General features: G+C 58.8%; 59 protein-coding genes (2 of these 59 only partly in view). 31 read left to right on the plus strand and 28 right to left on the minus strand.

Annotation, left to right across the window (positions count from 1 at the left end; genetic code table 11):
- Nucleotides 1-984: the 5' portion of a GlxA family transcriptional regulator gene (locus AC2FEB_RS06080; RefSeq protein WP_496671091.1), read on the minus strand. It extends 3 nt beyond the left edge of the window; only the first 984 of its 987 coding nucleotides appear in the window; its start codon is at nt 982-984; its stop codon lies off the left edge, out of view.
- 133 nt (nt 985-1117) lie between these two features.
- Here AC2FEB_RS06080 and bcoG point away from each other — a divergent pair, with 133 nt between their 5' ends.
- From bcoG to AC2FEB_RS06100, 4 genes are all read left to right on the plus strand, one after another.
- Complete coding sequence (bcoG, locus tag AC2FEB_RS06085) at nt 1118-2032, plus strand: 3-dehydrocarnitine:acetyl-CoA trimethylamine transferase BcoG (protein WP_496883910.1); 915 nt, start codon at nt 1118-1120, stop codon at nt 2030-2032.
- A gap of 61 nt (nt 2033-2093) precedes the next feature.
- A complete protein-coding gene (locus AC2FEB_RS06090) occupies nt 2094-2411 on the plus strand; it encodes a hypothetical protein (protein ID WP_496671085.1) in 318 nt (105 codons plus the stop codon).
- Between the two features lie 8 nt (nt 2412-2419).
- Nucleotides 2420-3886 (plus strand): carnitine 3-dehydrogenase, encoded by a 1467-nt coding sequence (locus tag AC2FEB_RS06095; RefSeq protein WP_496883911.1) that lies wholly within the window; start codon nt 2420-2422, stop codon nt 3884-3886.
- Nucleotides 3883-4641: an SDR family oxidoreductase gene (locus AC2FEB_RS06100; RefSeq protein ID WP_496671079.1), complete on the plus strand. Its 759-nt coding sequence runs from the start codon at nt 3883-3885 to the stop codon at nt 4639-4641. Before AC2FEB_RS06095 ends, AC2FEB_RS06100 begins: the two co-directional genes overlap by 4 nt.
- Before the next feature lies 1 nt (nt 4642).
- On the opposite strand, the gene AC2FEB_RS06105 is transcribed toward AC2FEB_RS06100, so the two are convergent.
- The gene (locus AC2FEB_RS06105; RefSeq protein ID WP_117868740.1) at nt 4643-4825 is read right to left on the minus strand and encodes a hypothetical protein; all 183 of its coding nucleotides are present in this window, start codon (nt 4823-4825) and stop codon (nt 4643-4645) included.
- 79 nt (nt 4826-4904) lie between these two features.
- The gene (locus tag AC2FEB_RS06110; RefSeq protein ID WP_496671076.1) at nt 4905-5774 is read right to left on the minus strand and encodes a helix-turn-helix domain-containing protein; all 870 of its coding nucleotides are present in this window, start codon (nt 5772-5774) and stop codon (nt 4905-4907) included.
- 108 nt (nt 5775-5882) lie between these two features.
- On the opposite strand from AC2FEB_RS06110, the gene AC2FEB_RS06115 reads away from it, so the two are divergent.
- The 3 genes from AC2FEB_RS06115 to AC2FEB_RS06125 are packed head-to-tail and all read left to right on the plus strand — an operon-like array spanning nt 5883 to nt 7905.
- Nucleotides 5883-6086, plus strand: coding sequence for a DUF2061 domain-containing protein (locus tag AC2FEB_RS06115; protein WP_496671623.1), 204 nt, complete (start codon nt 5883-5885; stop codon nt 6084-6086).
- Entirely contained in the window at nt 6079-6981 is a 903-nt protein-coding gene (locus tag AC2FEB_RS06120) for a fatty acid desaturase (RefSeq protein WP_496671073.1), read from the plus strand. The genes AC2FEB_RS06115 and AC2FEB_RS06120 overlap by 8 nt, the downstream gene beginning before the upstream one ends.
- A gap of 21 nt (nt 6982-7002) precedes the next feature.
- A complete protein-coding gene (locus AC2FEB_RS06125) occupies nt 7003-7905 on the plus strand; it encodes an EamA family transporter (protein ID WP_496671070.1) in 903 nt (300 codons plus the stop codon).
- On the opposite strand, the gene AC2FEB_RS06130 is transcribed toward AC2FEB_RS06125, so the two are convergent.
- The 4 genes from AC2FEB_RS06130 to AC2FEB_RS06145 form a co-directional block, all read right to left on the minus strand.
- A complete protein-coding gene (locus AC2FEB_RS06130; protein ID WP_117868744.1) occupies nt 7902-9248 on the minus strand; it encodes a DEAD/DEAH box helicase in 1347 nt (448 codons plus the stop codon). The genes AC2FEB_RS06125 and AC2FEB_RS06130 overlap by 4 nt on opposite strands.
- Before the next feature lie 185 nt (nt 9249-9433).
- Nucleotides 9434-10363 (minus strand): glycosyltransferase family 2 protein, encoded by a 930-nt coding sequence (locus AC2FEB_RS06135; RefSeq protein WP_496671067.1) that lies wholly within the window; start codon nt 10361-10363, stop codon nt 9434-9436.
- On the minus strand, nt 10360-11103 hold the full coding sequence (locus AC2FEB_RS06140; RefSeq protein ID WP_496671065.1) for a hypothetical protein: 744 nt from the start codon (nt 11101-11103) through the stop codon (nt 10360-10362). Before AC2FEB_RS06140 ends, AC2FEB_RS06135 begins: the two co-directional genes overlap by 4 nt.
- A gap of 49 nt (nt 11104-11152) precedes the next feature.
- Nucleotides 11153-12757 carry a peptide chain release factor 3 gene (locus AC2FEB_RS06145; RefSeq protein ID WP_496671062.1) on the minus strand — a complete coding sequence of 535 codons (1605 nt, stop codon included), beginning with the start codon at nt 12755-12757 and terminating at the stop codon, nt 11153-11155.
- A gap of 109 nt (nt 12758-12866) precedes the next feature.
- Here AC2FEB_RS06145 and AC2FEB_RS06150 point away from each other — a divergent pair, with 109 nt between their 5' ends.
- From AC2FEB_RS06150 to AC2FEB_RS06185, 8 genes are all read left to right on the plus strand, one after another.
- Nucleotides 12867-13229, plus strand: a complete 363-nt coding sequence (locus tag AC2FEB_RS06150; protein ID WP_117868747.1) for a nuclear transport factor 2 family protein — start codon at nt 12867-12869, stop codon at nt 13227-13229.
- A 74-nt stretch (nt 13230-13303) separates the two neighbouring features.
- Nucleotides 13304-14083 (plus strand): SDR family oxidoreductase, encoded by a 780-nt coding sequence (locus AC2FEB_RS06155; protein ID WP_117868748.1) that lies wholly within the window; start codon nt 13304-13306, stop codon nt 14081-14083.
- 2 nt (nt 14084-14085) lie between these two features.
- Entirely contained in the window at nt 14086-15198 is a 1113-nt protein-coding gene (locus tag AC2FEB_RS06160; RefSeq protein ID WP_496671059.1) for a YhaZ family DNA alkylation repair protein, read from the plus strand.
- Between the two features lie 107 nt (nt 15199-15305).
- Nucleotides 15306-16355, plus strand: a complete 1050-nt coding sequence (locus AC2FEB_RS06165; RefSeq protein WP_496671058.1) for a methyltransferase domain-containing protein — start codon at nt 15306-15308, stop codon at nt 16353-16355.
- Between the two features lie 80 nt (nt 16356-16435).
- On the plus strand, nt 16436-17530 hold the full coding sequence (locus tag AC2FEB_RS06170) for an ABC transporter ATP-binding protein (protein ID WP_496671056.1): 1095 nt from the start codon (nt 16436-16438) through the stop codon (nt 17528-17530).
- Between the two features lie 114 nt (nt 17531-17644).
- Nucleotides 17645-18427: a 5'/3'-nucleotidase SurE gene (gene surE / locus AC2FEB_RS06175; RefSeq protein ID WP_496671054.1), complete on the plus strand. Its 783-nt coding sequence runs from the start codon at nt 17645-17647 to the stop codon at nt 18425-18427.
- Nucleotides 18424-19074, plus strand: coding sequence for a protein-L-isoaspartate(D-aspartate) O-methyltransferase (locus tag AC2FEB_RS06180; RefSeq protein ID WP_496883912.1), 651 nt, complete (start codon nt 18424-18426; stop codon nt 19072-19074). Before surE ends, AC2FEB_RS06180 begins: the two co-directional genes overlap by 4 nt.
- A gap of 62 nt (nt 19075-19136) precedes the next feature.
- Nucleotides 19137-20303 carry a peptidoglycan DD-metalloendopeptidase family protein gene (locus AC2FEB_RS06185; RefSeq protein ID WP_496671051.1) on the plus strand — a complete coding sequence of 389 codons (1167 nt, stop codon included), beginning with the start codon at nt 19137-19139 and terminating at the stop codon, nt 20301-20303.
- Between the two features lie 62 nt (nt 20304-20365).
- Here the strand turns inward: AC2FEB_RS06185 and AC2FEB_RS06190 are convergent, their stop codons facing one another.
- Complete coding sequence (locus tag AC2FEB_RS06190; RefSeq protein WP_496671049.1) at nt 20366-21037, minus strand: helix-turn-helix transcriptional regulator; 672 nt, start codon at nt 21035-21037, stop codon at nt 20366-20368.
- Nucleotides 21038-21058: 21 nt separating this feature from the next.
- Entirely contained in the window at nt 21059-21364 is a 306-nt protein-coding gene (locus AC2FEB_RS06195) for a hypothetical protein (RefSeq protein ID WP_496671046.1), read from the minus strand.
- A gap of 220 nt (nt 21365-21584) precedes the next feature.
- On the opposite strand from AC2FEB_RS06195, the gene AC2FEB_RS06200 reads away from it, so the two are divergent.
- The 4 genes from AC2FEB_RS06200 (at nt 21585) to AC2FEB_RS06215 (ending at nt 24101) form a co-directional block, all read left to right on the plus strand.
- Entirely contained in the window at nt 21585-21800 is a 216-nt protein-coding gene (locus tag AC2FEB_RS06200; RefSeq protein ID WP_117868756.1) for a twin-arginine translocase TatA/TatE family subunit, read from the plus strand.
- Nucleotides 21801-21806: 6 nt separating this feature from the next.
- Nucleotides 21807-22265 (plus strand): Sec-independent protein translocase protein TatB, encoded by a 459-nt coding sequence (tatB, locus tag AC2FEB_RS06205; RefSeq protein WP_117868757.1) that lies wholly within the window; start codon nt 21807-21809, stop codon nt 22263-22265.
- Nucleotides 22262-23143: a twin-arginine translocase subunit TatC gene (tatC, locus tag AC2FEB_RS06210; protein ID WP_496671043.1), complete on the plus strand. Its 882-nt coding sequence runs from the start codon at nt 22262-22264 to the stop codon at nt 23141-23143. The genes tatB and tatC overlap by 4 nt, the downstream gene beginning before the upstream one ends.
- Nucleotides 23144-23258: 115 nt before the next feature.
- The gene (locus tag AC2FEB_RS06215; protein WP_496671040.1) at nt 23259-24101 is read left to right on the plus strand and encodes an ATP-binding protein; all 843 of its coding nucleotides are present in this window, start codon (nt 23259-23261) and stop codon (nt 24099-24101) included.
- 60 nt (nt 24102-24161) lie between these two features.
- Here the strand turns inward: AC2FEB_RS06215 and AC2FEB_RS06220 are convergent, their stop codons facing one another.
- The 6 genes from AC2FEB_RS06220 to AC2FEB_RS06245 form a co-directional block, all read right to left on the minus strand.
- Complete coding sequence (locus AC2FEB_RS06220; protein WP_496671037.1) at nt 24162-24806, minus strand: SDR family NAD(P)-dependent oxidoreductase; 645 nt, start codon at nt 24804-24806, stop codon at nt 24162-24164.
- A 42-nt stretch (nt 24807-24848) separates the two neighbouring features.
- Nucleotides 24849-25097 carry a hypothetical protein gene (locus tag AC2FEB_RS06225; protein WP_117868761.1) on the minus strand — a complete coding sequence of 83 codons (249 nt, stop codon included), beginning with the start codon at nt 25095-25097 and terminating at the stop codon, nt 24849-24851.
- A 299-nt stretch (nt 25098-25396) separates the two neighbouring features.
- Nucleotides 25397-26920, minus strand: coding sequence for an amidophosphoribosyltransferase (gene purF / locus AC2FEB_RS06230; RefSeq protein ID WP_496671034.1), 1524 nt, complete (start codon nt 26918-26920; stop codon nt 25397-25399).
- Nucleotides 26921-27564: 644 nt separating this feature from the next.
- On the minus strand, nt 27565-28158 hold the full coding sequence (locus tag AC2FEB_RS06235) for a CvpA family protein (RefSeq protein WP_117868764.1): 594 nt from the start codon (nt 28156-28158) through the stop codon (nt 27565-27567).
- Nucleotides 28159-28198: 40 nt separating this feature from the next.
- Entirely contained in the window at nt 28199-29563 is a 1365-nt protein-coding gene (gene radA, locus AC2FEB_RS06240) for a DNA repair protein RadA (RefSeq protein WP_299893770.1), read from the minus strand.
- A gap of 121 nt (nt 29564-29684) precedes the next feature.
- Nucleotides 29685-30287 (minus strand): DNA repair protein, encoded by a 603-nt coding sequence (locus tag AC2FEB_RS06245; protein ID WP_299893768.1) that lies wholly within the window; start codon nt 30285-30287, stop codon nt 29685-29687.
- Here AC2FEB_RS06245 and AC2FEB_RS06250 point away from each other — a divergent pair.
- Nucleotides 30280-30435: a hypothetical protein gene (locus AC2FEB_RS06250; RefSeq protein ID WP_254683795.1), complete on the plus strand. Its 156-nt coding sequence runs from the start codon at nt 30280-30282 to the stop codon at nt 30433-30435. The genes AC2FEB_RS06245 and AC2FEB_RS06250 overlap by 8 nt on opposite strands.
- Nucleotides 30436-30616: 181 nt before the next feature.
- Here AC2FEB_RS06250 and AC2FEB_RS06255 read toward each other — a convergent pair whose 3' ends face one another.
- The 5 genes from AC2FEB_RS06255 to alr form a co-directional block, all read right to left on the minus strand.
- Complete coding sequence (locus AC2FEB_RS06255) at nt 30617-31069, minus strand: paraquat-inducible protein A (RefSeq protein WP_496671030.1); 453 nt, start codon at nt 31067-31069, stop codon at nt 30617-30619.
- Nucleotides 31070-31146: 77 nt separating this feature from the next.
- Entirely contained in the window at nt 31147-31629 is a 483-nt protein-coding gene (locus tag AC2FEB_RS06260; RefSeq protein WP_496671027.1) for a cytochrome b, read from the minus strand.
- Between the two features lie 100 nt (nt 31630-31729).
- Complete coding sequence (locus tag AC2FEB_RS06265) at nt 31730-32476, minus strand: ABC transporter ATP-binding protein (RefSeq protein ID WP_496671024.1); 747 nt, start codon at nt 32474-32476, stop codon at nt 31730-31732.
- Nucleotides 32473-33255 carry an MlaE family ABC transporter permease gene (locus AC2FEB_RS06270; RefSeq protein WP_117868770.1) on the minus strand — a complete coding sequence of 261 codons (783 nt, stop codon included), beginning with the start codon at nt 33253-33255 and terminating at the stop codon, nt 32473-32475. The genes AC2FEB_RS06265 and AC2FEB_RS06270 overlap by 4 nt, the downstream gene beginning before the upstream one ends.
- Entirely contained in the window at nt 33252-34286 is a 1035-nt protein-coding gene (gene alr, locus AC2FEB_RS06275; RefSeq protein ID WP_496671022.1) for an alanine racemase, read from the minus strand. Before alr ends, AC2FEB_RS06270 begins: the two co-directional genes overlap by 4 nt.
- A 241-nt stretch (nt 34287-34527) precedes the next feature.
- Here alr and AC2FEB_RS06280 point away from each other — a divergent pair, with 241 nt between their 5' ends.
- Nucleotides 34528-35067 carry a GNAT family N-acetyltransferase gene (locus tag AC2FEB_RS06280; protein WP_496671019.1) on the plus strand — a complete coding sequence of 180 codons (540 nt, stop codon included), beginning with the start codon at nt 34528-34530 and terminating at the stop codon, nt 35065-35067.
- Between the two features lie 46 nt (nt 35068-35113).
- Here the strand turns inward: AC2FEB_RS06280 and AC2FEB_RS06285 are convergent, their stop codons facing one another.
- From AC2FEB_RS06285 to AC2FEB_RS06315, 7 genes are all read right to left on the minus strand, one after another.
- Nucleotides 35114-36160 carry a Hint domain-containing protein gene (locus AC2FEB_RS06285; RefSeq protein ID WP_496671016.1) on the minus strand — a complete coding sequence of 349 codons (1047 nt, stop codon included), beginning with the start codon at nt 36158-36160 and terminating at the stop codon, nt 35114-35116.
- Between the two features lie 123 nt (nt 36161-36283).
- Complete coding sequence (locus AC2FEB_RS06290; protein WP_496671013.1) at nt 36284-37774, minus strand: replicative DNA helicase; 1491 nt, start codon at nt 37772-37774, stop codon at nt 36284-36286.
- Between the two features lie 260 nt (nt 37775-38034).
- Nucleotides 38035-38712 carry an orotate phosphoribosyltransferase gene (locus AC2FEB_RS06295; protein ID WP_117868774.1) on the minus strand — a complete coding sequence of 226 codons (678 nt, stop codon included), beginning with the start codon at nt 38710-38712 and terminating at the stop codon, nt 38035-38037.
- A gap of 142 nt (nt 38713-38854) precedes the next feature.
- Entirely contained in the window at nt 38855-40036 is a 1182-nt protein-coding gene (locus AC2FEB_RS06300) for an ammonium transporter (protein ID WP_117868775.1), read from the minus strand.
- A 197-nt stretch (nt 40037-40233) separates the two neighbouring features.
- The gene (locus AC2FEB_RS06305) at nt 40234-40710 is read right to left on the minus strand and encodes a CinA family protein (RefSeq protein WP_299893748.1); all 477 of its coding nucleotides are present in this window, start codon (nt 40708-40710) and stop codon (nt 40234-40236) included.
- Complete coding sequence (locus AC2FEB_RS06310) at nt 40707-41204, minus strand: phosphatidylglycerophosphatase A family protein (RefSeq protein ID WP_117868777.1); 498 nt, start codon at nt 41202-41204, stop codon at nt 40707-40709. Before AC2FEB_RS06310 ends, AC2FEB_RS06305 begins: the two co-directional genes overlap by 4 nt.
- Nucleotides 41201-42331: a bifunctional 2-C-methyl-D-erythritol 4-phosphate cytidylyltransferase/2-C-methyl-D-erythritol 2,4-cyclodiphosphate synthase gene (locus AC2FEB_RS06315; protein WP_117868778.1), complete on the minus strand. Its 1131-nt coding sequence runs from the start codon at nt 42329-42331 to the stop codon at nt 41201-41203. The genes AC2FEB_RS06310 and AC2FEB_RS06315 overlap by 4 nt, the downstream gene beginning before the upstream one ends.
- Nucleotides 42332-42513: 182 nt before the next feature.
- On the opposite strand from AC2FEB_RS06315, the gene dusB reads away from it, so the two are divergent.
- The 5 genes from dusB (at nt 42514) to ntrX (ending at nt 49743) form a co-directional block, all read left to right on the plus strand.
- Nucleotides 42514-43497, plus strand: coding sequence for a tRNA dihydrouridine synthase DusB (gene dusB, locus AC2FEB_RS06320; RefSeq protein ID WP_496850330.1), 984 nt, complete (start codon nt 42514-42516; stop codon nt 43495-43497).
- Nucleotides 43494-44582, plus strand: coding sequence for a two-component system sensor histidine kinase NtrB (locus AC2FEB_RS06325; protein ID WP_117868779.1), 1089 nt, complete (start codon nt 43494-43496; stop codon nt 44580-44582). The genes dusB and AC2FEB_RS06325 overlap by 4 nt, the downstream gene beginning before the upstream one ends.
- A complete protein-coding gene (locus tag AC2FEB_RS06330; RefSeq protein ID WP_299893740.1) occupies nt 44582-45949 on the plus strand; it encodes a response regulator in 1368 nt (455 codons plus the stop codon). Before AC2FEB_RS06325 ends, AC2FEB_RS06330 begins: the two co-directional genes overlap by 1 nt.
- Nucleotides 45950-46072: 123 nt before the next feature.
- The gene (locus AC2FEB_RS06335) at nt 46073-48337 is read left to right on the plus strand and encodes a sensor histidine kinase NtrY-like (RefSeq protein ID WP_496676506.1); all 2265 of its coding nucleotides are present in this window, start codon (nt 46073-46075) and stop codon (nt 48335-48337) included.
- Entirely contained in the window at nt 48334-49743 is a 1410-nt protein-coding gene (gene ntrX / locus AC2FEB_RS06340) for a nitrogen assimilation response regulator NtrX (RefSeq protein WP_117868782.1), read from the plus strand. Before AC2FEB_RS06335 ends, ntrX begins: the two co-directional genes overlap by 4 nt.
- Before the next feature lie 77 nt (nt 49744-49820).
- Here the strand turns inward: ntrX and AC2FEB_RS06345 are convergent, their stop codons facing one another.
- Nucleotides 49821-50300 carry a hypothetical protein gene (locus tag AC2FEB_RS06345; RefSeq protein ID WP_171632096.1) on the minus strand — a complete coding sequence of 160 codons (480 nt, stop codon included), beginning with the start codon at nt 50298-50300 and terminating at the stop codon, nt 49821-49823.
- 96 nt (nt 50301-50396) lie between these two features.
- On the opposite strand from AC2FEB_RS06345, the gene trkA reads away from it, so the two are divergent.
- The 5 genes from trkA to AC2FEB_RS06370 form a co-directional block, all read left to right on the plus strand.
- Nucleotides 50397-51773, plus strand: coding sequence for a Trk system potassium transporter TrkA (gene trkA / locus AC2FEB_RS06350; protein ID WP_496883913.1), 1377 nt, complete (start codon nt 50397-50399; stop codon nt 51771-51773).
- Entirely contained in the window at nt 51773-53311 is a 1539-nt protein-coding gene (locus AC2FEB_RS06355) for a TrkH family potassium uptake protein (RefSeq protein ID WP_117868784.1), read from the plus strand. Before trkA ends, AC2FEB_RS06355 begins: the two co-directional genes overlap by 1 nt.
- Before the next feature lie 132 nt (nt 53312-53443).
- Nucleotides 53444-53683: an RNA chaperone Hfq gene (gene hfq / locus AC2FEB_RS06360; protein WP_005982826.1), complete on the plus strand. Its 240-nt coding sequence runs from the start codon at nt 53444-53446 to the stop codon at nt 53681-53683.
- Nucleotides 53683-54960 (plus strand): GTPase HflX, encoded by a 1278-nt coding sequence (hflX, locus tag AC2FEB_RS06365; RefSeq protein WP_496883914.1) that lies wholly within the window; start codon nt 53683-53685, stop codon nt 54958-54960. The genes hfq and hflX overlap by 1 nt, the downstream gene beginning before the upstream one ends.
- Nucleotides 54961-54974: 14 nt before the next feature.
- Nucleotides 54975-55265: the 5' portion of a putative quinol monooxygenase gene (locus AC2FEB_RS06370; protein WP_496676483.1), read on the plus strand. 15 nt of this gene lie beyond the right edge of the window; only the first 291 of its 306 coding nucleotides appear in the window; its start codon is at nt 54975-54977; its stop codon lies off the right edge, out of view.

A 55265-nucleotide genomic window follows, 5' to 3' on the forward strand; every position in this document is an offset into this window, starting at 1 on the left:
GTGATGCGTGGGGTGCGCGCGCTCTTGCCTCAGGTCGCGGGCAGATTGACCGTGCGCGGTGCGGAAAGCGCGGGCGAAACTGGATTGTGAAGCAAAACCGGTAGCCAGCGCGACATCCATCAGTGGAAGGTCGGTGTCGGTGACCAGACGGCGGGCCTCGGCCAGACGCAGTTGCAGATAATGGTCCTGGGGCGTGGTGTTCAGGCGCAGGCGGAACTGTTGTTGCAGAGTGCGTGGGCTGGTGCCCAGCTGGTCTGCGATATGGGCCAGTGGCAGGGGGTCATCCAGCGACGCCTGCATCAGCGAGTTTGCCTTGGCCGTCAGCGCCGTGTGGCGGTGTGGTACGCCGGTGCGGCTTTGCGGTGTGCCGGGGTCCGGCGCGCCATCATAGAGGAACAGGCCCGAAACACGGGATGCGAAACCCGCGCCATGGCGGGCGGCGATGATGTGCAGCATCATCTCGACAGCGGGAATCGCGCCGCCCGAGGTCAGGCGACCGTCCGAGACAGTAAAGCGGTCGGGGCGCACATCGACGTCGGGGAAACGAGTGGCGAAGTTTTCCAGGTCTTCCCAGTGGGTCGTCGCAGAGTGACCGTCCAGCAGCCCGGCCTCAGCCAGCAGCCAGGGGCCGCCGTCAATCCCGGCCATGGTCGCGCCGGTACCGGCAATGCGGCGCAGGCCGGCCAGCAGGCTTGGGGTGGCGTGACGGGCCAGTTGGAAACCTGCGACCACGATCATAAGGTCGCAGCCTTGCAGACGGGCGAGCGGGATGCCGGGTACTTGCAGGGCGCTGGTCAGCATCGCGGGTTCCGATGTCGAAGTCACATAGTCCCAGTCAAAGGCGGGCCTGTCTGCCAGACGGTTGGCAGCGCGCATTGGATCGACCGCCGAGGCGAAGCTGAGCGTGTTGCATTCATCCAGCACCAGCACAGCCGTTTTCAGGGCCCGATGTTCGGGTTGTAATATGTTTTTTGCGGATTGCATCAAGTTTGATTCGCATTCTGCCAAGTGGTTTTCCCAAAGCTGCGCCAGAGTCGGGTCAGAACGCAAATCGGAATCCGGGGAGAAGCCTGGGGAAAACTCAAGGCAAAACCGGGTATAACTTGGGGAAAACGCCATGCCTCTGGAAATGAACCGCGAAGTCTTCATCACCTGCGCCGTGACCGGCTCGGGCGGGACGCAGGATCGCAGCCCTCATGTGCCACGTTCGCCGAAGCAAATTGCCGACAGTGCGATTGCCGCCGCAAAGGCGGGCGCGGCTGTTGTGCACTGCCATGTGCGCGACCCTGAAACAGGTGCGCCGTCGCGCGATCTGGCGCTGTATCGTGAAGTGACCGATCGCATTCGGGATGCCGAGGTGGATGCAGTGCTGAACCTGACAGCTGGCATGGGTGGAGATATGGTGTTCGGCGGTATCGAAAACCCGCTGCCATTGGCAGCGGCCGGAACCGATCTGGTTGGTGCGACCGAACGTGTGGCCCATATCGCCGAGTGCCTGCCCGAGATCTGCACTCTGGACTGCGGCACTATGAACTTTGCCGAGGCCGATTATGTCATGACCAACACGCCCGGCGCGTTGCGCGCGATGGGACAGATGATGACAGGCCTCGGCGTTAAGCCCGAGATCGAGGCGTTTGACACCGGCCATCTGTGGTTTGCCAAGCAACTGGTAAAGGAAGGGATTCTGGACCCTAACGCCCTGGTGCAGCTGTGCATGGGGGTCCCGTGGGGCGCACCGGATGATCTGAACACCTTTATGGCGATGGTGAACAATGTGCCGGATGACTGGACCTTCAGTGCGTTTTCGCTGGGGCGGAATGAGATGCCGTTTGTTGCGGCTTCGGTTCTGGCGGGCGGCAACGTACGCGTTGGTCTGGAAGATAACCTGTGGTTGGAGAAGGGCGTTCTGGCCGAGAACTGGCAACTGGTTGAACGTGCCGGAACCATTATCGAAAACATGGGCGCGCGGGTGATCGGGCCGCAAGAAGTCCGCGAGAAGCTGGGGCTGGTGAAGCGGGCCCCAAAGGGTTGACTGCCTGCGTCCGTTGCCCATGACCGGAAAGCGCAGGCGTGCCAGCAAAAGGAAGAGAGCAATGCGATCGGCGGTTGTAATCTGCGCGACGGTTCTGGCCGTGTGTCTGCCCCGGGTTGGGGTGGCACAGACTGCGGAAGACCCCTTGGCCCGCAAGGAATGCGAAGCCAAGGGGGGAAGCTATGAGATGGGCGGTCGGATACGGCAGTTTATCTGCTTTGAACCGTTGTCCGACGCTGGAAGCTCTTGCGAAAAAGCCTCTGACTGCGCAGGATTCTGCCTGTCAGTAACCAAACAATGCAGCGCAGTGACACCGCAATTCGGATGCATTTCGCATCTGGATGAGGCTGGGCGCGCGCGCGTAATCTGTATCGATTAGAGGACAGCATGACAAAGACGGCAGCAATTATCGGGGGCGGTGTCATTGGCGGCGGATGGGCCGCGCGGTTCCTGCTCAATGGCTGGAACGTTCGGGTGTTCGACCCGGACCCCGAAGCGGAACGCAAAATAGGCGAAGTGCTGGACAATGCGCGCCGATCCTTGCCGGGGTTGAGCGACGTTCCGTTGCCACCCGAAGGCACGCTGAGCTTTCATGACGACATGGCCGACGCCGTACAGGGCGCGACGTGGATCCAAGAAAGCGTGCCAGAGCGGCTGGACTTGAAGCTGAAGGTTTACAAGGGCTTGCAGGAGGCTTGTGACCCGGCTGCGATTATCGGATCCTCGACCAGCGGGTTCAAACCATCCGAGCTTCAGCACGGTGCCTTGCGCCCGGAACAGATCGTCGTGACGCACCCATTCAACCCAGTCTATCTGCTGCCGCTGATCGAGCTGGTGCCGACCGACAGAAACCCACCGGAGATGGTTGAACAGGCCAGGAAACTGCTGACCTCGGTTGGTTTCTTCCCGCTGCATGTCAAGAAAGAGATCGACGCGCATATCGCCGACCGCTTTCTGGAAGCCGTCTGGCGCGAGGCGTTGTGGCTGGTCAAGGACGGCATCGCCACCACCGAAGAGATCGACGAAGCGATCCGAATGGGCTTTGGCATCCGCTGGGCGCAGATGGGATTGTTCGAAACGTACCGTGTGGCCGGAGGTGAAGCGGGGATGCGGCATTTCATGGCTCAGTTCGGGCCAGCCTTGAAATGGCCCTGGACCAAGCTGATGGACGTGCCGGAATTCACCGATGAACTGGTCGACCTGATCGCCGATCAGTCAGACGCGCAATCTGGGATGCATTCGATCCGAGAACTGGAACGCATTCGCGACAACAACCTTGTGGGCATGATGCGGGCCCTCAAGGCGCAGAACTATGGTGCGGGGGCGGTGCTGAACCAGCATGATGCGCTGTTGAAGCCGGGTGCCTTGCCTACACTGGATCAGGCGGATCTGAGCCAGCCGATCCTGACCCTGTCCCGTGCCGTTCCGCTGGACTGGACGGATTACAACGGCCACATGAACGAGGCCAAGTATCTGGAAGCTTTTGCCGCCGCCACGGACCGTTTCATGGAGATCATCGGCTGCGATATGGATTATATCGCGTCGGGTGGCAGTTATTTCACCGCTGAAAACCACATCCGTTACATCGACGAGGTCCATGCAGGGGCAAAGATCGACGTGCGCACGCAGATGCTGCTGGGGCAGGGCAAGAAGCTGCATGTCTTTCACAGCATGTGTGAAGGCGACAAGCTGTTGGCCACGGGCGAGAGTTTCCTGCTGCATGTCAGTCTTGAAACCCGCCGCCCCAGTCCGCCGTCGCCCAAGATCGAAGCAGCGATGGCGCGGATTGCCAAGGCACAGGCCGGTTTGCATTACCCTGAAGGGGCGGGGGCCGCCATTCGGAAGCCCTCATGACCCGGCGCGTATTGGTAACAGCCGGGGCATCGGGTGTCGGTCGGGCCATGGCCGCGGCGTTTGACGCCGCCGGTTATGATGTCTGGGTGACGGATATTGACCCGTCAGCTCTGGATGCCTTGCCCGACCATTGGGTGGCGCACAGGGCTGATGTAACAAATGAGACCGACATGAACGCTATGTTTCAAGCTGTCGGGGCGGCCGGTGGGTTGGACGTTCTGTGCGCAAATGCCGGGATCGCCGGGCCGACAAACGCGATCGAGGATATCGATCTGGATGGATGGCGCGCCTGTGTCGCGGTCAATCTGGACGGGGCCTTTCTGGCCGCCAAGTACGCCGCGCCGATGATGAAGTCGGCGCGGGCGGGCAGCATCATTCTGACCTCCTCCACCGCCGGTCAGTACGGCTATCCGTATCGTGCGCCTTATGCGTCGGCCAAATGGGCGATCATTGGGTTGATGAAAACGCTGGCGATGGAACTGGGGCCGCTGGGTATTCGCGCAAACGCCATTTGTCCGGGTGCGGTGGAAGGCCCGCGCATGGAAGGCGTATTGGCCCGGGAGGCAGCCGCAAAGGGCATGACCCGCGATGAGGTTTACCAGGGCTATGCCTCTGGCACTTCAATGGGGCGCTTTGTGGAAGCTCAGGATATCGCCAATATGGCCGTTTTTCTTGCTTCAGACGCGGCGCGGCTGGTGTCGGGGCAGGTGATCGCGGTGGATGGGCACACCGTCAATCCCGACCCGAAACTGTAACTCAGCCCTGATTTGGGCCACGGATCTGGCGGATGGTCTGGCGGACCGCCTGCCAATCCTGTGCCTCTTTCTGGTTTCCGGCAGCTTCGCATTCGCGCATCTTTTGCGCGGCCTCTGCCTCGGCCCGGTCTCCGTGCGCAGCGTACAGGGCACGTGCGTATTGAGCGGTTTGAATTGCGTCCATTCCTGTGGTCCTCCGTTTGTGGTCGGAATGCCCGATGGTTCGCGCCAAGGGACGATAGCACAGGTTGCGCCTGGCTGCATCAACTGTTGCGGGAAGCCGCCGTTCTGAGCCGTCGCAAATGGTTCGGGAAATCGCGGGCGGCGACATCGGCCTCGCGCACCAACGTGTCGAAATGGCGTGAAAATGTCTCGATCCGACCCCGGTCGCGAAACGCCAAATAGTGACTTCCGGCATAAAAAACGCAAAGAAGCGGTCCGAAAATCGTAACCGGGGCGGAATACAACCTTTTGGCATCAAACAGATAGATCCGCATCCGGGGATATAGTTGTTCACACAGGGCCAGCAGGTGATCGATCTGTTCCAGCCGAATATCCGGGCAGAGACCATGGTAATACCCTGTGGCGCTGGCAAAGCTCTCGATCTCGTACAACGGCATGGCAATTTCGTAATCCGACTGAGCGCTGCGCATCCAGGTCAGCCTATCCTCGGACGCTCCGATGGCCTGATCTGCCGTGCGACCCAGATGTGGGGCATATTCCCATTCCAGTACCGCGCGCGTCTTGAGCATGTCGGGCAGGGTGGCCGGGACATAGCGGATCTTGTATCCGGCGGCTTCCTTGTGCCACTCGAAAATCCGCTCATCGACAAGGGCGCGGGGGGCTTCCGTAAAGGACAGGGAACTGGCCAAAATCTCTGCCGCGCTTTCCGGTCTGTCGGACAGGCTCAGCAACCAGTCAGCCGAGACACCCAGTGCCGCGGCACAGCCACCCACAACATGCGCGTTGGGAAGACGCGCGCCATGACCGGTCAACAACTGAGAAACGGTCGAACGGTCCACGCCGATGTGGCGCGCAAGCGCGCTTTGGCTGACGTGACGGTCCTCCATCGCGCGGGCAAGGCGTAGGCGGAATTGAGCGGCGCGGTCGCGTTTGTCGATGTTTTCCTGCATGCGATGAAAAATATCACAGATGATTAGTTTTGTTAATCATATTCAGAATTTTCAGCGTGAGAAATGAAATGTAACCCCTTTGTAAAAGCAAGAAGAATGGGGATCGAAATGGAAACGCGGCGAAGATCTGTCGTGAAGGCAATCGTGTGGAATGTCATGGGGTTGGCCACCATGACGCTGGTGGGCCTGGTCGCCACCGGCTCCGTCGCGGTTGGTGGGGCCTTGGCGTTGATCAACACCGCTATCGGCCTGACACTGTACGTGATCTACGAAAGACTATGGGCGGGAATCTCGTGGGGGCGCAATGGCTGAGCCTTCCGCACCGAAATCACCCGAATGGGGCACGTTTATCCTGATCGTAGGGTGCTATGCCGCCTGGCTTGCCGGGCTGTTCTGGGTGGCAAACACGTCACTGTGGTTGGCGGCTCCGGCTCTGGGCTTTGTTGCAGCCCTGCATTCGTCTTTGACGCACGAAGTCCTGCATGGCCACCCATTTCGCGCCAAGTGGCTGAATGAGGCGCTGATGGCACTGCCGCTGACCCTGGCCATTCCGTATAACCGCTTTCGCGATCTGCATTTGGCGCATCATCAGGATGCCACTTTGACTGACCCATATGACGATCCGGAATCCAACTACCTGGATCCCGAAATCTGGTCGACGCTGCCGCGTGGCGTGCAGACGGTGCTGGCGCTGAACAACACGCTTCTGGGGCGGATGGTGCTGGGTCCGGCCATAGGGCAGGTTCTGTTTATGCGGGACGAGTGGCGGGGGCTGTGGCGCGGCGACAAGGCTGTCCTGTTGGCCTGGGCTTTGCACATACCCGGCGCGGCGGCGGTTCTGTGGATCGTTGGACAGTCAGCCATGCCGATCTGGGTATATCTGATTTCGGCCTATATCGGGCTGGCGTTGCTGAAAATCCGCACGTTTCTGGAACACCGCGCGCACGAGAAATCCCGCGCACGGACTGTGATTATCGAAGACAGCGGGCCGTTGGCATTTCTGTTTTTGAACAACAACTTGCATGCTGTGCATCACATGAACCCAGCCGCGCCTTGGTATCGGCTGCCGTCGTTGTATCGTGATGGCAAAGACAGGTACCTGGCCTGCAATGAGGCTTATGTATACCGCTCCTATGCACAGATTTTCCGCCAGTATCTACTACGTGCCAAAGACCCGGTTCCGCATCCGCTCTGGCCAAAGCGCTGATTTGCCGACACAACGGGTGACATGAGTCTCTGGATCCCTGTCACCATCGCCGCCGCCAGTTTTCAGACCGTGCGATTCATGCTGCAAAAATCTCTGAGCAGAGTGAAACTGTCTGCCGCAGGCGCGACCTTTGCGCGGTTTGCTTACTCCATGCCGCTGGCCGTTGCCGGGCTATGGGTGGCGTTGCAGATAACGGGGGCCAGCCTGCCAGCGCTGGACGGTGTTTTCTGGCTTTATGCGGTGATCGGCGGCACGGCGCAAATCCTTGCAACGATCTGCGTAGTCGCGTTGTTCAAACAACGGAATTTCGCAGTTGGGATCACTTTCAAGAAAACCGAAGTAATACAGACCGCGATTGTCGGCTTTCTGGTTTTGGGTGACAGCGTTTCCGGCGGCGCGCTGATTGCGATCCTGTTGGGGTTGATGGCGGTGCTTTTGCTGTCAAAAACACCCGGTGGGGGCGGTGTCTGGTGGCGACATCTTACGAACCGCGCGTCCCAATTGGGGCTTGGATCAGGGGTTTTATTTGCCTTTTCTGCCGTCAGCTATCGCGGGGCGTCGCTGCAACTGGGTGATATCGACGCTTGGTTCCGGGCGCTGATCACCCTGGCCGCTGTCGTGACGTTCCAGTTTGTCAGCATGGGGCTGTGGCTGTTGTGGCGCGACCGGGCCGAGCTGCGTGCGGTTTGGCAGACGCGATCTACCGGCGTGTTTGTCGGCCTGACCAGTCTGGGTGGGTCGTTTTGCTGGTTCTGGGCCTTCACCTTGCAAAACGCAGCTTATGTCAAAGCGCTGGGTCAGGTGGAACTAATCTTCAGCCTGATGGCCTCGATCCTGTTTTTCCGCGAGACGATCACCCGGCGAGAAATCGCCGGGATGCTGCTGTTGGGTGTTTCGATACTGGCGTTGATGCTGGCGATTTAGCCCGCTCGACGCTCGTCAAAACTGAGGGCTATGAAGCTGGGCAGGTGATCACCCATGCCCACAACGGCCCGACCGGTGTCTTCCTTGCGTCCCCGGCCACGGCCCTTTGGCTCTCGCTCTTTCCTGACGTCTTTTTTGCCATCTGGCTCCCGGGTTTTCTTCTCGGGCGTCGGCTTTTCGGGCTTGGGGTCTTCCTTGATCGGATTGTCGAGGCGTGGAATGTCTTTCTGGATCAGCTTTTCGATCGCGGCGAGGGCCTTTTCATCTCGGCCTGAACAAATCGTAATTGCCTTGCCTTCGCGACCGGCGCGACCGGTGCGGCCGATACGGTGCACGTAATCCTCGGGGTGGCCGGGGACGTCGAAATTGAACACGTGGCTGACGGCCGGAACGTCCAGACCGCGCGCAGCGACGTCCGATGCCACCAGCAGGCGCAATGATCCGTCGCGGAACCCGTCCAGTGTCTTCATCCGCTGTGACTGATCCAGATCGCCATGGATGGCGGCCGCATCATAGCCATATTTCTTCAGCGATTTCGCACAGATATCGACATCTGTCTTGCGATTGCAGAAGATGATTGCGTTGGTGCACTTTTCACCCTCAGCGTCGATCAAAGCACGCAGCACGTTGCGCTTCTGGCTTGCTTCACGATCCCGGCGGCCGCCTTTGAACATGACAACGCCCTGTTCGATCGTCTCGGATGCGGTTGCTTGCCGGGCAACTTCAACCCGTGCAGGGGCCGACAGGAATGTATCTGTGATTCGTTCGATCTCGGATGCCATGGTCGCCGAGAAGAATAGCGTTTGCCGTGTGAAAGGCGTCAGCGAGAAGATGCGCTCGATGTCAGGAATAAAGCCCATATCCAGCATCCGGTCGGCTTCGTCCACCACCATGATCTGCACGCCGTTCAGCAGCAGCTTGCCACGTTCGAAATGATCCAGAAGACGACCCGGAGTGGCGATCAGAACATCGACGCCGCGGTCGATCAGCGCCTCTTGCTCTTTGAAACTGACGCCGCCGATCAACAGCGCTTTGGTCAGTTTCAGGTGCTTGCTGTAGGTGTCGAAATTTTCAGCCACCTGAGCTGCCAGTTCCCGCGTCGGGCACAGAACCAGCGAGCGTGGCATCCGCGCGCGGGCACGTCCACGCGCCAGCAGAGTGATCATCGGCAGTGTGAAGCTGGCGGTTTTTCCGGTGCCGGTCTGGGCGATTCCCAAGACATCGCGGCCTTCCAGAGCGGGAGGAATCGCGCCTTCCTGAATAGGGGTTGGGGTTTCGTATCCGGCTTCCTCAATGGCTTTGAGGACCTTCGGGTTCAGGTTCAGTTCGTTAAATTTTGTCATGTAAGTCCGGTTTTTGCGGACACTTGACCTGGCCCGCGCGTCAAAGATGTGCCGGGCCCGGATGGCCATACGCGTGATGCGACATTTCGGCTTGTACGCGGACATAACAAAAACGTTGGTCGGGGTCAAATGAAGAGAATTTCACCTGTTCCTGCCCGTGGCTTTCCATGAATTTCAGCAACAATTCAGCAACTTCCGGGGAAGTGTTTCTCTAGCTTTTCGTCCAGGTTCAGTGGTCGGTGGCGCAGCAGGCCGTGGCGTTCCAGGTTGGTGCGCACCTCTGAGTCTGTGCCGCTCATTTCATTGTAGAACGCGCGCAGGCCGTCCATGCCTTGTTCGGCCTCGATCCAGCGGAGTAATTCATTCTTGCTCAGACCACCCTGGTCACGCGGGACATTCGGTGCCATGCCAGCCTGATACGAGCCGCGATCCATGCGAAACTGATAATGCGCAATCCAGTGGTCCCAACCCGGGGCATGGCGATGGCACAGATCGATCTGAGGGAGTTCGTGTTTGCAGGGCAGCAGCACTTTGTTCTGAAACAAGTTGTGGATGCGAAAGCTTAAGTTTTTCAATCCGGTGCGCACGAACAACTTTCCCTGCACGTGGCTTAGGAAACCACCCATGACAAACGCGCCGTAATTCGGATAGATGGTCTCGACCAACGCCTCGCGGTTCGGGCCATGCGGGATATGTGCTTTGTACAGGTCTTTTCCCCCGGCCAGCGCCTCTAACGGGCGGACACGGGCGGCGTGAACCGCGTTCGGAACATCGCGCAACACATCTGCGATGGGGATTGTGGACCATAGAAATTCATCCACGTCGATATGGGTCAACCAATCTAGTTGAGTGTTTCGGTAGGCAAAAGTGGCGTGAACCGACTGGCGCACCTGATGTTTTTCCGGTCGTGCGCGTCCGCGTTTTTCCCAAAAGGCATCATCACAGACGCGAACCCGGACCTTGGGGTGCATTCTGAGTGCTCTGAACGTGCGGCGGTTGGGCTCGTCCATGTAGATATACATGAAATCCGCCCCCAGTTCGAGGTGATGGGCCACGAACCGAAGGACGTCTTCGGTTGGCCCTCGGACCATCGAGACAATGCCCCAGGTGGTCATTTGCGCGGCGCGCGGGTGTCGCGCATGAGTTTCAGACGCCGAAAGACACCGCCGGGGTCCTTGTTCAGTTCGGTCATCAGGTGATCCACGAGTGGCGCAATGGTGGGATCGTTCATCGCCTTGGTCCAGATCGGGGCGATGAGATTGACATCCAGGCCGCCCTTTTCGAAGGAAAAGCCTTTCATCTGATAGGGCAGCGGCACGTGTTTCCTGCCCTTGAACTGAAACGGCGTTTCCGGGGCCAGCCCCGAGAAGAGCCTCTCGAACTCATACAGTTTCATCATGCCGAAGAATACGCGCAGGGCATGTCCGACCTCGCGCTGTGTCGGGGTCTGACCATGATCGGCAAAGGTCTGAACAGAAGACACCAGCCATCGCAGGTCGAGGACGGAAAGAAGGTGATCTGATTGCTCTTGCCACACCCGGCAGAACAGCGCAGGGGCCTGACGCGGGAATGACCGCTTTCTTAGGTTCGAGATCAGTTGGGAATTGAGGAAGGCAAGCTCCGAATTCCCGACAAATTCCCGCGCGATCTGGACGCGCTTACGGTCCCACGTGCTACTGCGTCCGGGCGGCAATTCGGTGGCTGTGTCGGGCACGGTTCGTTTGGCCAGATCTTCCAGATCGACGTCAAGCACGGGCAGGGTCAGGGTGCCGAACTGAAACGGGCTGCGCCGGTTCTCATAGCTGTCCAGCATGTCGGGCAGGCCACCGGGATAGGTCAGTTCGTCGTCACTCATGCGCGCAGGATTGCACAGCCGGGTTCGGCTGCGCAATCAGCCAGTTGCCTCAGGTCATCATCTCTTTTGTCGCGGTCAGATTCAGCGCGGGATAATCGCGGACGACCCGGTCGATATCCCATTGCAGGCGGGTCAGATAGACAATGTCGCCGTCATGGTCATGGGCGATGTGCTGTTTGTTGGCATTCACGAACTTTTCGACCTCGGTCTTTTCACCACTGACCCATCGGGCCGAGGTGAACTGCGATGCTTCAAAGCGCACGGGCAGGCCGTATTCCATCTCGATCCGGCTGGCGAGCACTTCGAACTGCAATGCACCAACGACCCCCACGATAAAACCCGAGCCGATCGAGGGTTTGAACACTTTGGCGGCGCCTTCTTCGGCGAACTGCATCAGGGCTTTTTCCAGATGCTTGGCCTTCATCGGGTCTCCGGGCCGCACTGTTTGCAACAGTTCCGGCGCGAAGGAGGGGATGCCGGTCACGCGCAGCGCTTCGCCTTCGGTTAGGGTGTCGCCGATGCGCAGTTGCCCGTGGTTGGGAATGCCGATGATATCTCCGGCCCAGGCCTCTTCCGCCAATTCCCGGTCTGAGGCGAGGAACATCACCGGGTTCGAGATCGCCATCGGTTTTTTCGACCGCACATGGGTCAGTTTCATACCGCGCTTGAAGTGGCCGCTGGCCATGCGGACAAACGCCACCCGGTCGCGGTGCTTGGGGTCCATGTTGGCCTGCACTTTGAAGACAAACCCTGCGACCTTCTTTTCGTCGGGGGATATCTGGCGCGGTTCGGCAGACTGAACCTGTGGCTGCGGGCCATAGGCACCGATGCCTTCCATCAGTTCCTTGACGCCAAACGAGTTGATGGCCGAACCGAACCAGATCGGTGTCATATGGCCTTCCAGCACAGCCTGCGGGTCAAGCGCGGGCAGCAATTCACGGGCCATCTCGACCTCTTCCAGCAGCTTGTCCAGCAGATGCTCGGGCACGTGTTTCGCCAGTTTCGGGTCGTCCAGCCCATTGATCTCGATGCTTTCGGCCACCTTGTTGCGGTCCGCGCGATCCATCAGCTCAAGCCGGTCGCGCAGCATGTCGTAGCAACCGATAAAATCGCGGCCCACGCCGATGGGCCATGCCGCAGGGGTGACGTCGATGGCCAGCATTTCCTGAATTTCGTCGATGATCTCGAACGTATCGCGGCTTTCGCGGTCCATCTTGTTGCAGAAGGTCAGGATCGGCAGATCGCGCAGGCGGCAGACCTCGAACAGTTTCTGCGTCTGGCTTTCCACACCTTTCGCTCCGTCGATCACCATCACGGCAGCATCCACAGCGGTCAGCGTGCGATAGGTATCCTCGGAAAAGTCCGAGTGACCCGGCGTATCCACCAGATTGAACCTGAAGGTGTCATAGTCAAATGACATTGCGGATGCGGAAACCGAGATACCGCGATCCTTCTCCATTTGCATAAAGTCCGACCGCGTTCGCCGGGCTTCGCCTTTGGCACGGACCTGACCGGCCATCTGAATCGCACCCCCGTACAGCAGGAACTTTTCCGTCAGCGTCGTCTTGCCCGCATCCGGGTGCGAGATGATGGCGAATGTCCGGCGCCGGGCGATCTCGGGCGGCAATGTGGGTTGGTTCGAGGTATCAAGCATGAGCGCGCGTATATGCGGGGAATCCTGCCGAAGCAAGACAAAGGGGCTGGTTCGAATCATACGTCTGTGGCAATAAGAACATATAGTGAACAAATGATGGAGTGGATCAATGAATTTGAAAGAGATTGCCGACGAACTGGTGGCTGGTTGCCGGGAAGACCGGGCCAAGGAAAACCTATCCAAGCTGTATGCACCCGACGCCGTATCGGTCGAAGGGCAGGACTTTCAGGGAATGGGTCGGGAGACCAAAGGGCTCGACGCCATCCGTGGCAAACACGAGTGGTGGGAAAGCGCTCATGAGGTTTCTGGTGCGTCTGTCAGTGACCCGTTTCCCCATGGCGAAGACCGTTTTGCCGTGATTTTCGAAGTGCAGGGCAAGGTGAAGGAAACCGGCGAAGCGTTCGATATGCGCGAAGTGGGTGTCTATCACGTCGCTGACGGCAAGATCGTCCGGGAAGAGTTCTTTTACTGAGGTGGCGCTGCCGTTCTGGTCTTCCCTGTCTGGCCGGTGCTAGACATGCGGCAATGACTGACAGGGAGGATCCGATGGATCTGGGAATTCAAGCAAAACGCGCGCTGGTCTGTGCCAGCAGCAAGGGATTGGGTCTTGGGTGCGCCGAGGCGCTTGCTGCGGCTGGCGTAAACCTCGTGATGAACGCACGTGGTTCCAAGGCGTTGGAGGCTGAGGCCGCGCGCCTGCGGTCAGAGCACGGCGTTGAGGTGCAGACCGTGGCCTGCGACGTGACCACGCCCGACGGGCAAGCGCAGGTGATCAAAGCTGCGCAGGGCGTTGATATTCTTGTGACAAATGCCGGTGGACCGCCGCCCGGATCGTGGTCGGACTGGGAGCGGGATGATTTCATCAAGGCGCTGGATAGCAACATGCTGACACCGATTGCATTCATGAAAGCTTTGCTTCCCGAAATGATGGACAAGGGATGGGGCCGGGTGGTCAACATAACCTCGCAATCCGTGCGTGCGCCGATTGCGGTTCTGGGCCTGTCAAATGCGGCGCGTACCGGTCTGACTGGCTATGTTGCCGGAACTTCGCGTCAGGTGGCGCCACACGGGGTGACCATCAACAACCTGCTGCCGGGTATTCATGCCACGGACCGGGCGGATTCTCTGGACAGCGGTGTGGCGGAACAACAGGGTATTTCGATCGACGAAGCACGCGCCAACCGTGCGGCGACAATCCCGGTCAGACGCTATGGTTCGCGGCAGGAATTTGGTGCCACCTGTGCGTTTCTCTGTTCGCAACATGCGGGCTTTATTGTCGGCCAGAACATCCTGCTGGACGGCGGTGCGACCAACCTGACGATGTGACCATGGCGCAGGGGTTTTCGTTAAAGGATCAGTTGTTCAACGCTGAGAAAGTAAGCTTTCTCAGTAAGTTATTTGTGGAAGCTGAACCGGCGTTCAATGCTCCTGCGTTTCGGACACAGGTCATGTCGCGCCTGCCCGAACTGGAACTGAAAGAGCGTATGGCCTGGATCGCTGAGTGTCTGCAACAGGCCCTGCCGGGTGACTTGCCAACAGTCGCCCCGGTGATTTTACGGGCATTGCCGCCTGCGCTGGACCCTTCCAGATCGGATGATGATTTCGGCGATTTCATTTTCGCGCCTCTGGGTGAATGGGTCGCTGGTATCGGGCTGGGTCACGTTGGTGTATCCTTGGACGTGTTGGAAGAGCTGACGCAGCGGTTTTCGATGGAATGGGCCATTCGGCCTTTCCTGAATCATGCCCCGGACAGGGTGCTCGAGCGGATGCAGGACTGGTGTACCCATGACAGCTATCACGTGCGCCGATTGGTCAGTGAAGGCACGCGGCCCCGTCTGCCATGGGGGCAGGGCATCAGTCTGGGTCTGACGGACCCGTTGCCGCTGTTGGATCGATTGCACGGTGATCCGACCCGGTATGTCACGCGGTCCGTTGCCAACCATCTGAATGACATCACCAAACAGGACCCTGGCCTGGTGCTGGGCCGTCTGGACAAGTGGCGCGCCGAGGGGCGACAGACCACGGCAGAGCTGGAGTGGATGACCTCTCATGCGCTGCGCGGACTGGTCAAGGCGGGACACCCAGAGGCGATGAAAATGCTGGGATTTAACCCGGATACCGATGTTGCAGTAACGATTGACCTGAAATCCAAAGCCCGCATCGGCGGCGCATTGGAGTTTTCAGTCGGTTTGAGTGGAGAAGGTGAACAGCTCGTCCTGGTGGATTATATCATTCACTTTCAACGCCCTGGAGGGAAAACCTCAGCGAAGGTGCATAAGCTGAAACAGGCGACCCTGAAAGGCGGCAGGCTTAATCTTGACAAGCGTCACAAACTGAAGGGCGATGCCACGACTTTCAAGCTGGTCCCCGGAGCGCATCGGCTTGAAGTTCAGGTGAATGGCAATATCCGCGCCGGTGTGGATTTCGAGCTGCTGGCGTAAAGCCCCACCAGAAGGCTCACACTTTTGTCAGAAGCGCCTTACCCGGATTGCGAACCGCGGACCTGTGCATTAGCTGCGATGCAGCCACTTGCAAGGGGAAGACCGCGATGAAGCATGAATCGGTGCAGAATTATTATGGTGAAGTCCTGCAAAGCAGTGCGGATTTGCAGACCAACGCCTGCTGCACGCCTGACGACATGCCAGAACACCTCAAGCGTATCCTCTCAAGGATTCACGACGATGTGCTGACGCGCTACTATGGCTGCGGTCTTATCGCGCCGCTGGATCTTGAAGGCATGTCGATCCTCGATCTCGGCTGCGGGGCCGGACGCGACGTCTATGCCTTGTCCGCCATGGTCGGTGAAAAGGGCCGGGTCGTCGGGATCGACATGACGCCTGAGCAATTGGATGTCGCCCGTGCGCATCAGGAATATCATGCCAGCGCGTTTGGTCACGCCCAGAGCAATGTGGAATTCCATCACGGTTATATCGAAAAGCTGGATGAGCTGAATCTGGAGCCCGGATCGTTTGACATCATCGTCTCGAACTGTGTCATCAACCTGGCGACCGACAAGGATGCTGTTCTGAAGGGCGCGCACCGGCTGCTGAAAGAGGGCGGCGAAATGTACTTCTCGGACGTCTATGCCGACCGCCGTATCCCACAGGCGATGACCGAGGATGAGGTTTTGTATGGCGAGTGCCTGTCGGGTGCATTGTACTGGAACGACTTCCTGTCGATTGCGCGCAAGGCGGGTTTCGGCGATCCGCGCCTGGTGACGCATCGCCCGCTGACCATCGAGAACCCGGTGTTGGAAGAACGTGTTGCCCCGCTCAAATTCCTTTCGGCGACCTATCGTATGTTCAAGCTGCCTGCGCTGGAACCGGCCTGTGAGGATTACGGTCAGGCTGTGGTCTATAAAGGCACTGTTCCCAACGCACCGCATGCGTTTGTTCTGGACGATCACCACGTTATTAAAACCGGTAAGGTCTTTCCGGTCTGCGGCAATACCTGGATGATGCTTAGGGACACGCGGTTTGCCCGCCATTTCGACTTTATCGGCGATTTTTCTAACCACTTCGGTATTTTCGAGGGCTGCGGCGGCGAAAGCCCGTTTGAGGCCACAGGCGAAGCAGCTTCACCCGGTGGTTGCTGCTGATCGCTTGCACCTGAGGGGCGGGGTTGCTATCCCCGCCCAAGCCCGATGGATTTGATCGGGACAGGCAATGGGGTCCATCGGTGACAGGTAACGCAACTCCTCCGCGTCTGGAAATTCGCAACATTATTTGCCGGTTCGAAGGGCGTGTCGTTGTGGATGACGTGTCGTTGACCGTGCAGGCCGGCAAGGTGACGTGTTTGTTGGGGCCGTCTGGCTGCGGGAAATCCACCACCCTGCGCATGATTGCCGGGGTTGAGATGCAGGACTCGGGCGAGATCTACGTCGATGGCAAGCTGATCTGTGACACCGTGTTTCGGGTGCCGCCAGAGCGGCGCGAGATCGGGTTGATGTTTCAGGACTTTGCGCTGTTTCCTCATCTGAGCGTGGCCAACAACGTGGCCTTTGGCCTGAGGGGCAGCAAGGACGAGAAACGTGCCCGGGTCGAGGAACTGCTGCGCAAAGTGGACCTGATGCGGTTCATCGACGGTTTCCCACATCAGTTATCGGGCGGAGAGCAACAACGCGTGGCCCTGGCCCGCGCTTTGGCGCCACGCCCCAGGATCATGCTGATGGACGAGCCGTTCTCGGGTCTCGACAACCGTCTGCGCGACGGTATTCGCGACGAGACGCTGTCCATTCTCAAGGAAGAGGATGCGGCTGTCCTGCTGGTCACACACGAGCCGGAAGAGGCAATGCGGATGGCGGATGAGATCGCGCTGATGCGGCGCGGAAAGATCGTCCAGCAGGGCGCGCCATACAACGTCTACACCCGACCTGCAGACAAGGCAGCCGTGGCGTTTTTCAGTGATATTAACGTGCTGCAAGCGCAAGTGAACGGAGCGCTGGCCGACACGCCTTTTGGTCAATTCCTGGCGCCGGGTATCCCGGATGGAACGGATGTCGAGATCGTCTTCCGCCCCCAGCACGTCAAACTGGATTTTGATCGCAACGGCAAAGGCCCATTGCCGACCGCGACTGATGGAGTAGCAGCGCGGGGCGTGGTCGAACGTGCGCGTTTTCTGGGAAACGAAAGCCTGGTCGAGTTTCGCATGGACTACGACGGCTCGGTCCTCAGGGCGACGGTTCCGAATGTCTTTGTGCCCAATCCGGGCCGTGTCATGTGGCTGACCATTCGTCGTGACAAGTGTTTCATTTTTCCCAAGATGCAGAGTTGACCTCTCGATTTCCGTACGAGTGGTGCGCGAAAGCCTCAGGTTGCAGGTCCACGTCGCTTGCCGCAGCGCAGTGCCGGGTCTATCAAGGGCCAAACGTGGGGGTAGATCGGGCACATGCGTATTCTTCTGACCAATGATGACGGGATCAACGCTCCGGGCTTGATCACGCTGGAAGCGATCGCTGCCGAACTGGCTGGGCCGGATGGCGAGGTTTGGGTTGTCGCACCTGCCTTTGAGCAATCCGGGGTCGGGCATTGCATCAGTTACACCCACCCCACAATGATCGCCAAGCTGAGCGAACGGCGTTATGCGGCGGAAGGGTCGCCTGCGGATTGTGTATTGGCGGGGCTGCATGATGTGATGACGGACTGCCCACCGGATCTGGTCCTGTCCGGCGTGAACCGGGGCAACAACTCAGCCGAAAACACGCTTTATTCGGGCACTATTGGCGGCGCGATGGAAGCGGCCCTGCAAGGTATTCCTGCTATTGCCTTGTCACAGTATTTCGGCCCACGAAATCTGGGGCTGGACGACGCGTTCGAAGCTGCCGCTCGGTACGGGGCAGACCTCGTCCGGCGCATTCTGGATGCAAATCCGGAGGAGCAGGGTGATTACCGCCTGTTTTACAACGTGAATTTTCCACCTGTTCCGGCAGATGAGGTGCTGGGTACGCGCGTTGCAGCGCAGGGATTCCGGCGCGACACGCATTTTTCGGTCGAGCCGCACAGCTCGCCCTCGGGGCGGCGCTTCCTGTGGATCAAGGGTGGCTATCAGCATAACCCGACTGCGCCGGGAACGGATGCTGCGGTCAATCTGGAAGGCTATATCTCGGTCACGCCGATGCGCGCCGACTTGACCGCATATGACATGCTGGAGGCATTGAAGGCGGTCGAATGAGCGGATTGGACCCGGAAACCGTGATGCAGTTCCTGTTTGCCCTGCGCAAACGGGGGGTTACGGATGCGCGCGTTCTGGCGGCGATGGAACAGGTTGACCGGGGACGCTTTGTCACCGGCCTGTTCGCGGATCGCGCCTACGAGGACATGCCATTGCCGATTTCCTGCGGTCAGACGATCAGTCAGCCATCGGTCGTCGGCCTCATGACGCAGGCGCTGGACGTTCGGCCGCGCGATACCGTGCTCGAGATCGGAACGGGGTCGGGTTACCAGGCGGCAATCTTGTCGAAACTGTCGCGCAGGGTCTATACGGTCGAACGCCACCGGCGGCTGGTCAGCGAGACAGGAAAGCTTTTTGCCGATCTGGGGCTTACGAATATCACGTCCATGTTGTCGGATGGATCCTTTGGTTTACCGGAACAGGCTCCGTTTGATCGGATCATTGTGACGGCGGCGGCCGAAGACCCTCCGGGACCACTCTTGGCGCAGCTGAAAATCGGAGGTATTATGGTTTTACCCGTGGGTCAGTCGGACACGGTGCAGCAGTTGATCAAAGTGACGCGCACCGAGGACGGTCTGGACTATGACGAATTGACGTCGGTCCGTTTCGTGCCCCTGCTTGAAGGGCTTGGCAAGGACGAGGCGTAGCAGGCTTTATAAATTGGTCGCCGGAACCCCGGACAACAGGGGCAGGCGTTGAGGACAGAATTATGAGTGCAGTATCCAAATCAGCTATGCGTCGCTGCGCGACCGGAGTGGCCGCTCTGGCCTTTCTGGCCGGGTGTGAGGGGCCACTGGATTATGACCTGCGCGGGCAGATCGGCGGGTTTTCGACCACTGATGCAGTGCAGTCGGCAACAACGTCCCGCCCGTCCCCCGATAGCCGGGGGGTGATAACGTATCCGAACTACCAGGTTGTCGTGGCCCGACGGGGCGACACGGTGCGCGATGTGGCCGCGCGCGTTGGCCTGCCCGAGGGTGAGCTGTCGCGTTTCAATGGCCTTCAGACAACCGACACCCTGCGAGACGGCGAAGTTCTGGCCCTGCCACGATCAGTGGGCGCGGGCAGTGGCGTGGACATCGCGTCGGTTGCCGGGGCGGCAATTGATCAGGCCCCTGAAACGGAGGGCGTCCGGACAACAACGCTGGAACCTGCCAAACCAGCCCCGGCGCCGGTCGCAAGCGGGCCGGAACCTGTCCGCCATAAGGTCAAGCGCGGCGAAACGGCGTACACGATCTCGCGCCTCTATCAGGTGCCGGTCGAATCGCTGGCGGAATGGAACGGTCTTGGGTCCGACTTCACCGTACGTGAAGGTCAGTTTCTGTTGATCCCGGTCAAAAACCAGCCCGCCCCACGTCAAAGCGCCGCTGCGGCGGCGCCTGTTGCGGCCACCGAGGTAACGGAACCGGGGCAGGGATCGCCGACGCCAACGCCTCCAAGTGCCACGCAACCCTTGCCCGATGAAAAGGTTGAACCGCTCGCCGAAGCCCCTGATGTGACTGCCGAAGCCCCTACAAACACGCGGTCTACCGCCTTGTCCCTGCCGGTCAGCGGCACCATCATCCGTGGATATAAGAAGGGCAAGAACGAAGGTATCGACATCGCCGCGGCCCCTGGCACAGCAGTCACCGCGGCTGAGGCCGGAACCGTTGCGGCGATTACGGCGGACGCGGATCAGGTGCCGATCATCGTGGTTAAACACAATAACGATCTGCTGACGGTCTATGCCAACGTTGATGATATCACCGTCAAGAAAGGTGATCGGATACGCCGTGGGCAAAAGCTGGCGCAGTTGCGAGGCGGAGACGATGCCTATGTGCATTTCGAAGTGCGCAAAGGTTTTGAATCCGTTGATCCGGATCCCTACCTGAAGTGAGGATACATGGCCCGTTTTGGGCTGTGCACTCTGTCCGGGACAATCCTGAACACGGCTGCCCGTCAGGCGTGGGGGTCGTAGTCGCTCAGGCGTTTTCCGGGTTCGTCTGCGAAGATCTCTGGCAGCGGCGACACGGATTCGATCAGGTCGATACGGAAGACGCGGAAACCGTTTCGCAATTCGCACCAAGCAGTCAGGGTCCAGACGCGGCCCCAGTATTCCATGTGTAAAGGACGGATGGTGCGCTCGGTCAAAACACCGTCAATGCGGCGGTAGGACAGTTGAAGCTTCTGGCGCGATTTGATGGCCGCGCGGATCGGTGCCATATGCGCAAGCCCACGGGCTGCATCGGCGAAAGGATAGACCGCGAATTTCCAGGTATCGGCCTCGGCCACAACCTGTGTGGGCAGAACGGCATCGATCTTGTCGGCCAGAGAGTTCGCAGCGGCTTTCAGCTCTGGATCCGCGGCCTCGGCAACGATGGCCATACCGAGGTTCAGTGCCTCAAGCTCGGCCGGGGTCAGATTCAGCGGCGGCAGGGTGATCTGCTCGCGCACCATGTAACCCACGCCGCGCTCACCTTCGACCGGGACGCCCGAAGCGACCAGAGTATCCATGTCGCGATAGATGGTGCGGACCGACACTTCCAGCCGGTCCGCGATGTCCTGCGCGCGGTGCAGTTTGCCATCGCGCAGGATCTGGATGATATCGAACAGGCGGTCAGTTCGGCGCATGACACGCCGTCCAGACCACCTTTAAACGGTCATGTTCCATAGCACATTTTCATGGCGCATCTTTTCGCTGCCGGGTTTGATGGCGGCCATCAGGGCGGGCGCAAAATCCTGCTGGGGAAACTTGGCCGCGGCATCCTGCGCGGCATTCATGTTCTGCCAGACCACACAATCCGTCCACCCCCCGTCATCGCCCTTGCTAAGGTTGCGATGAACAAAGCCGGGAGCGGCGCGAACAAACGCTTCGGTGGCCTGGCTGAGCTTTAAGAACTCTTCGGTCGTTGTGCCTTCGGCCAGGGTGAAAGTGACAAATTCTGCAACTTGGGTCATGTGAGTCTCCGTTGACCAGGTTTCGATACCATCGTTCTAGCCACTTCCAACTGACATAAACCTGTCAGTTGGAAAATGCGAGCCCATAGTTTTTTGCAGATCGCTTCAATTTTCGTGCTCAATTTTCGCCTAATCCCTTTTGAGGCAGGGCATACGGGCGTAAACACGGTCCCAGTTCATATTCCCGGCGCACATGCGTCGATGAAAAAGGAGAAGAGACATGCTCAACAATATTGGCCTTCCCGGTCTTCTGCTGATCGCCGTTGTGGTTCTGGTTCTGTTTGGCCGTGGCAAGATCAGCTCGCTGATGGGCGAAGTCGGCAAAGGCATCACTGCGTTCAAGAAGGGCGTCAAAGACGGTTCGGAAGAACTGGAACAGGACGCGTCGGAACTGGCCAAGGATGTCACACCCGAGACCGAGAAAGACAAGGTGTAAACACAGATGTTTGATCTGGGCTGGACCGAGCTTCTGGTCATCGGCATTGTCGCCCTGATCGTTGTCGGGCCGAAGGACCTGCCGGTGTTGTTTCGCAATGTGGGGCGTTTTGTCGGCAAGGCCCGTGGCATGGCGCGCGAATTCAGCAGCGCCATGAACGAGGCTGCCGATCAGGCCGGAGTGAACGAGATCAAGAAAGGTCTCAACGCTGCCGCGAACCCTGTGGGCTCGGCCATGGACGGCGTAAAGCAAGCCGCGCAGGATATGGCGAAAAGCATCGATCCCACTAAGTTCGATCCTGACAGTGAAACCGGTAAACTGGCAGCAGAGCGGGCAGAGCAGGCCAAGAAAATTCAGGCCTCAACTGCTCGCGCCGCCGCCGAGCGCAAAGCCAAGGAAGCTGCCGAGGCACTGGCCAAGGCCGAAGAAGCCGAAGCGGCGCTGAAGACTGAAGGCGAAACATGACCAAGACCGACGAGATCGAAGATACCTCGGCCCCATTGATCGAGCATCTGGCCGAGCTGCGTACGCGGTTGATCCACTGCGTCGTGGCCTTTCTGGTCGGGATGATCATCTGCTTTACGGTGGCCACGCCGCTCTTCAACTTTCTGACCAATCCCCTATGTGAGGTTCTGAATGAGCGTGGACAGGATTGCGGCCTGATCTTCATATCGCCGCAGGAAGGGTTCTTTGTCGCGATCAAGGTCTCGCTGCTCGGCGGGTTCATTCTGGCCTTTCCCTATATCGGGATGCAGATGTGGCGCTTTGTGGCTCCGGGCCTCTACAAGTCGGAAAAGAACGCGTTTCTGCCTTTCATGCTGGCCTCGCCCTTCATGTTCCTTCTGGGCGCAAGCTTTGCTTTCTACGTTGTGACGCCGTTGGCCTATGACTTCTTCCTTGGGTTCCAGCAGTTCGGGGCTGAAGGTGAAGCCGTGGCCGATGGAGTAACTACAGCGCCGCTAAGCGTGGTGTTTCAGGGCTCGGCGCAGGAATACCTGAACCTGACGATCAAGTTCATCATGGCCTTTGGGCTGTGCTTCCAATTGCCGGTTCTTCTAACCCTCATGGGCAAGGCAGGACTGGTGAGCGCAGAGGGTCTGGGTGCAATGCGCAAATACGCGGTTGTTGGCATTCTGGTGCTGGCGGCGATCGTGACGCCCCCTGACGTGATCACCCAGATCATTCTCTTTGTTGTGGTCTACGGCCTCTACGAGATCTCGATCTTCCTGGTGGCTCGGGTCGAAAGGAAACGGGAAGAGCAATTGCGGGCTGAAGGTTACTACGATGATGAAGAAGCCGAAGCAGACGAAGACCTGATGCGGGAATTCGAAGACGACAAGTAATCTGCTGACACAGCAACTGAGGCGCGCCCCGACGGGCGCGCCCTTTTCGTTGGCTGGCCTTGTTGCGCCAATCAGAACATGCTTTGAACCGATCCAGACCTGACCGGAGGAGCCGATGGACGACCAAGCCCTGAACCGTATTGCTGCCGCGTTGGAGCGCATGGCGCCGGCGCCTTTGGCCACACCGGATTTCAACGCAGCCCCGGCCTTTGTCTGGCATGTGGAACCGGAACGGCTAGAACCGGTTGAACAGGTCAATCGCGTCGATCTGGATCTGTTGGTCGGCATCAATCGGTCGCGTGACACGTTGCTTGATAATACGCGCCGGTTCGCGGCTGGTTACAAGGCAAACAATGCGTTGCTATGGGGGGCGCGGGGGATGGGCAAGTCCAGCCTCGTGAAAGCCGTTCACGGCGCGCTGAGCGCGGACCACCCCGAACTGAAACTAGTGGAACTTCAGCGCGAAGACATGGGTTCGGTCGCCCGCCTGCTGAACCACCTGCGCACGGCACCTTATCGGTTCATCCTGTTTTGCGACGACCTCTCGTTCAGTCACGATGACCAGCATTACAAATCGCTCAAGGCCGTTCTGGATGGCGGCATAGAAGGTCGCCCGGAAAACGTGGTATTCTACGCGACCTCGAACCGCCGCCACCTGATGCCGCGGGACATGATTGAAAACGAACGTTCCAGCGCCATCAACCCGTCAGAGGCGGTCGAGGAAAAGGTATCATTGTCCGACCGCTTCGGATTGTGGCTGGGATTCCATCCCTGCGATCAGGATGAATATCTTGCCATGATCGACCGTTATTGCGCGGCCTACGGCGTTTCGGTCGATGCCGAAACCCTGCGCGCCGAGGCAATTGAATGGCAGGCCACTCGCGGATCGCGTTCGGGTCGTGTCGCGTGGCAGTTCTTCGTCGATCTCGCCGGGCGCAACGGCGTTCATATCGCCTGATCCCATCTTCATCTGGCTAAAAATATCCCCGCCGGAGGCATGGCCCGTCAGGGCCATTTCCTAAAGCAGCGCCAGAATCCGGGCGGCCTCATCAGCCGTGCTCGTCAACGCATCGCGGTCTTCACCCGGATGGAATCGTGCACGCACGGCGGTCGGCATCGGCGCTGGTTCCACAATCGAAACCCTCGGACCAGTGCGTTTGGTTTCGGCCTCCCAACTGCGGGCCAGAGCCATTTGCGCGGCTTTGGTGGCACCGTAGATGCCATAGAACTTCTCACCGGCTTTCGGGTCATCGAAAAACACCGCGCGGCCGTTTTCACCCAGCAGGGGCGTGACGTACGGAATCAGAACCGAGGTTGCGTTTGCGTTCGTGTTGACTGCCTTGGTCCATTCCTTGGGGTCGACGAAATGTACCGGTGTCAGCGCCGAGGTGTGAATGGCCGTGTGCAGCCACAGATCCACCTTGCCCCAACGGTCATGGATTCCGCGGCACAGGGTTGCCATCGCGTTCGGATCGGTGATGTCCATCGGTGCCAGCGTGGCCGAGCCACCCTTGGCTTTGATGCGATCGTCAAGTTCTTCCAGCCCGCCGGTGGTCCGGGCGACGGCGACGATGTGGTATTCGGGTGCCAGTGCTTCGGCCAGGGCAGCGCCCAGCCCGCGAGAGGCCCCGGTTATCAGGGCAATTTTGGTCTTGTCGGTCATGCCTGCGGTTTGAACCCCCGGGCGCGGGGCGTCAAGATGCGATCAGCCTCCGGGAATGGCGATACGCTTGGTCTGGCCGCTTTGTCGCAGCATGATGCCATGCTCATCAATCGCGATCACTGTACCGGAGGCAACGCGGCTTCCGGGTTTGACCTCTTTTACACGGCCCGATGACAGGCGCATCAGGGCGCGCATGTCTGCTTTCGGCCCGAATACTCCCAGAACCGAGACGGAATTCTTCTTCAGCGCACCTCGCTGCGTGGCCGCGCTTTTGACTGTGGCGTTTGACATGATCCGTGGTCCGGGACATGGCCCGGAACCCCTTGTTGAGTGAGTGGTCGCCGCCGGATAACAAAACGCTCAGGTGAACAAAAGCGCTGCGCGGACAGGTGTCATCACGATTTGGTGCCCTTGAAAAAAACCCTTGTGATTGCGCGGAATTCGCCGATTGGTTGTGGCAAATTTCCACTCATCCACGACACAAGACCGCAATCAGGCTGCCCGGCAGCCTTCGTCGGGCCAGAATGACCCACCGTTTTGATTCGCCGTTCAGAATGGGAAACCGATTGCATCAGTTCCGTATCGTCCGCTCAACCCGAGGCCAGTTTTGCCGCATTCCAGGACCCGCCCGGGACCTGCATGTCAGCGCGTTTCTGGCTGACACGGCTGCTGTTTTCCAGATTGTCCAGATAACCTTCGCTGACGCTGCCTGTGATGTAGTTGCCATCAAAGCAGGAACAGTCGAAGGCTTCGATCTCGGGATTGCCTTCCTTGGCGGCCCAGATCAGGTCATCCAGATGCTGATAGAACAGTGCGTCCGCGCCCAGTTCTTCGCGGATCTCTTCGATCTCTTTGCCGTTTGCAATCAGCTCGGTCTTGGTTGGCATGTCTATGCCGTAGACATTGGGGTACTTCACCGGAGGCGAGGCGCTGGCGACATAGACTTTCTTGGCCCCGGCGTCGCGGCACATTTGCACAATCTTCTTGATGGTGTTGCCACGCACGATGGAATCGTCGATCAGCAAGACACTGTGGCCGTCGAATTCCAACGGGACGGCATTCAGTTTGCGGCGGACGGATTTCTGCCGCTCTGCCTGACCGGGCATGATGAAAGTTCGCCCGACATAGCGGTTTTTGACCAGGCCTTCACGGTAAGGGATACCGGTGATCTTCGCGGCTTCCAGAGCCACAGGGCGGGCACTGTCAGGAACCGGGATGATCCGGTCGATTTCCAGGCCCGAGTCCTGAATCTGTTTGGCCAGCGTCTGACCCATGCGCATCTGAGTTTTGTAAACCGAAACACCGTCCAGCAAAGAGTCCGGGCGGGCAAGGTAGACATACTCGAATATACAGGGCGTCAGCTTGCCTTCGACCGCCTGAAACTCGTGCATGTTGCCGTCCAGATCGATCAGAATTGCCTCACCCGGGAGAAGATCACGCAGCTTTTCAAAGCCGTTGATGCCAAAGGCCACGTCTTCCGAGGCAAAGGCATAATCATCGCCGTCTCCGTCCACTTCGCGTTTGGCGACTGACAGCGGGCGAATGCCAAACGGATCGCGGAAAGCCAGCATGCCGACACCGGCGACCAGACAGATCACGGAATAGGCGCCCTGAACGCGTTCCATCGTCATCTTCACACCGGCAAAGAGGTTGCGGATGGGCTCGCGATTGCCATTCACCTTGATCGCGTCGGCCACTTTGTCGGCCAGCACGTTCAGCAGGATTTCAGAGTCTGACGTGGTGCGCAGGTGCCGGCTGTATTTGCCAGTGACCTTCTCGCGCTGTTCAGCGGTGTTGGTGATGTTGCCGTTGTGAACCAGATAGATGCCGTAGGGGGCGTTTACAAAAAAGGGCTGCGCCTCGGCCGCGCTGAGAGATCCCGCCGTCGGATAGCGCACATGCCCCATGCCCACATGGCCCAAAAGGGTTTCCGCATCCTGGGCATTGAACACGTCCTTGACCAGGCCGTTCGCCTTCTTTTCGCGGAAGAACTCGCCGTTGTAGGTCACGATCCCTGAGGCATCCTGACCCCGGTGCTGCAGCATCAGCAACCCGTCATAGATTTCGGCAAACACATCATGTGTTCGACTTGCGATTCCCAAAATCCCACACATTTACGGGCTCCAACTTCTATGACGATTTGATCTGAGGATTGACCGCTGGTCGGCGCTGGATCCTCTGTAAGGTGCGTGCGGGCAATTTGGTAGCAGGCGAAAACGACGCCAATTGGGCGACCATTGTTACGACCAGCGCGCATTCGTACAGAAAGAACAAGATCGGTGGCTCCGATTCCGTGGCGGGTTGGCCTCCACATAATGCCTAATGGCGTGGCTGTCATCAAAGGATCACACTCACCTATTGCCGCAGGTCGGGATTTCAGGGATCGCGGCAGGGTCAGGAAGAAGATGACATGTGCAATCATATGTGCTGTCATGCCATTTAATATGTGCAAGTCAGGATGGGTGCAGCACGCAAAGGGCCGGAATGTGGCAACATAAACCTCAACAGAAAAAGCAGGAGCGGATCAAGCAACGGTGCCACAGGTGCCGGGGAATGGGTCGGGCGCCCTGTCAGATCTGTAACGGCGCGGGCGAAGTTGTCAAAAGCCGGGATATTCTTGGCAAACCGATCTCCAGCCGGTGTGACGGGTGTTTCGGGCTGAAAACGATCCGCTGCACGGTCTGTGGCGGGGAAGGGTATATTTGAATCGAGAAAGCCCGGACAGTGCCGGGCTTTCATCATTCAATGCAACCTGAGATTACCCGTCAGCGGGCGCGGTGGTTGCGGGTTGTTCGTTTCCTGCGGTGCAGCTGGCGACCAACTCTTCATATTGTGCAGTCACCCACCCCAGAGCCGCTTCGGGGTTTTGTTCTTCAATCTGGCTGCTGAACTGCTCGAACACTTTGGCCGAGCGGCTTTCGTCCACGATTGTATAGGACTGGCCTGTCATGACCGTGTCATAGACAAAGAAGGCGATTGCAACCAGCAGAATGCCGCGCGCGATGCCGAAGAACAGCCCCAGCGCCTGATCCAGCCCGCCCAAAGCCGAGCGTTGGACCAGCGATGAAAACAGCGGTGTAAAGATGCTGACCACAATCAGCGCCACGGCGAAGACTGCTGCAAAACCGGTGATCACCGACAGTTCACAGCTGTCGCGCAGGAAATCTCCGACCACCGGTATTTCCTTGACCAGCGGCACGGCCTGTGGGGCAAAGATGAATGCCAGAACAGCCGCTGCGACCCAGCCCGCAATGGCCAGAACCTCGCGCATGAAACCGCGTGAGTAGGCCAGCAAGCCCGACAGCACGATGATCAGCGCGACCACCCCGTCAATTATTGTAAAACCTTCCATGGCCCTCGCCTGTTCTTTTTCTGCCCCTCGAGGCGCGACTTTAACCTGCTCCGAAGGTTTCGCCAACAAACCCCACCAAATCAGAGGGTCGGGTGAGTGTCAGACCTGCCACAGTGCCAGTTTTGCCACCTGCCGGAGCAATTGCCGCTGTGAAACCAAGTTTTTGCGCTTCTTTCAACCTGTTTTCGGTCTGTGGGGCAGGTCTAAGTGCCCCAGACAGCGAGATTTCTCCGAAAACGACCGTATCCGTGGGAAGGGCCGTGTCTTCGCGTGCGCTCAGTAACGCAGCGGCAACGGCCAGATCGGCAGCGGGTTCGCTGATTTTTAATCCACCGGCGACGTTCAGATAGACATCAAGGCCCGCGAAGGGGATGCCGCAGCGCGCTTCGAGCACTGCGAGGATCATTGCCAGCCTTCCGCTGTCCCATCCTACGACGGTTCGGCGCGCTTGCGAATGAGGTGAGGGTGCGACGAGCGCCTGCAATTCGACCAACACGGGGCGGGTACCTTCAATTCCGGCGAAAACAGCAGAGCCGGGGCTTGGTTTGCCACGTTCGGACAGGAACAGGGCCGATGGGTTGGTGACTTGTGCCAACCCCTTGCCGGTCATTTCGAATACACCGATTTCGTCCGCCGGGCCAAAGCGGTTCTTGACTGCGCGCAGTATGCGGAACTGGTGGCCGCGCTCGCCTTCGAAATAAAGCACCGTGTCGACCATATGCTCGACCACGCGAGGGCCGGCGATCTGGCCATCCTTGGTGACGTGGCCAACCATGATGATCGAAACACCGTGCCGTTTCGCAAACGTGGTCAATTCATGTGCCGCAGCCCGGACTTGTGACACCGAGCCGGGTGCGCTGTCGACATTGTCTGCCCACATGGTCTGAATCGAGTCGATGATGGCCAGACCGGGCTTTTCCGCTTCAAGCGTTGTGAGGATGTCGCGCAGATTGGTTTCGGCGGCGAGTTGAACGGGGGCGTCCTCAAGCCCCAGACGGCGGGCCCGCATGCGAACTTGCGCGCTGGCTTCTTCGCCCGAGACATAGATGGTTTTCACGCCTGCACGCGCGAATCGCGCCGCGGCTTGCAGCAGCAGGGTGGACTTCCCAATGCCGGGGTCTCCGCCCACCAAAAGGGCCGAAGCCGGGACCAGCCCGCCGCCCAGAACGCGGTCCAGCTCCTCAACCCCGCAGAGTGTACGGGGCGGCGGCGTTTCCTCGGTCGACAGGTCTGTGAGTGCAATGGACTGGCCGCGTTTTCCGCCGAGTGATTTTTTGGCCGGGCCAGCCGATAGGGGCGCGTCCTGAACTATGGTGTTCCATTCGCCACACCCATCGCAGCGCCCGGACCATCGTGTATGCGTCGCGCCGCAGGCCGAGCAGGAGAAGGATGTCGTCTTTACCATGACGCTCTTCGTGCCCGAGGTTGGACGGTTCTTCAAGCCCTTGTAGGCTTTCCTCACCGCCGATGGCGCGCTGCGGCCTCAGGCCCCGATGGGCCATCGTCCGCAGCGGGCGCAGTCGCGCCTATTCCGCCGGTCGAAGGGGCGACATTGCAATCACGCTGGCCGCCTTGGAAGAACTCTCATTGCGTGGAGCCTGTAGTTGGGTGGACAGTTCGGGGAGAAGCTCGAACAGCTCATCCCGCAGGCGCGTAAGTTGCGACTTGGCGATTGTCTCTTCCATTTCCACATCCCGCGTCCACTGGCGCAATTCGTTCTGGATGATCTGCGCTTCTTCCAGACGCCGCTGAAACAGCTCGATCTCTTCCTGCCGCTGTTGCAGGAACATCCGCGCGCGTTCGACCCGGACATCGCCATAGGTCTGGGCCAGTTCCTGACTGATCTGGCTCATCTGAGCGGCCAGCTCCAGAATCTCTGGCTCAAGCGATTGCAGGTCAGGGTGCTGGCGCAGAAAACCCATGCGTTCTTTGACTGCGTCAAACTCGGAGGACATCATGAACAGCCCGCCCCGGTCAGCGGTATGGGCCATGTGATACGCTTCTGCGATGTCATGCATGTTGAGCGCGAATTTGCGGTGGTTGTTTTCCAGCGCCATCATTCGGGCATTGGCTGGCAGGTAAAACGCCAGCATGAGAATCAGCGCTGTCAGGACAATCTGGATGAACATGCCGGCATCCTTTGCCGGTGCCTCGCCAAATCCGGCCTGCATCGAGAGCCACGGCAATACACCCAAAGCGGACAAAAGCGTGGCTGAAACGGCAAGTAAAGCAGCCATACAGATAAGGAAAAAGGTCAATCTTAAAAAGGCATTCTGAAACCGTAATGTAATACTGTGGAGGGCGGCCATGATCGTCGAACTCCTTCTCAAACCGGAACACACCGGGTCAAAGCGGAAGGTAATCTAACGACTTAGCGCGATCCGCTGCGGACCCGAAAACTACAAAACACTGCTGCTCGAAATACAAAGATGATACTCAGATTTGTGTTTTCAATCAATTAGGTCTGAGCTTTTCGTGAAGTGGATTTCATCTCTGTAATATGGCCCAAAGCGATCGAAGCCAGAATGCAGGCGGTGAACAGGTAAAGACCCCATGCAGTTTCGATGGTCGCATAAGAGATGCCCTTGGCCAAAGTGATGTAGAGCGCGATGAGGAAGATGTCAGCCATGGCCAGCTTGCCGAGGATGTTGAGCGCGGGCTGAACGCGTGGGTCCAGCAGGTTCCATTGGATCAGGGCGGTGCCGATGGTTTTGATGTAGGGCGCAAAGAGGGCGAAGATGGTGACGATCAGCGCAAGGAAGACGTCGGATTTCCACAAGGATTGCAGCCCGGTGATGACGCTGATTTCGCTGAGACCGAAGATCGGCAGGAACCCTGCGCGCATCAGCGGGGCGAACCACGCGATGGGGTAGAGGATCAGCAGCGAGAGGGTGGTGAGGCGGAGGGTCATGGCGGCCAGTTCAGTTACGTTTGACCGCCTAACAGTACGTCGTTGGATCGTCTGTGCAAGGATGCTTGTTTAGAAGGCTATTCTGCCCGCCTCATACGGGCCATCAAATTGGTTTTCAGGACGAACTGATGGAACAGGGCGGCCAAAATATGCAGAAGAACCAAAACAAGCATCAGCGTTTTCATGACTTCATGCACTTCAGCGGATGCTTCTATCCCTCCGAACCAAGCAAGGGCGCCAGAGGCCGGTAAAAGCAACATCAAGGCATACAGCGAGAAATGGGTTGCATGAGCAGCGAGTTTCATCGCGGCGGTTTCCTGTTCCGGGAGTGATGGTGCGCCGCGGGTCAGTCGCAATGCGATCCGCCAAATCGCAAGTGCAAGGATAAGCAGGCCTCCGAATACATGGAGAGCAACTGGTGCTTGAAAAGAGACGGGTAATCCGCGTTCGATTTGATCCCATGCCTCAGAAATCGGATCGTGAAAGAGGAACTGAACCGCGATCAGAAAGAAAATAGCCCAATGGAGGGCGATTTGGGTGCGCGAATAAGAAGTGGGCATGGGGAAGCTCCAAAAAATACAAGAGTTACACTGGTGTAACGTATGACTTCGGGAGTTCCGTCGATGAGTTTTGAGTTTTTTTCGTCGAGCGCAGGAGGTTTCACCGCACCGCCTCAATCGGCCCCTCGGCACTGCCGCTGATGAATTGCTCCACATACGGATCATCCGAGGCGTCCATCTGGCTGACCGGCCCGGTCCACTGGATCACGCCTCCGTGCAGCATGGCCACGTTGTCGGCAATCGCGCGGACGGAGCTCATGTCGTGAGTGATGGTCATCGCGGTGGCGCCCATCTCGGTCACGATTTCGCGGATCAGGTCGTTGATGACGCCGGACATGATGGGGTCCAACCCCGTGGTGGGCTCATCAAAAAAGATGATCTCGGGCTCGGCGGCGATGGCGCGGGCGAGGCCCACGCGTTTTTGCATGCCACCTGACAGCTCGGCCGGAAAGCGGTCGGCCACGTCGGATTTAAGTCCCACGCGGCGCAGTTTCTCTATGGCGATCTCGCGGGCTTCCTCGGTTGGACGCTTCAATGAACCGCGCAGCAGGCGGAAGGCAACGTTTTGCCATACGGTCAGAGAGTCAAACAGGGCCGCACCCTGAAACAGCATGCCAAACCGGGCCAGAAACGCATCCCGGTCGCCTTTACTTGCGTCTTTTCCGTCGACATAGATCATGCCGCTGTCGGGCTTGATCAGGCCCAGAATGCACTTCAGGGCGACCGATTTGCCGGTGCCTGACCCGCCGATGATGACCATCGAGGTGCCCTTAGGGATTTCAAGGTTCATGCCTTGCAGCACGTGGTTGTCGCCAAAGGCTTTATGTACGTTCTCCATCCGGATCATAGCGAGAAGAAAACCCCCGTAAGAACGAAGTTTGCAGCCAGAATCAGCACGGCGGCGGCTTCGACCGAGCCCTTGGTGGCGCGGCCCACGCCCTGTGCGCCACGGCCGGAATTCATGCCGTAGTAACAGCCCATGATAGCTGCGATCAGGCCAAAGGCCGCGCCTTTGACCAGCGACGAGACGATGTCGCGGGTTTCCAGGAAATCCACGGTGTTTTTCAGATAGGTCGCCGGGTTGAAGCCCAGGTTTTGCGTGGCCACGGTGTAGCCGCCGGCAATTCCGATGATGTCACCCACTGCTACCAATGCAGGCACTGTAATCAGCGCGGCCAGAACCCGCGGGACGGTGAGGTATTTCATCGGATGCGTGGACAGTGTGACCAGCGCGTCGATCTGTTCGGTCACTTTCATCGTGGCGATCTCGGCCGCGATCGAGGATGTCACGCGGGCTGCGATCATCAGCCCGACCAGAACCGGGCCAAGTTCGCGCACCATGCCGATGGCGACGATCTGGGGCACCACGGCTTCGGCGTTGAAACGCGCGCCGCCGGCGTAGATCTGCAACGCCAGCGCACCGCCGGTGAAAATCGCCGTCAGGCCGACGACGGGTAGGGACAGCCAGCCGATGTTCAGCAGGGCCATACCAAATTCGCGCGGATAGAAAGGGGGGCGCAGGATATGCGAGATCGCATCAAGCGCGAACAGAGCCACCCGGCCAAAGGCCGCAAGCAGGCTTAGAACTGTGCGGCCCAGACCTCCGAGCGCGGTGATCGGGTTCATTCCACATAGCCCCGCGAATAGCGATTGCCCATTGATGTGAGGATTTCATAGCCAATTGTACCGGCAGCTTCAGCCAGATCATCGACGGTTTGATGGCCATTCAGGATACGCAGGCGTTCCGGGTCTTTGGGCAGGTCGGTGACATCCACCGTGATCAGGTCCATTGAGATGCGGCCGACAACCGGGCAGGGCTGGTTGCCGGCGAAGGTGTCGATCCCGCCGCCGATGGCGCGATGCAGGCCGTCTGCATACCCCGCCGCGACTGTGGCGATACGAGACGGTCGACGCGCAACCCAGCTGTTGCCGTAACCAACAGTTTCGCCCACGGCCACCTTGCGCACCTGAATGACAGGCAGATCGACCGTGACAACGGGTTTGGCATCCGCAAAGGGCAGGCCGCCGTACAGACCAATGCCCGGGCGGCAGAAATCGAAATGGAACTCTGGCCCCAAAAGCATGCCGCCGGTTGCAGCCAGAGAACGCGGCGCAGTGACACCTTCGGTCATCTCTCGGAAGGTTCTAAGCTGCTGCTGGTTCATCGGATGGTCCGGCTCGTCCGCGCAGGCCAGATGGGACATGATGACAACAGGTGACAGCGCCTCAGCCTTTGGGCGCAATTCGGCCCAGTCGGCGGGCTCCAGACCCAGACGGTTCATGCCACTGTCCAGTTGAATGCCGAACGGATGGTTGGGCAGGGCTTGTTGGTGGAGTTGGAACTGCTCTGGCGAATTGATCAACGGCGTCAGATCGTTGGCGAGCAGCAATTGTGTGTCGCCTTCCATATGCCCTGAAAAGACACAGATCATCGGGCCGGGGCCAACCGCCTGGCGGACAACAGCGCCTTCTTCTGCGGCAGCCACAAAAAACTTGCGAACGCCTTCTTCGGCCAGCGTGTCGCTGACAGGCCCGGCACCCAGCCCGTAGGCATCGGCCTTGACCACGGCACCGGTTTCGACCCCGGTTTTCGCGTCGAGCGCCCGCCAATTGCTGGCGAGCGCCTGAAGATTGATCGTCAAACGTGCAGTACTCATGGCACTGTTCATGACATTGCGCCGTCCAAGGTCAAGAGGGAATGGCGCATTTACCTGGCGGTTTTTGACGGTGTTTCGTCTGTTGTGGCGGAAAACACCAAAAAATCAGAAGATTCGCCAACCTTCCGTTGTAATTGCCCGGTTCGGGGATTGTTTTCACATCAAAGTTAAAGCGATCTTGGGAACAGGATCGTTCCGCCCCGGCGAAGGCGAGGGCGCACCGTCAACCAATGAGGAAGCCATGGATTTTTCTAACGGATTGGCCGGAGACCCATCACAGATCATAAGTCTTTTTGCGGATGTCTTTGCTGCGTCGGAAGGGCCGGAAGAGGGGGCGGTAATTGGTGCATTCGTGCGTGAATTGATCAACAGCACGCCTCCCGAAGATATCCTGGTGTGCACGGCGCATCAGGATCACGAGCTGCTTGGCTGTGCCATCTTTTCAAGGATGACGTTTTCGCAGGATACGCGCAATGTGTTCATCCTCTCACCGATGGCCGTTCAAACGGGCTCGCAAAAAACAGGTATTGGACAGGCGCTGATTTCTTATGGTCTGGATCGCTTGCGGGCGTCAGGTGTGGATGTGGCACTGACCTATGGCGATCCGGCCTACTATTGCAAAACAGGTTTTGCGCAGATCTCGGAAGACACCGCCCAACCGCCGCTGAAACTCAGCCAACCGCATGGTTGGTTGGGTCAGGCGTTGGATGGTCACGAAATGAAGCCTTTGAAAGGCCCGTCGCGATGCGTTTCCGCACTAAATAATCCGTCGCTCTGGTAAACGAGGTAGGCTGTCTGGTTTGGGCCCACGACGATCTTGGCATCGCTTAGAACTGGGCCTGATCCAGGATTGCCTTACTGTTCCGGATGTGCCGGGCCACCAGCTTTTTCTGACGTCTGCCACTTGGGATATAGAAGGCAGGGTCCATATCCCGATTGCGGTTCAGCCCCGGAAAAAGCTGCAAGAGCTCGTGCAACGCTTCGGGTGGAAGGGATTTGAGGGTCTCGGGGCCGGTGAACAGGCTTTCGCTTGGCGCACCTTCGGCAAAGAGTACCACGTGGCGGTCAAAGACAAGGTGGTGGTAAGTCACCTGCGTCGCGTCACATTTCACATGAACGCCCGGTAAATCAGTCAGCCGGATGGCCGAGACCAAAACGTCTCGCGTGTCGAACATGCGCTGCGCTATGTCTGATCGGACCAGTATTCTGTGTTGTCGCGATACCATCAGGTCTCGACGGGGCAATCCGTGTCCCAAAGCCCCGGCCATGATGCAGACCGGGCGCAGTTCGGGCGTTTTCAAAAGGTCCGACTGGCGAAGGGACCGGGATAGAACCAGACGAACGACTTCCGAATTGCCACCGGTTGTCATGACCCGGTCGCCTGACCTTATGTCCTGAACGGATATTTGCCCACGATCCGTCAGGATAAGGGTGCCAGAGGTGAAACAGGGGGCTCCGGGGCTGGGATTGGGGTCTTCTACAAAGTTAACCCCATCCTTCGATGACAAGGACGCGGTATCGTCAGTCCCGTTGCTGCCTATCTGGGTCGAGGTCTGGCCATTGGCTGGCCCCTGGGTCGCAGTCACCTGAGCGTCAAAGGACACAAAGCTAAGAACCGAACCATTGTCTGACAATGAAATTGCCCCCAATCGATTAATCCGGGCGGAGATCACGTAATAATCGAACCCGCCCACGCTGGTCATCGTTCCGGTGTCGACATCTGTCGAACTGCGTACCGAGCCGTTGGCGTTGTAAACATCAACCTGCAACCCGGTGACATCGGTTCCGGTGGGGACACGGATTTCAATGAAATCTCCGTCCGGAGCAAAGTTCGGGCCGTTGCGATATCTTATTTCCGAAATAATCGCGGGCAATTCTGCTGGTCTCCGGGCGGGAACGGTGCATTCTGGCTGAACGTCACCGTCACTTTAACACCGGGCGGGGAAAACACAAAAGTGCTTGGCGTGTAGCATCTTGGGCGGGCGTTCAGTCCGCGATCAATAGCCCTCGATCTCACCGCCCTGTTGCCAGGGTTTGACCAGATTGCCAAAGCGGGTGAATTGTGCCTCGAACGACAATTCGACCGTACCGATGGGGCCGTGGCGCTGCTTGCCGACGATGACTTCGGCCTTACCGTGCAGACGTTCCATCGCCTGCTTCCACTCTTCCATCTTTTCCAGTTCGTGATCGCCGGGCTTTTCCCGTTCCTTGTAATATTCCTCGCGGAACACGAACATAACCACATCAGCGTCCTGTTCGATCGATCCTGATTCCCGCAAGTCGCTGAGTTGCGGGCGCTTGTCGTCGCGATTTTCGACCTGACGGGAGAGCTGGGACAGGGCGACCACCGGGATGTTCAGTTCCTTGGCGATGGCTTTCATGCCCATCGAAATCTCGGCGATTTCGTTGACGCGGTTGTCGGCCATGCCCCGGCAAAGCTGGAGGTAGTCGATGACAAGCAGATCGAGCCCATGCGTCCGCTTCAACCGTCGCGCACGGGCGGCGAGTTGCGAGATCGGCAGGGCCGGGGTGTCGTCAATAAACAAAGGGCAGGCTTCCAGTTCCTTGGCCGCATCCACGAAACGGCGGAATTCGGCCTCGGTCATGTCACCCTGACGGATTTTGTGGCTCGAGATCTCCGAGGCTTCGGCCAGAACCCGGCCTGCAAGCTGTTCCGCGCTCATCTCCAATGAGAAGAAGCCAACCACGCCGCCATCTATCGCACCCTCGGTGCCGTCGGGTTTAGTCCCGCGCTTGAAGGCCTTGGCAACGTTGAAGGCGATGTTGGTCGCCAGCGAGGTTTTACCCATGGATGGGCGCCCGGCCAGAATGATCAGGTCGGACGGGTGCAACCCGCCCAATTGCTTGTCCAGATCGGCCAGACCGGTGGAAATCCCAGCCATGCCGCCACCGCGCTGGTAGGCCTCGTTGGTGACGTTGACGGCTTCGGTGACAGCCTTGAGGAAGGATTGAAAGCCTTGCTCGGTCTGGCCCTGCTCGGACAGCTGATAAAGCAGCTGCTCGGCCTCGACGATCTGTTCTTTCGGCTCGCTGGCGATATCGACCCGCGCCGCCTTGTCCGAGATATCGCGGCCCAGCCGGATCAATTCGCGCCGGATGGCGAGGTCATAGATCATCTGGGCATAGTCGTGCACCGCGAATGCGCTGATCGAGGCACCGGCCAGCTTGACCAGGTAGGCGGGACCGCCCAGTTCTTTCAGGCCCTCATCCTCGGCCATGAACGATTTGAGCGTTACGGGCGAGGCGAGCGCATTCTTTGCGATACGGGCCGCGGCCACTTCGTAAATCCGGGCATGGACCGGATCGTAGAAATGTTCAGCCCCGATGATCGAGGCGACCCGGTCATACAGGTCGTTATTGGTCAGGATCGCACCCAGAAGCTGTTGTTCGGCTTCAATGGAATGCGGCATGGTTTCGGCGTTCTGAATCTGTGCCGCTGCCTGCTCGATGCTGCTAATCTCGTTCATTTTTGTCCCCGCTGCCCGTTCCGAGGTTCTACACGCGAAGCCCCGGTTCAGGCTATCTGCAAATGAATGGGGGTAAGTTGGGATAACCACCCCCGGCCTCGGGATAACTGCCCACCTTAATGGGGATAACTTCCGTCCAGTTTTGCACGGCAGTGAGGTTATCGCAACATTTGGTGTCGTAACTGCAATTTTCGCCTAGATAGGCACGATTTCGGACGATTCGAATATCAACTATCCCCAATTCGCCCACAGGCTTGAGGTCACGACTTATGGGCTTCCTGCCATCCGCGCGGGTCATTCAGGAAGGCCTCGACACCGTCAAGTGTTTCTTGGTCAAAGGTTTTCTGCGCCTTGGCCTCGGCCAGAACGTCCCACCATGTGCAAAGGCTGTGCAATTGAACCCCGTGATCGCCCAGTGTCTTCTCGGTCTCGGGGAAGATGCCGTAATAGAAGATCACTGCAGTATGGCTACAAGTAGCACCGGTTTCGCGGATCGCATCGACAAAGGACAGTTTCGAGCCGCCGTCGGTTGTCAGGTCTTCGACCAGCAGTACACGTTCGCCTTCGCTCATCGCGCCTTCGATACGGGCATTGCGGCCGTAGCCCTTGGGTTTCTTGCGGACATAAGTCATGGGCAGGGCCATGCGCTCGGCGACCATGGCGGCAAAGGGGATCCCCGCCGTTTCCCCGCCTGCGATGTTGTCGAACGCCTCGAAGCCTGCGTCGCGCATTACTGTGACGGTCAGGAAATCCATCAGGGTCGAGCGGATACGCGGGTACGAGATCAGTTTGCGGCAGTCGATATATGTCGGGCTGGGCAGGCCGCTGGCCAGCGTGAACGGTTCGCGCGCATTGAAATGCACGGCTTTGATCTCCAGCAACATTCGCGCGGTCAGGCGGGCGATTTCGGTGCTGTCGGGAAAGGAACTGGGGATCATGGTGCAAACCTCGGGGCTGAAAACACGTTGCGGGCTGATAGCCCGACCCTTGTGCCGGAGTCGAGAGGGATTGGACAAAAGAAAAGCGGACCCCCAAGAGGTCCGCTTTTGCCCTTACGGGCGATGGGCAGCCAAGGTGGGCTTAACTGCTCATGTCATAGGCCCGCTCGCCATGTACCGAGAGGTCGAGGCCATTTGTCTCGGTCTCGGCGTCTACGCGAAGTGGCGTGATCTGTGCAACCAGTTTGACCAACACAAACGTGACAACTGCCGTAAAGGCACCCACGATAATCAGCCCACCCAACTGCGCGGTCCAGGTTCCGAGGCCAAACAGGGCGATCATGATCGTGCCGAAGATACCGCCGACGCCATGTACGGCGAACACATCCAGCGTGTCGTCGATATTCAGCTTGTTGCGCACGACGCTGACGGCTTCCTGACACAGAACGCCGGCCACCGCGCCAATGATCAGGGCCTGAACCGGACCGACGAAACCTGAAGCGGGCGTGATCGAGGCCAGACCGGCGATTGTGCCCGTGACCAGACCGACCATCGAGGCCTTGCCAAAACGGATACGTTCCCACAGGGCCCAGCTTAGGGATGCGGTGGCAGCGGACAGGTGCGTTACGGTCAGGGCCATCGCTGCTCCGCCATCGGCGGCCAGTTGCGAGCCACCATTGAAACCGAACCAGCCAACCCAAAGCATTGCGGCACCGATCATGACATAGCCGGGATTATGCGGAGGCGTGGTACGGTTACGCCGAGGGCCGAGGATAACCGCGATGATCAGGGCTGCCAGACCAGCGGTTTCATGCACCACGATGCCGCCAGCAAAGTCGCGCACTCCGATCTCGCCCAGAATGCCGCCATCAGCCAGCATCCCTCCACCCCAGATCCAGTGCACCACCGGTGCATAGCACAGCAGCATCCAAAGGGCCGAGAAGGTCAGGACAAAGCCAAAACCCACACGCTCGACATAGGCGCCCACGATCAACGCCGGGGTGATTATGGCGAAGGTCATCTGAAAGGCAAAGAACAGGATCTCGGGCAGGGTTCCTGCAAGGCTGTCCACGTCGACGCCGTTGAGGAAGGCTTTGCCCAAACCACCCCAAAGTCCGCTTTCACCGGGGCCGAACGCGATGGAATAACCTGCGACCAGCCAAAGGACGCTCATCAAACAGGCAATTGAAAAGCAGTGCATGAACACGCTGAGGACATTTCGGGCACGCACGAGGCCGCCATAGAACAGGGCGAGGCCTGGCAATGTCATGAAAAGGACCAATGCGGTTGCAACGATGATCCAGGCTGTGTCTGCTCCGTTCATGGGCCATTCTCCCTTCCGAATGAGTGCGCCGGTCCGTCGAAACTCGGCACAGATCGGCGCTGTGTGAGCGGTGTGGGCTGTTTCAAGCCACCGTCGGTTGGAGAAAAAAGAGGCAAGGCGAAAAAAAGCGCCTGTTTTGGCAGCCTTTTTTCAACTGACTTCAAAAGAAGCGGTTTCAGGGGCCATGTGCTGAAAGTTTAGGCGTCTGCGGAAAGGGCCGTGTACAGCAGGCCCAAGGCGTGGTCGCGCGCCGCACGCCGCACAGCATCGCGACCGGGTGCGCCGAATTCGACGGTTTCGACATGCGTCGGCTGTCCCTCGGCGGCCAGCCCGAAACACACACGCCCTTCAGGTTTGAATTCGGACCCGCCCGGCCCGGCAATACCGGTGATCGAGACGGCAAGTTGCGCTCGTGAATTGCGCAGCGCGCCTTCTGCCATTTCGCGGGCAACCTCTTCGGAAACCGCACCGTGCGCGTTCAGCGTTTCGGCCTGAACGCCCAGCATGTCCTGTTTGGCTTGGTTGGTGTAGGTGACGAAACCCCGATCCACGACGGCAGAGCTGCCGGGAATGTCAGTCAGGGCCGCAGCGACCATGCCGCCGGTGCAGCTTTCGGCGGTGGCGATCATCACGCCTTGCGCCTTGGCGCGGTCCAGCAGGTCTGTCACGTTCATAGCCCCAGAACTCCGTGTGCTATACCTGCCAGAACCATCACGCCGATGGCTGCAAAAACACCCGCAATCACGTCGTCCAGCATCACGCCCATCGGATCTCCGCGGCGATCAGCCCAGCCAATGGGCCCCGGTTTGGTGATGTCGAACAGACGGAACAGGATGAACCCAGCAACCCAGCCGGGCCAGAGCGCGGCAATGTCGATTCCATGCGCCCATGACGGATAGGAAATCGCCCAAAGCGCGATGAACTGGCCTGCGACCTCATCAATGACAATTTCGGACGGGTCGTGGTCATCCTGACCCCTGGTCATTACCCGCGTGGCCCAGAGGCCGCCGAAAAAAACTGCAACCGTTGCGATCGCCAGCAACGGGAAACCACCCAGCGTGTGCAATACCCAGGCCATCGGCAAGGCCACCAGCGACCCCCAGGTGCCGGGGGCGGGGCGCATATAGCCAACGCCGCCAACCGTACCGATCATCTGTGCGATATTCATGCCTTCACCAGACAGGCTGTGGCGAGCGAGGCGATGCCCTCGCTACGGCCGGTAAAGCCCAATCGCTCGGACGTTGTCGCCTTGACCGAAACCTGATCTGCGCGCAGGTTCATGATGTCAGACATCTTTTCCCGCATGGTTTCTGAATGCGGGCCAATTTTCGGATATTCGCAGACCAGCGTGCAATCGACGTTCGAGATACGGTATCCCATCTGTTCTACCAGCTCGACCGCGTGGCGCAGGAAAATCTCACTGGCTGCGCCTTTCCATTGCGGATCCGAAGGTGGGAAATGCTGTCCGATATCCCCCTGAGCGAGCGCGCCATAGATCGCATCGGTGACTGCGTGCATCCCGACATCGGCATCCGAATGGCCTTGCAGCCCGCGGTCATGCGGCACCTTCACACCGCAAAGGATCACATGATCTCCATCGCCAAAACGGTGCACATCGTACCCGTTGCCCAGCCTTACATCCATGTCCGTTTCCATTATGCGTTCCGCCCGGGCAAAATCCTCGGGGCAAGTGATTTTCAGATTGTCAGCATCGCCCGGTACGATGCAGACATCGAGCCCGGCGGCTCGGGCAACCTCGACATCATCTGCCGCGCCGCCGGGATGGGCAGCGTGGGCAGCGGTGATGGCGTCATAGTGAAACCCTTGCGGAGTTTGTGCGGCGAACAGGTTGCTGCGATCCTGCGTGCCGGTTACAACCTGTTCATGCCCGATCCACAGCGCATCTGTAACCGCCAGCCCGGGCGCCGCCGCCGGACATGTGTCCAGGGCGTTCAGAACGTCCTGTATGATGCGGGGTGTGACGCAAGGCCTTGCCACGTCGTGGATCAAAACGCGCTGCACGTTCAGGCCGGCCAGTGCGGCCAATCCATTGCGCACCGATCCCGCGCGATCCGTTCCGCCCGAGGCAAGGATCAGGTCGGTTTCACGAAATTCTTCCCATGCGGCGCTATCTTCGTCGGACAACACCAGAACAATGTGATCCAGCTGTCCGCGAAAGCGCTGGATCGTCCAATCGGCCACCCGCCGACCCGCAAGGCTACGCCATTGCTTTGGCACGCCACCCCCGGCGCGCGACCCGCGACCGGCGGCAACTATGATGGCGGCGGTTGTCATATGTGCACGCTCTCCTCGTGATGGGCATTGTTTAGGCGGAGGTGAATGCAGAGGCAATCACCCATGGTCATGTGATTAAAAAACAGGCAAATGATGGTTTTGCGGGCTTGTTTCGCGCTGCTTTGTTGTTCATATGCGCGGAAAACGATATCAAAACCACAACTGCCCAAGGATTAAGCACGTTGACTTTGCATCTTTCTGACAAGGAAGTCGCGCCGCCTGTTTTGCTGGCGCCCATGGCTGGAATCACCGACCGCCCGTTTCGCGATCTGGTGATGCGTTTTGGTGCGGGCATGGTGGTCAGTGAAATGGTCGCCAGTCAAGAGATGGTGCAGGCCAAACCCGGCGTGCGGGAGCGGGCGGAACTGTCCGCGGACGTGGAAAACACCGCCGTACAACTGGCAGGTCGCGAGGCGCATTGGATGGCCGAGGCGGCCCGTCAGGTCGCCGACCGTGGCGCGCGTGTGATCGACATCAACATGGGGTGCCCCGCCAAGAAGGTAACAAACGGTTACTCCGGCTCGGCCCTTCTGAAAACGCCAGATCACGCGCTTGCACTGATTGAGGCCGTGGTGGGCGCGGTCGATCTGCCGGTGACGCTGAAAACCCGGTTGGGATGGGACGACAATCTGTTGAACGCGCCCGACGTGGCGCGCCGCGCTCAAGACGCGGGTATTCAGATGGTCACGATCCATGGCCGCACACGCTGTCAGTTCTACAAGGGTCACGCCGATTGGCAGGCGATCCGGGCGGTGAAAGAGGCCGTATCGATCCCGGTCATCGCGAACGGAGATATCGTGGACACTGCCGCCGCGCGAACCGCGTTGCGCCAGTCCGGCGCGGATGGGGTGATGGTTGGCCGTGGTGCTCAGGGCAAGCCCTGGCTGTTGGCGCAAATCTGTCACGACCTGTACGGGGCCGAGACACCCGACATTCCGACCGGTCATGATCTGATTGATATGGTTTGCGCGCATTATCAGTCGATGCTGGATTTCTACGGCACCGATCTGGGTCTGCGTGTCGCCCGCAAGCATCTGGGGTGGTACATGGACGAAGCCGCAACACCTGCGCCTCTGCGCCGGGCGGTCCTGACGTCACGCGATCCGGGGGAAGTGCTGCGCCTGTTGGCGGATGCGCTCAGCGACACGGACGAGGTGGCGGCATGAATTCTGACACCAGCATCTGGAACTCGCTGCCGGTTCCGGCGTTCATTATTGATGAAAAGGACTGGATATCCGATGTGAATGCTGCGGGTGAGGGGTTTCTGAACGCGTCGCGCAAATCGGTGATCGGCCATCCTGTGTGGGATCAGATTGCCGTGGACGCACCGTTGGAAGAGGCATTTGAGCGCGCCCGTTGGCAGGGCACACCTTTGTTCGTGAATGATGTGGATGTGGGATCGGGTAGCCGGGCACCGCTGCAATGCGCGTTGCAGATTGCGCCTTTGGTTGGGCATCCGGGTTCCATGATCATGATCATCTCGCCTCGCGAGCTGGCAGGTCGGATGACGCGCGGAAACACGGTCAAGTCGGCAGCACAATCCGCCATCGGCATGGCCGAGATGCTGGCACATGAGATCAAGAACCCGCTGGCCGGGATCACCGGTGCCGCGCAGTTGCTTAGCATGAATATACCGCCGCAAGATCTTGAACTGACTGATCTTATTGTCGCCGAAAGCCGCCGGATCGTGAAGTTGCTGGAACAGGTCGAGCAATTCGGCAATCTGCAGAAACCGGACTTCAAACCGGTCAACATCCACGATGTGCTGGATCGCGCAAGACGGTCCGCGTTGCTGGGGTTTGGTGCGGATATGACGATCATCGAAGACTATGACCCGTCGCTGCCGCTGGCCTATGGAGACCCGGACCAGTTTCTGCAAGTGGTCCTGAACCTGCTTAAGAATGCGTCCGAGGCGGCGGGACCACAGGGTGGAACGATTCGTCTGCGCACCTATTTCGAACATTCCTTCCGGCTGCGTCGCAGCGACGGATCAGGGCATTCGCTGCCCTTGCAGATCGAGATTATCGACGATGGTCCGGGGCTGCCTGAAAACATCCGTGGCGACATTTTCGATCCGTTCGTATCCGGCAGGGAAAACGGCACCGGCCTGGGGTTGGCGCTGGTCAGCAAGATCATTTCGGACCATGACGGCTGGATTTCGGCCGAATCCGTTCCCGGGCGTACGGTATTCAAACTGTCGCTGCGCCGCGCGCCGCGAGATACAATCGACGACATGAAGGAGAGCACCTGATGGATGGCACCGTACTGGTTGCGGACGACGATCGCACGATCCGCACTGTTCTGACGCAGGCCCTGACGCGTGCCGGGTGCAAGGTGCACGCGACCTCTTCGCTGACCACTCTGATGCGCTGGGTCAGCGAGGGGAAGGGGGACGTGGTGATTTCGGACGTGGTCATGCCGGATGGAAACGGTCTAGAGATGCTGCCGAAGATTGCCGAAGACCGCCCCGGTTTGCCGGTGATCGTGATTTCCGCACAAAACACTATCATGACGGCGATTCAGGCAACTGAGGCGGACGCCTACGACTATCTGCCCAAACCGTTCGACCTGCCGGATCTGATGAAACGTACGGCTCGGGCGCTGGATCAGAAACAACGTGCCCAGCCAGTACCAACCGAAGGCACAAGCGAGCGCCCCGAAGAGCTGCCTCTGGTCGGGCGTACACCGGTGATGCAGGCCCTTTACCGATTGGTCGCACGGGTGATGAACACGGATCTCTCGGTCATGATTTCTGGTGAAAGTGGCACGGGCAAGTCACTGATTGCGCGGGCTATTCACGATTTCTCCGACCGTCGAACCTTGCCCTTTGTCACAGTCACAGCTGCTGAACTGCGCGATCTGGAAGGCCCGGCGCGCGTGATGGCGCGGGTTCGCGGCGGCACGCTGTTGATAGATGAAATCGCAGATATCGAGGATGAAGTTCAGGCGCGCATCGTGCGCATGATGGACACACCGGGCGATCACGTTCCTCGCTTCATGGCCACCAGCCAAACAGACCTGACCGAAGGGATGGAGAACGGACGTATCCGCCAGGACCTTTATTATCGTCTGTGTGGGGCCACGATCCACGTACCGTCATTGCGAGAAAGGGTGGACGACATTCCGTTGCTGGCCGAGCATTTCCTGACGCGGGAAGAGCGGGAAAACGGCACAAAGCGCTGGCTCAGCCCCGAGGCGGTGGAGTTGGTGCGGCGCTATTCCTGGCCTGGGAACGTACGGCAACTGGAAAATGCCGTGCGCCGGTTGGGTCTGACCAGCAGGGCTGATGAAATTTCGAAAACCGAAGTGGAAATGGTGCTGGGCAGCCAACCCGAGGCAGAACCGGTCCTGAGCGGTGGAGAACGCGAAAAGCTGTCGACCTCGGTCGAGCGTCACCTGCGGAGGTATTTTGATCTGCATGGCAACATTCTGCCTCCCCCGGGTCTGTATCAGCGCATATTGCGTGAAGTTGAGGCCCCACTGATCGAAATCGCACTGGATGCAACTGGCGGAAATCAGGCGAAATGTGCCGATCTTTTGGGAATCAACCGAAATACGCTGCGAAAAAAGATTACTGATCTCGATATTCAGGTGACACGTCGACGCAAACTGATGTAATATCGCCACACAAACCGTGGCATCCCGGCATCTGTTGGGAAAAGATCACGATATATGGCGGTAAGCCGCGCAAGCGGCACATCAGGATGAGGGCAGACAGTGGCAACCCGAGCACAGAGCGGGATGATCCCATCGATCAGTCGATGGAGTAAATCACGGAAACTGCGCAATTTTGGCACTTTGGGGCTGGTCCTCATGGGCCCCGTTCTGGCGCTGGCCACTTACCTTGTTATCGGTCCCTTTGATCTTGGCGCGACAGCTCCGACCTTGCGACTGATTCTGTTGGCCGACCTTGTATACGTTCTGGTTGTTGCAGCACTTGTGCTTGGACAGGTTGGCAGCTTGATTGCCGCACGTCGGGCGAAATCGGCGGGCTCGCGCCTGCATTTGCGCCTGATCGGGGCGTTTACACTGCTAGCGCTGGTTCCAACGGTAACCGTAGCGATATTTGCCGGATTGACCGTCAACATCGGCCTTGAGGGCTGGTTTTCCGACCGGGTGCGCCAGGTTGTGGGATCTTCGCTGACCGCAGCAGAAGCCTATGAACAGGAACACCGTCGTGGATTGACACAAGACGCGTCTGTTCTGGCGCGATATCTGGATAATGCGCGATCGCTGGATTTCTATATCTCGGACGCAGAACTGCGCGAAGTTCTGGCGCAGGGGCAGGCTCAGATTCAACGGGGGCTGCGCGAAGCCTATGTCATCGACGGCGGTGGCGAAATCAAATCGCGTGGCGATCGGTCCTACCTGTTCAACTACGAAGCCCCAACCGCCGAGCAGATTGCTGAAGCCGCCGACAAGGGCCTGCTGATCATTGCCGACTGGCCCAACAATGAGTTCCGTGCGCTGGTCCCTCTCAAAGCCTTTCTGGACCGCTACCTCTATGTCAGCCGCGAGGTGGACGGACAGTTGTTGACCCTGCTGGACGATACCAAGGAAACGGCACAGTTCTACCAGCAGCTTGAAAGTGAACGGGGCAGGGTGTTGTTCGAGTTCGGCCTTTTGTATCTGGGCTTTGCCTTGATCCTAATCCTTGCGGCAATGTCCTTGGGCATGTGGTTTGCCGAACGGCTGTCGCGTCCCGTGGGACGGTTGACCACTGCGGCACAGCGGGTTGGGGCCGGTGATCTGAGCGTTCAGGTTATTGAAGAAGCCAGCGATGACGAAATCGCGATGCTGGGCCGGTATTTCAACCAGATGACCCGGCAGTTGAAAGGGCAGCGGGATACGCTGTTGGAGAACACGCGGCAGATTGAAAGCCGACGCCGTCTGTTTGACTCGGTGCTCAGCTCGGTCACGTCCGGTGTCGTTGGCGTAGATCCGGAAGGATGCATCACATTCGTGAACCGTTCTGCCGAGCGGTTGCTGGATTGGACCCGGGGCGAGCGGCATCTGGCCATTGGCATTGCAGTGCCAGAGTTCCTGCCCTTGTTTGAAAGCCTGAAAGACAGCGGGCAAGAGGCCGTTCAGGGAGAAATCAAGGTGACCCGCAAGGGGCGGCTTGAGAACCTTTTGGTCCGTATGGCCATCCGGCGCGGAGAAGACGGGGGCCTGGAAGGATATGTGGTTGCCTTTGATGACGTAACCGATCTGGTCAGCGCCCAACGGATGGCGGCTTGGGGCGATGTGGCCCGCCGCATCGCGCATGAGATCAAGAACCCTCTGACCCCGATTCAGCTGAGCGCGGAACGGATCAAGCGCAAGTTCTCGCGCAAGCTGGACGAGGAAGATAGCAGCAGTCTGGATTCGATGACCAACGTGATTGTGCGGCAGACCAACGATCTGCGTCGCATCGTGGATGAATTCTCGAAGTTTGCACGGATGCCTGAACCTGAACGCAGGGAAGAGAACCTTGTTGATCTGGTGCGTGAGGCGGTCCTGTTGCAACAGGCTGGGCAACCGGATGTGCTGATCGATGCCGATCTGCCGCAACAGCCTATCATGGCTGATGTGGATGCAACCATGCTGAACCAGGCGCTTACCAACCTTATCAAGAATGCCGGGGAAGCCATTGTAACTCTTAAGAAAAAAGGGGCTCCCGACAACCTTCAGTCACAGATCAAAGTGGCGGTTACCAGTGATGATGCGGGTACGGTCATCACCATTGCAGATAACGGGATCGGTCTGCCCGAGGATCGGGCACGGCTGTTTGAACCCTATGTAACGACACGTGACGAAGGGACCGGGCTGGGCCTGCCCATCGTCAAGAAGATCATTGAAGAGCATGGCGGCGCGCTGACCCTCGAGGACGCGCCCGTATTTGACGGACAGGACCATTTTGGCGCGATGGCCGTGATCCGATTGCCGGGGGTTACTATGTCCCCAACGGCAGCGCCACAGAAGCAGGCAATTAGAACCAACAAACTGAAAGCAGGCCAAAGATGAGTGACATTCTGATCGTAGATGACGAACGCGATATTCGCGAGCTGGTGTCCGACATTCTGGAGGACGAAGGCTATTCCACCCGGCTGGCGGCCAACTCGGACGAGTGCATGGCGTCAATCAACTCTGAACCGCCGGGGCTGTTGATCCTGGATATCTGGCTGAAAGACAGCCGCATGGATGGCATCGACATCCTGAAAGCAGTGAAACGTGACAACCCGGATGTACCGGTGGTGATCATTTCGGGCCATGGCAACATCGAAATTGCCGTCGCTGCAATCAAGCAGGGCGCGTATGATTTTATCGAAAAGCCTTTTAACATTGACCAATTGATGGTGGTGATCCGCCGTGCGATGGAGACCTCTCGCCTGCGTCGCGAGAATGCGTCTCTGAAGCGGAAAGAAGTCAACAATTCGGACATGATCGGCAAATCCGCAGCGTTCCGCGCCATGCAGGGGCAGTTGGACAAGGTGACCAAGTCAAATGGCCGTGTGATGCTCAGCGGTCCTGCGGGGTCCGGCAAGGAGATTGCAGCGCGGTACATCCATGCCCACTCCAACCGCGCCAACGGGCCTTTTATCACCGTAAACTGTGCCGGGATCGAGCCTGAGCGTGTCGAAGAGGTTCTGTTTGGTCGGGAATCGGCAGAACGTGGCGTGGAATCCGGACTGTTGGAAGAGGCACATGGTGGTGTGGTCTATTTTGACGAAGTTGCCGACATGCCCCTTGGCACTCAATCCAAAATCCTGCGAGTGCTGGTAGATCAGCAATTCCAGCGCGTCGGTGGAAGTGACAAGGTGCGCGTGGACCTTCGCGTGATCTCGTCGACAAACAAGGATCTTGATGAGGAAATCGCCGCCGAGCGGTTCCGGGAAGAGCTGTACCACCGTCTGAATGTTGTCCCGATAGCAGTTCCGTCACTGGAAGATCGGCGCGAAGATATTCCGGTTCTGGCGCAGCACTTCATTGAGATGTGCAACGAAACCCAGGGTTTGCCGATCCGGGAATTGTCGGAAGAGGCCGTTGCCCTTCTGCAGACAATGACCTGGCCCGGCAACGTGCGCCAGCTCAAGAACCTGATCGAGCGTGTTCTGATCCTGGGCGATGGATCCGGCCCGATTGAGGCGCGCGAGCTACCCAATGAAGAAGAAAAGGCTGAAGAGACCGGTCGTGTTGTGTTGTCTGGCGCACTGGCCACCTTGCCGCTGCGCGAAGCCCGCGAGGCGTTCGAGCGAGAGTATCTGCTGACTCAGATCAACCGGTTTGGCGGCAATATCAGTCGCACGGCCAGCTTTGTTGGCATGGAGCGCAGCGCGTTGCATCGGAAGTTGAAGTCGCTGGGGGTGGTGACTTCGAACAAATCCGGCGCGCGTGTTGCGCAAATTGATGAACCTGAACCGGCAGAATAGTCTGCCGGTCGCACGGTCTCAGGTTGGGCTTGACCCAACTTGAAAGTGCAGGCCGTGCACACGAAAAACATCAGGCATCAGCCGGCCTGACCGGGCGTTATGATCTGAAATGAGCCGTCATCGAATTTCACAAAGCACGAGGCGCTGTTGAGCGGCGGCAAAGTGGTGGTGCGGGTTGCGGGCACGCGTGATTTCACGTTCTGCTTGCACGGCGGCAGGCTGACTGGTCGAAACCCTTTCTGGGCCATGCATTGCGCTTCGACCGTGTTGCGCAAGCCTTGGTTTACATCCACGGTATAGACCCTGCCAGGCTGCCACCAGCCGGGCGATTGATAGCAACGACCTCTGCCGTCGCAATACGTGCGCCCGGGCCAGTAGGTTGGCGGGCTTTGGCGGATCTGATTGGCGACCGGGACCTCTTTGACCGCCTTGAGCTGGCATTGGGTGGTCTCTTTTTGCAGGCGCGATACGGTTTCACCCTCGCGATAGTAGAGCGAAAGCGGTCCGCAAGAAGACAATACCATCAGAGGTAGCAGCATAGGAAACAGCGTTTTCATATGCTTATCTTGCCGCAGCTGGGCTGTGATGACAATTCAATTGACCGCTTTGGGGGCATCTGTCATTCAATCCCTTCAGGCAGAAGGGCCAGAAGCATGAAGGTCATTATTTGCGGTGCGGGTCAGGTTGGCTGGCAGATCGCGCGGCATCTTTCGGGCGAGCTGAACGATGTTACCGTCGTGGACAACAATCCCGACCTCGTAAGGCGGGCGACGGAAACGCTGGATGTGCAGGGGATCGCCGGGTTTGCAAGTTACCCGGACGTGCTGGAACGGGCAGGGGCGCGTGACGCCGACATGATCATTGCCGCCACCCATTCGGACGAGGTGAACATGGTCACCTGCCAGATGGCGCACTCGGTCTTTTCGATCCAGCGCAAGATTGCGCGCCTGCGGTCGAAATCCTATCTAGAGGCGATTCACTCGGATCTCTACCGTCGTGATCATCTGCCGATTGATGTGGTGATCAGTCCCGAACGCGAAGTTGCCGCCGCCGCCATGCGCCGCCTGTCTGCCCCATCCGCCTTTGACACCGAGATTTTCATGGATGGCAAGGCGCAGCTGCTGGGAGTGCGGGTGGAAGAGGATTGCCCGATCATAAACACACCGTTGCGGCAGCTTACGGATCTGTTCTCGACCCTCAGTTCCATTGTGGTTGGGGTGAGGCGCGAAGGTACGCTGTTTGCCCCCGAGTCGGAAGATCAGCTGTTTGTGGGCGACGAGTGTTATGTCTTTACCAACGTCAAGGACGTGGATCGCACTATGGAGGTGTTTGGCAAGGCGCAGAAGCGGCAGGATCGTGTGGTGATCGTGGGCGGCGGAAATGTCGGGCTGGAAGTGGCCAGAACCCTGGAAGAACGCGAAAGCCGTGTGCGGGCCAAGATCATCGAACGCGACCGCCATTGCGCTGAACTCGCCGCCGAAGCTCTGGAACGGACGATTGTGTTGCATGGCGACGGGCTGGATGCGGGGTTGCTGAGCGAAGCAGGGATCGAGCGGGCCGATGCGATGTTGGCGGTTACGGATGACGACCGCACGAACATGCTGGCCGCAGTGCGGGCCAAGGCCGAAGGGTGTGCTCTGGCGATTGCGTTGATCAACGACCCCAGCATGGTGGCCCTGATGGGGCCTCTGGGGATCGATGCTTATATCAATCCGCGGGCGACAACCGTCAGCTCAATCCTGCGACACATCCGCCATGGGCGGGTGCGTCAGGTCTATTCAATCGGGGACGCCGAGGCTGAGGTGATCGAGGCCGAGGTTCTGTCGAGCTCGCCTATGGCCGGGCAACGTCTGCGCGATATCGACTTCCCCGAGGGTGTGCTTGTGGGCGCGGTGCGCAAGGGAGACGACGTTCTGCGACCGACCGGCAGCCTGCGGATCGATGAAAAGGACGTGGTTGCAATCTTTGCCATGGCCAAGGACGTGCCAGAGGTTGAACGCCTGATGCAGGTTTCAATCGATTTCTTCTGATGGCGCATGCGAGGACACAACGGGTTGGTTTGTTGCGGCGGTTGCCGTTATTTCTGCTGATCTGGGGCATAGCGTCACTGGCCATGTGGATTCCAGCGATTTACGCGCTGGCACTGGACGATCACGACACGTCACGGTCCTTTCTGTATTCCGGGATTCTGGGTTTGTTTCTGGTCGCTACGATCGCGATGGCGTCCTCCAACCGCATACCCCGGCGCGGGACGTTGGGGCAGTTGGCGGTGATGCTGGCCTGTTTTACCCTCCTGCCCATTTTTCTTGCGATCCCGTTTCACGATGCACTTGGAACGACCATCTTCCTGAACGCCTATTTCGATATGGTCAGTGCCCTGACAACCACCGGGGCGGACCTGTTTCCTGACCCGGCCCGACTGTCGGCCCCGCTGCATTTGTGGCGCGCCATGGTCGGTTGGATGGGGGGCTTGCTGATGTGGATCGCTGCCGCCGCGATCCTTGCGCCACTGTCGCTTGGCGGGTTCGAGGTCACTGCCAGTGGGCAACCGGGGCGCCCGGTGTCGGGTGTGGCGCAAAGCGAACGCGTGGATCCGCGTGGTCGTCTGATCCGTGTCGCGAAGACCCTGACACCGGTTTATGTCGGGCTGACTGCCGTGATCTGGGTTCTTCTGCTGATTGCTGGCGAAGTCGGTCTGACGGCTGTGTGTCATGCAATGGCAGTTATGGCCACGTCCGGCATCTCACCGGTCGGTGGGATGGAGGGGGCGCAGGCCGGTTTTACGGGCGAGGCCATTCTGTTCCTGTTCCTGTTCTTCGCGCTCTCGCGCCTGACTTTTTCAAAGGATACAGCCACAACGGGTTATTCCCGTCTGGATGCGGACCCAGAATTTCGTATTGGCCTGATGATTGTACTTGCTGTCGCGATCCTGTTGTTCTTCCGCGTTGTTGCGGGCGTGACAGAAATCGGTGGGCAACTGGAACCATTGCAAGCGTTGCAAGTCATCTGGGGGATGCTGTTCACCACTCTCGCCTTCCTGACAACAGCCGGATTCGAGAGCGCGAACTGGAACGACGCTCAGCAACTGTCAGGTTTGGGAACGCCTGGTTTGCTATTGATGGGGCTGGCATTGATCGGCGGCGGGGTTGCGACAACGGCCGGGGGGGTCAAACTGTTACGGGTCTTCGCCCTGTATCTGAATGGCGCGCGTGAGATTGATCGCCTGATCTATCCTTCGTCCATCAGCAGTGCAGGGGGCGGAAACCGTCGCATTCAAAGCGACGGGGCGTTCATCGCCTGGATCTTCCTGATGCTCTTTGCACTGACCCTTGCCGTGTTCAACCTTCTGCTGGCGGCGATGGGGTCCGGGTTCGAACAGGCCATGGTGCTCAGCGTTGCCACGCTCAGCACGACGGGACCATTGATCGACCTGGCCACGGACGTTCCAATTCGCCTGATCGACCTCTCCGCTGGTGCCAAACTGACGTTGTGCGCGGCGATGGTCGTAGGTCGCCTGGAAACGCTGGCGATTATTGCCCTGATCACCCCGTCGCTTTGGCGGGATTGAGCCGGGTGCAACTTGCGGTCGCTAACGCCTGATTTTTCATCTGGAATATCTGTGCGTAGCACTCCATACTCTGCCGGAGGGAGCGCGTTGGTCCGCAGCGCGTAGCAAGAACAATGGCGAGATTATAAAAATATGGCTTCGGACAGACAGAATCTTCAGGATGCCTTCCTGAACAATGTACGGAAAGCTAAGGTTCCGGTCACGATTTTCCTGATCAACGGCGTGAAATTGCAGGGTGTTATTACCTGGTTCGACAATTTTTGCGTATTGTTGCGCCGCGACGGACAGTCGCAGTTGGTATACAAACACGCGATTTCGACCATCATGCCGTCGCAGCCGATCAATCTGTATGAGGGCGAAGACGCCTCTTGATGGAACATGACCGGATGCGCACCCGGGCCTGGGTGCTGCATCCCGAAATCAAATCAGATGAACAGCGCCGTGTCCCTGAACCGGCGCTGGAAGAGGCGGTCGCACTGGCCGCTGCATTGCCCGATCTGGATGTGATCGGATCCGAAATCGTGCGACTTCAACGCGCGCAGGCCGGGTATTTGTTCGGCAGCGGCAAGATTGAAGAACTTGGCGAGCGTTTTCACGACAACGAAGTTGAGCTGGTTCTGATCGACGGGCCGGTGACACCGGTGCAGCAGCGCAATCTGGAAAAGGCATGGAAGGTCAAGATCCTCGACCGGACCGGGTTGATCCTTGAGATTTTCAGCGACCGAGCCCGCACGCGGGAAGGGGTGTTGCAGGTCGAGATGGCGGCGCTCAGCTATCAGCGGACGCGGCTTGTACGGGCCTGGACCCACCTTGAACGTCAGCGCGGTGGTTTGGGATTTGTCGGCGGACCCGGTGAAACCCAAATCGAAGCCGACCGTCGTGCCATTGACGAGCAACTGGTGCGTTTGCGGCGTCAGTTGCAGAAGGTGGTCAAGACCCGGACATTGCACCGGGCCGCCCGGGCCAAGGTGCCGTATCCAATCGTCGCACTCGTGGGCTACACAAACGCAGGCAAATCCACGCTGTTCAATCACCTGACCGGGGCCGAGGTGATGGCCAAGGACATGCTGTTTGCCACACTGGATCCAACCATGCGCCGCGTGCAATTGCCCGATGGTCCCGAAGTGATCCTGTCAGACACGGTGGGCTTTATCTCGAACCTTCCGACCGAGCTTGTGGCGGCCTTCCGGGCGACGCTGGAAGAGGTCTTGGGGGCCGATCTGATCGTCCATGTGCGTGATATCAGCCATGAGGAAACGGAGGCGCAGGCGCAGGATGTCGAGGCGATCCTGACCTCGCTGGGTGTCGACGACGAGCGGCCCCGGCTTGAGGTCTGGAACAAGATAGACTTGCTGAGCGCCGATGAGCGCGAGGCGACGCTGGCTCGCGCGGAACGAGATCCTGAGATTTTTGCCATTTCTGCTGTAACCGGCGAAGGGATCGCACCTTTGCTGTCCGAGATCGCGATGCGTCTGCAAGGTGCAAGGCGTGAGGCAGTTCTGGACCTGTCTTTCGCTGACGGTAACAAGCGGGCCTGGCTGTTCCGTCAGGATGTTGTACGCAACGAAGAACAAACCGAAGACGGGTTTCGTATCACCGTTCTGTGGACCGAGAAACAAGCGGCTCAGTTCGAGACGCTGAAGAATTAGCGTTGGAGCTGGATATGTCTGACAAGCCGGACCACAGAGTGTTCCTGAACGGCCATATCGATGTGCCTGCGGACCGGCTGGAAGAGGTGCGCGCGACGTTGCCGGACCATGTAAAACTGACCCGCGCGGAAGAGGGCTGCATTTCGTTCGACGTGATCGAGGATCAGAGCAGGCCGGGTCGGTTCGACGTGTCAGAAGTGTTTGCAGATCAGCAAGCGTTCGATGCGCATCAGGCGAGGGCGCAGGCATCTGAATGGGCTCGGGTCACTCAGGGGATACCGCGACACTACAGGATAGAAAGCGCA

The sequence above is a fragment of the Ruegeria sp. YTSC106 genome (assembly GCF_059609765.1).

Coding starts and splice junctions, on each gene's coding strand:
- bcoG (WP_496883910.1), top strand. CDS start 1,118: ATGCCTCTGGAAATGAACCGCGAAGTCTTCATCACCTGCGCCGTGACC.
- AC2FEB_RS06090 (WP_496671085.1), top strand. CDS start 2,094: ATGCGATCGGCGGTTGTAATCTGCGCGACGGTTCTGGCCGTGTGTCTG.
- AC2FEB_RS06095 (WP_496883911.1), top strand. CDS start 2,420: ATGACAAAGACGGCAGCAATTATCGGGGGCGGTGTCATTGGCGGCGGA.
- AC2FEB_RS06100 (WP_496671079.1), top strand. CDS start 3,883: ATGACCCGGCGCGTATTGGTAACAGCCGGGGCATCGGGTGTCGGTCGG.
- AC2FEB_RS06105 (WP_117868740.1), bottom strand. CDS start 4,825: ATGGACGCAATTCAAACCGCTCAATACGCACGTGCCCTGTACGCTGCG.
- AC2FEB_RS06110 (WP_496671076.1), bottom strand. CDS start 5,774: ATGCAGGAAAACATCGACAAACGCGACCGCGCCGCTCAATTCCGCCTA.
- AC2FEB_RS06115 (WP_496671623.1), top strand. CDS start 5,883: ATGGAAACGCGGCGAAGATCTGTCGTGAAGGCAATCGTGTGGAATGTC.
- AC2FEB_RS06120 (WP_496671073.1), top strand. CDS start 6,079: ATGGCTGAGCCTTCCGCACCGAAATCACCCGAATGGGGCACGTTTATC.
- AC2FEB_RS06125 (WP_496671070.1), top strand. CDS start 7,003: ATGAGTCTCTGGATCCCTGTCACCATCGCCGCCGCCAGTTTTCAGACC.
- AC2FEB_RS06130 (WP_117868744.1), bottom strand. CDS start 9,248: ATGACAAAATTTAACGAACTGAACCTGAACCCGAAGGTCCTCAAAGCC.
- AC2FEB_RS06135 (WP_496671067.1), bottom strand. CDS start 10,363: ATGACCACCTGGGGCATTGTCTCGATGGTCCGAGGGCCAACCGAAGAC.
- AC2FEB_RS06140 (WP_496671065.1), bottom strand. CDS start 11,103: ATGAGTGACGACGAACTGACCTATCCCGGTGGCCTGCCCGACATGCTG.
- AC2FEB_RS06145 (WP_496671062.1), bottom strand. CDS start 12,757: ATGCTTGATACCTCGAACCAACCCACATTGCCGCCCGAGATCGCCCGG.
- AC2FEB_RS06150 (WP_117868747.1), top strand. CDS start 12,867: ATGAATTTGAAAGAGATTGCCGACGAACTGGTGGCTGGTTGCCGGGAA.
- AC2FEB_RS06155 (WP_117868748.1), top strand. CDS start 13,304: ATGGATCTGGGAATTCAAGCAAAACGCGCGCTGGTCTGTGCCAGCAGC.
- AC2FEB_RS06160 (WP_496671059.1), top strand. CDS start 14,086: ATGGCGCAGGGGTTTTCGTTAAAGGATCAGTTGTTCAACGCTGAGAAA.
- AC2FEB_RS06165 (WP_496671058.1), top strand. CDS start 15,306: ATGAAGCATGAATCGGTGCAGAATTATTATGGTGAAGTCCTGCAAAGC.
- surE (WP_496671054.1), top strand. CDS start 17,645: ATGCGTATTCTTCTGACCAATGATGACGGGATCAACGCTCCGGGCTTG.
- AC2FEB_RS06180 (WP_496883912.1), top strand. CDS start 18,424: ATGAGCGGATTGGACCCGGAAACCGTGATGCAGTTCCTGTTTGCCCTG.
- AC2FEB_RS06185 (WP_496671051.1), top strand. CDS start 19,137: ATGAGTGCAGTATCCAAATCAGCTATGCGTCGCTGCGCGACCGGAGTG.
- AC2FEB_RS06190 (WP_496671049.1), bottom strand. CDS start 21,037: ATGCGCCGAACTGACCGCCTGTTCGATATCATCCAGATCCTGCGCGAT.
- AC2FEB_RS06195 (WP_496671046.1), bottom strand. CDS start 21,364: ATGACCCAAGTTGCAGAATTTGTCACTTTCACCCTGGCCGAAGGCACA.
- AC2FEB_RS06200 (WP_117868756.1), top strand. CDS start 21,585: ATGCTCAACAATATTGGCCTTCCCGGTCTTCTGCTGATCGCCGTTGTG.
- tatB (WP_117868757.1), top strand. CDS start 21,807: ATGTTTGATCTGGGCTGGACCGAGCTTCTGGTCATCGGCATTGTCGCC.
- tatC (WP_496671043.1), top strand. CDS start 22,262: ATGACCAAGACCGACGAGATCGAAGATACCTCGGCCCCATTGATCGAG.
- AC2FEB_RS06215 (WP_496671040.1), top strand. CDS start 23,259: ATGGACGACCAAGCCCTGAACCGTATTGCTGCCGCGTTGGAGCGCATG.
- AC2FEB_RS06220 (WP_496671037.1), bottom strand. CDS start 24,806: ATGACCGACAAGACCAAAATTGCCCTGATAACCGGGGCCTCTCGCGGG.
- AC2FEB_RS06225 (WP_117868761.1), bottom strand. CDS start 25,097: ATGTCAAACGCCACAGTCAAAAGCGCGGCCACGCAGCGAGGTGCGCTG.
- purF (WP_496671034.1), bottom strand. CDS start 26,920: ATGTGTGGGATTTTGGGAATCGCAAGTCGAACACATGATGTGTTTGCC.
- AC2FEB_RS06235 (WP_117868764.1), bottom strand. CDS start 28,158: ATGGAAGGTTTTACAATAATTGACGGGGTGGTCGCGCTGATCATCGTG.
- radA (WP_299893770.1), bottom strand. CDS start 29,563: ATGGTAAAGACGACATCCTTCTCCTGCTCGGCCTGCGGCGCGACGCAT.
- AC2FEB_RS06250 (WP_254683795.1), top strand. CDS start 30,280: ATGAACATGCCGGCATCCTTTGCCGGTGCCTCGCCAAATCCGGCCTGC.
- AC2FEB_RS06245 (WP_299893768.1), bottom strand. CDS start 30,287: ATGTTCATCCAGATTGTCCTGACAGCGCTGATTCTCATGCTGGCGTTT.
- AC2FEB_RS06255 (WP_496671030.1), bottom strand. CDS start 31,069: ATGACCCTCCGCCTCACCACCCTCTCGCTGCTGATCCTCTACCCCATC.
- AC2FEB_RS06260 (WP_496671027.1), bottom strand. CDS start 31,629: ATGCCCACTTCTTATTCGCGCACCCAAATCGCCCTCCATTGGGCTATT.
- AC2FEB_RS06265 (WP_496671024.1), bottom strand. CDS start 32,476: ATGATCCGGATGGAGAACGTACATAAAGCCTTTGGCGACAACCACGTG.
- AC2FEB_RS06270 (WP_117868770.1), bottom strand. CDS start 33,255: ATGAACCCGATCACCGCGCTCGGAGGTCTGGGCCGCACAGTTCTAAGC.
- alr (WP_496671022.1), bottom strand. CDS start 34,286: ATGAGTACTGCACGTTTGACGATCAATCTTCAGGCGCTCGCCAGCAAT.
- AC2FEB_RS06280 (WP_496671019.1), top strand. CDS start 34,528: ATGGATTTTTCTAACGGATTGGCCGGAGACCCATCACAGATCATAAGT.
- AC2FEB_RS06290 (WP_496671013.1), bottom strand. CDS start 37,774: ATGAACGAGATTAGCAGCATCGAGCAGGCAGCGGCACAGATTCAGAAC.
- AC2FEB_RS06295 (WP_117868774.1), bottom strand. CDS start 38,712: ATGATCCCCAGTTCCTTTCCCGACAGCACCGAAATCGCCCGCCTGACC.
- AC2FEB_RS06300 (WP_117868775.1), bottom strand. CDS start 40,036: ATGAACGGAGCAGACACAGCCTGGATCATCGTTGCAACCGCATTGGTC.
- AC2FEB_RS06305 (WP_299893748.1), bottom strand. CDS start 40,710: ATGAACGTGACAGACCTGCTGGACCGCGCCAAGGCGCAAGGCGTGATG.
- AC2FEB_RS06310 (WP_117868777.1), bottom strand. CDS start 41,204: ATGAATATCGCACAGATGATCGGTACGGTTGGCGGCGTTGGCTATATG.
- AC2FEB_RS06315 (WP_117868778.1), bottom strand. CDS start 42,331: ATGACAACCGCCGCCATCATAGTTGCCGCCGGTCGCGGGTCGCGCGCC.
- AC2FEB_RS06325 (WP_117868779.1), top strand. CDS start 43,494: ATGAATTCTGACACCAGCATCTGGAACTCGCTGCCGGTTCCGGCGTTC.
- AC2FEB_RS06330 (WP_299893740.1), top strand. CDS start 44,582: ATGGATGGCACCGTACTGGTTGCGGACGACGATCGCACGATCCGCACT.
- AC2FEB_RS06335 (WP_496676506.1), top strand. CDS start 46,073: ATGATCCCATCGATCAGTCGATGGAGTAAATCACGGAAACTGCGCAAT.
- ntrX (WP_117868782.1), top strand. CDS start 48,334: ATGAGTGACATTCTGATCGTAGATGACGAACGCGATATTCGCGAGCTG.
- AC2FEB_RS06345 (WP_171632096.1), bottom strand. CDS start 50,300: ATGAAAACGCTGTTTCCTATGCTGCTACCTCTGATGGTATTGTCTTCT.
- trkA (WP_496883913.1), top strand. CDS start 50,397: ATGAAGGTCATTATTTGCGGTGCGGGTCAGGTTGGCTGGCAGATCGCG.
- AC2FEB_RS06355 (WP_117868784.1), top strand. CDS start 51,773: ATGGCGCATGCGAGGACACAACGGGTTGGTTTGTTGCGGCGGTTGCCG.
- hfq (WP_005982826.1), top strand. CDS start 53,444: ATGGCTTCGGACAGACAGAATCTTCAGGATGCCTTCCTGAACAATGTA.
- hflX (WP_496883914.1), top strand. CDS start 53,683: ATGGAACATGACCGGATGCGCACCCGGGCCTGGGTGCTGCATCCCGAA.